Origin of the sequence: Corynebacterium sp., assembly GCF_030532965.1 — a bacterium.
Classification (GTDB): Bacteria; Actinomycetota; Actinomycetes; order Mycobacteriales; family Mycobacteriaceae; genus Corynebacterium.
In genome coordinates this window covers 1-57671 of record NZ_JAUNKC010000013.1, presented here as the reverse complement: position 1 = coordinate 57671, position 57671 = coordinate 1, and the positions used below count along the sequence as shown (strand labels likewise).

The following is a 57671-nucleotide window of genomic DNA, read 5'->3' as shown; positions in this document are numbered from 1 at the left end:
CAGGAGATTAGAAATAAGTACAAAAACGACCAGCAAAAGATGCTGGAAGAATCCCGAAAACTGCAAAAAGAAATGGGAGTTAATCCCATCGCTGGATGTTTGCCCATTTTGGTGCAAATGCCAGTATTTTTGGGTCTATTCCATGTGCTTCGCTCCTTCAACCGTACCGGTACCGGTGCCGGCCAATTAGGTTTGAGTATTGAGCAAAACCGGATGACCCCCAACTACATCTTCTCCGCAGAAGATGTACAGTCCTTCCTGGACGCCCGGGTTTTCGGCATCCCGCTCTCGGCATATATCTGGATGCCGGAGGATATGTATCAGGCCTTCCAGCCGGTCGACTTCGACTGGTTGGACATCACCTGGGTAGCTGCGCCGCTCATTATCATCATCGTTGTCGCGATCCACATGAATGCTCGACTGAGCATCGAACGGCAAAAAGCCCGGATCGCCTCCGGCAAGCAGAAGCCAGCCGGAAATGACCAGATGCAAATGCAGATGGACATGATGAACAAGATGATGCTGTGGTTCCTGCCGCTGACCATCTTGGCCACCGGTGTTCTGTGGCACATCGGCCTGTTGTTCTACATGGTGTCCAACAACGTGTGGACCTTCTTCCAGCAGCGGTACGTCTTTGCCAAGATGGATGCCGAGGAAGAAGCAGAGCTGCAAGCAAAGCGCGATGCGAAACGCGCCACCGCGCCGAAGCCAGGCCAGCGGCCAGCCGGCAGCAAAAAGCGTAAGAAGCGCTAATTCGCTTTTTTAACGCCTCCGCCGCCATCAGCATTGTGTCAATGTTTGATGGCGGTTTTCGCGTGTGAATTGTACGGGGTGGGGCCAATTGCCGTGTACAGTTTTTAGTGAACAAAAGGTGGTGAAAAACCCACACCACCAAACCACAACGTCGCTGGTTTTCAACCCACCAATCGACGTTATAACCGCTTGAAAAACAATGCAGAACCGCATCTGGAAAGAAAAGGAATAGTGCGTGGTAGAGAAAGAAAACCCCACCCCAACCGACACCACCGCACCCAGTGACTTCCCGGCCCCTGCTATCGCCGCGGAAATTTTCCAGGAAAACCTCACCAACGCCATTCGTTACCATCATCTGCTTGCCACCGATGGTTTGGAACGGGGGTTCATGGGGCCGAGGGAACTCCCCCGGTTGTGGGAACGCCACATCCTCAATTGCGCGGTTATCGGTGAAGCGATTGACCCACATGTCACCGTGGCCGACATCGGTTCCGGTGCGGGATTGCCCGGCATTCCATTGGCGCTGGCTCGGCCGGATCTTGAGGTGTTTCTCATTGAACCGCTGTTGAAGCGCTCGACGTTTTTATCCGAGGTAGTCGAAACCCTGGATTTGCCGAATGTCACGGTGCTGCGTGGCCGGGCTGAAGAAAAAGACATCAAAAAACAGGTCGGCACCGTCGATGTGGTTACTTCCCGGGCAGTTGCACCGCTGGGCAAGCTATGTGGGTGGTCGCTGCCGCTGGTTGCCAAAGGCGGAAAAATGCTGGCCATGAAAGGTTCTTCGGTTCATGAGGAATTAGCCCGCGATGGTGCGCAGATTAAAAAGGCTGGTGGTGGCAAAGCGAAAATCTTTGTCGTCGGCAAGCAATTGCCGGAACCGACCACATTGATCGAAATACCGAAGATTCGTTAGAACATCTGTGGTGTGGAATAGCCGCGAAATAGGCACTAATCTGGAAACGACGAAACCCCAACAACAAACGAAAAGATAGTTAGGTAGTCATGGAAGAAACGAACTGGGACGACACTCCGATCGCTGCAGCTGCGCGGCGTGCAGCTCAGGTGTTGACACCTAATACTCTCCAACTTCCGCGACCACCACAACCACGCCATTTGGTGGTCGCGAACCAAAAAGGCGGGGTTGGTAAAACCACATCCTCGGTAAACCTCGCAGCCGGTTTAGCGGTCGGCGGGTTAAAGGTCCTGGTAGTTGACCTGGATCCCCAGGGCAATGCTTCCACCGCACTAGGGGTTGATCACCGGGCAGGAACGTTATCGAGCTACGAATTGCTTATCGGCGAATGCACCGCCGAACAAGCGATGCAACAATCCACCACCAGCGAAAACCTTTTCTGTATCCCCGCCACCATCGATTTGGCGGGTGCCGAAATCGAATTGGTATCTATGGTGCGGCGCGAATATCGGCTATCGGATGCCCTGCACTCCACCTTCATCGAAGAGGCCGGTTTCGATTACGTCTTTATCGACTGTCCACCATCGTTGGGGTTACTTACCATTAACGCCATGAATGCGGTGAATGAGGTGCTCATCCCGATCCAGTGCGAATACTACGCGCTGGAAGGCGTGGGGCAGCTTCTCAATAACATCACCATGATCCGGCAGCACCTCAACCCGGATCTGCATATCTCGGCAATCCTGCTGACCATGTTCGATGCCCGCACCAAACTCGCGGAGCAGGTATCCGATGAGGTCCGCGACCACTTCGGCGAAGTCGTGATGCGCACCAGAATCCCTCGTTCGGTGAAAGTCTCTGAGGCACCAGGTTTCGGCCAGACCGTTCTCACCTACGATCCCGGTTCCCGGGGCGCGATGGCGTATCTGGATGCCGCCCGCGAGTTAGCTCAGCGCGGCGACTACCCGCCAACAGAAGACTCCGGCGCGATCGGCATGCCCCCGGAAAGCAGCGCGGCGGACGATAATTCGCCAGACGCTGTGACAGCCGATAATTCCCACGATTCAGACTCAGTTGCCACCAATGAGGAGGACTAACCGATGACCTCACAAGACCAGCGTAAAGGCGGGTTGGGCCGCGGACTCGCGGCATTGATTACTGGTCAGCCAGATTCCCGCCTGGGTCATGGTGCAGCCGATATCGTTATCGGTGGGGCGAGCGCGCCTGCTGGTGCACAACCTGCATCGGTAAAGACCGGGACTGCACAGAAGAAGAAACCTGCCCAGCGCGACGCGAGTGGAGCCCGAGTCAACCCCATCGTTGCCGAAGCGGCTGAACGCAATGCACAACGCAATAAAGCGGCCGCCGCACCTGACACGGCGACCGAATACGGGGCCACGTATCAGGAAATCCCTATCGGATTGCTGTTCCCGAACGTAAAAAATCCCCGAAAGGTCTTCGACGATGAAGACTTGTCGGAACTGGTGCACTCCATCAAAGAATTTGGGCTTTTGCAACCAATTATCGTGCGGGATTCCGGTGATGGCCGCTACGAAATCATCATGGGTGAACGCCGGTGGCGGGCGGCCTCCAAGGCGAAATTAAAGACCATTCCTGCCATCGTCCGCGACACCCCGGATAATTCCATGCTGCGGGACGCGCTATTGGAAAATATCCACCGGGTACAGTTGAATCCGCTGGAAGAAGCCGCGGCTTACGAGCAGCTCCTGAAAGAATTTGAGGTCACCCAAAACGAGCTTGCCGATCGCATTGGGCGTTCTCGGCCGGTCATCACCAATATGCTGCGGCTATTGCAGCTTCCGGTCGCTGTGCAACGCAAGGTCGCAGCTGGGGTGCTCTCGGCTGGTCATGCCCGCGCCTTGTTGGGGCTTAAGGCCGGCAAGCAAGCCCAGGAAAAACTCGCCGAGCGGGTAGTTGCGGAAGGCTTATCGGTGCGCGCCACGGAAGAGGCCGTGACGCTGCTGAACCGAGGCGATAAGAAGCTTCCTGCCCCGAAGCGGGAGAAAGCACCTACGCCGGAGTTTTTGACCCATGCCGCTGAATCGCTTGCCGACGACCTAGACACCAAAGTGTCGGTCTCCATGGGTAAGCGTAAGGGCAAAATTGTCGTTGAATTTGGCGGTCGGGAGGACTTTGAACGCATCATGGCCTTGTTGAGCCATAAGGGGTAACCCGCCATGGATGCCCGGCTGCAACGCTTGACTACCGAAGCGATTCCGCTGGTGCATTACAACTGCGCACGCAGTGTTTTCTGGGAGCTTTGCCCCAGCGTCCAGGATTCACCTCGCCTGGACGCTGCCTTTGAAAAGGAAGTATGGTTGGCCACCGGATTATTGGAGGGGGATTCTGGTGGCTTCAATCTGATTCATCCCCGCCCGACCGTCGCCCCGATTCGGTCGATCGCGACGATCTTGTATTGCAATCCGGCTGTGGCACCCGGTGTGGTGCAATTGCCCAGCGCTCCCGTCTCGTCGGATGCCCGGTTAATAACGTCGCTGCATATCGACCCGGTGATTGCTGATACCGGGTTGGAAACCGTGATGGTGGACGCCGTGGTGATGGAATTGGTCGCGGCGGAAGTGCCTGCGGTTGAGGTTTTTGGCCTGCGCAGCGAGGCCGTAGCCGACGCTGCTTTAGTGGCCGATGCGGCGGTAGCGCGAATAGCCGAACGCGCCGCTGCGGTGGGGCTTATCGACGTCCATATCTGGGAATCGGCTGGATTTATGGTGGTTCAGGACCACCCGGTGCTACCCCGGTTGAGAATGGAATTGCCGCCAGTGCGGGAATTGCTCACTGCACTGGCGGCGGAGGAACTACTTAACCGGATTTACGCTTAAACATCAAGCATTTCTTGTTCGAGCAACTGGCTGAACTTGTAGGTTCCGGTGGGTTGATCATCGCGATCCATCAGATACAGTCGCTTAACGGCAACGACGATTGCTTCAGCAATGGCGTCGCGTTTTGCCGGATTGGTAAGGATTCGGACGTCGCCTGGGTTGGTGAGGTAGCCAGTAACCACTTCTACGCACGGCATCTGTGTCATACGAAGCAAATCCCAGGTGCGGGCGTGGTTTCCGCAGTTCACCAGTTTCGTGCGGGCCGCGATTTCCCGTTGGATGAATCCCGAGAGCAACTCGCCGGTCATGGAGGAATTGCCCATCTCGGAGCCGAAATAGAATGTTGCGCAGCCAGACGCCTTGTCGTTGCGGTAGCGATCGGCCTGCAAGCAGATCATCAGATCAGCATTAAAAGCGTTAGCGATGTCCGCGCGCTGCCGAAGTGACGGGTTGTCCTGACGGGGGCGAGACACAATGGTCTCCATACCGGCTGCGATCATGCGGCCTTCGACCCGGCAGGCCAAGTCCCACATCAATTCTTCTTCGGTGATGTCGCCGTAGATGCCGCTGACGGTCAGTCCCTTATCGGCACCGCCAAGCGACGGATCAATCACGACCCGTTTTCCGGTCAAGCGCGGGCCGGCCGCTCGCATGCGTTCCCGTTCATGGAGGGTTTGGGGGGAACCGCCGGTGATCCTGCGGCCTAGCCGCCCGAGGGCGCGAATGGTGTTCGGCCCACAGATACCATCCATGTTCAGGCCGTAGTTCATTTGGTATTTCAGCAAACCTTGATGGGTGCAAGGGCCGAAATGGCCGTCGATCCGGTCGGCATAAAAGCCGAGTTCTTGCAGTTGCTTCTGCAATTGGACGACATCGTCGCCGATCATTTCATTATTGGGCTGATAACTTAACACCCGTGCGCCCAGCCTGTACGACGCCTCCCGGAGAACCCGGAGTGTGGTTTCATCAATCTCGCCGGAGGCGATAATACCTCGGGATTGTTGGAAGCCGCGGAGGGCAGCTTCCAACTCCGCGTCGAATATTGTGTCTGAGTCCTTGAAAACCTGGTCAGTTTTTACATCTTGACTAAAATTGGGGATCAACCCAAGACGCGCCAACGCAGCACGTACTTCGGCGACCCGGGGGCTATGGTCGCCGACTTTCAACACCTCAGACACGGTACTCCAATCCATTGCAATTCAATCTAGTTCTAATGTAGTAAATCGATTGTTGCTTTGGATCAGAATACCAGTCACAAATGATTCTCGAGTTTCGCCACGATCGCTTGCTTGTTGCGACCAGGCAGGAACTGGTCCACTAGCTCGCCGTTCTTGTACACAATAAGGGTAGGGATAGACATGACTTGGAACATTGCGGCCAAGTTACGTTCCTGATCAACGTTAACTTTGCCAACCACGAGCTTGTCGCCGTACTCGGCTGCGATCTCCTCAATGACCGGGTTGAGCTTCTTGCAAGGGCCACACCATTCCGCCCAGAAGTCCACGAGGACTGGCTTATCGGATTCGACGACTTCGGAACGGAAGTTTTGTTCGGTGATGGTCACGATAGACATAACATTTTTCCTTTTCTGTGATTATTTGACTATGGGTTAAGCTCCGGGACAAACCGCACCCGGTTTGTCCCTACCAGCGTGTGAGAACAGTTTATAGTTCGGCCAGGTAGTGTTGGGCATCGATAGCGCCGCGACAACCGGAACCCGCCGCGGTAATCGCCTGACGGTAGTGGTTATCTACCAGGTCGCCGATGGCGAAAACGCCTGGGATATTGGTGCGGGTCGATGGGTGCTCGACGACGACATATCCGGCGTCGTCGGTGGTTACAACGTCGCTGAAAAACTGCGAGCGAGGCTCGTGACCGATGGCGACGAAGAGCGCGGTGGCATCCAATGTGGATGTTTCCCCGGTGACGGTGTCGGTGAGCTCTAGGCCGCTTACCGCGTTGTCCCCCAGCACCTTAGAAACGGTTTTATTGGTGAGGAACTTGATCTTTTCGTTGTTCCTTGCCCGCTCGAGCATGATCGGAGACGCCCGGAATTCCTCGCGACGGTGCACGATGGTGACGGTTGATGCGAACTTGGTGAGGAAGGTTGCTTCCTCCATGGCCGAATCGCCACCACCGATAACGGCGATGTGGTGGTCTTTAAAGAAGAACCCGTCGCAGGTGGCACATGCGGACACTCCCCGACCAAGTAATTCCTGCTCGCCCGGCACGTTCAGATAACGCGGAGCGGAACCGGTCGCGAGAATAACGCTGCGGGCGTGGTGCTCGCCGGAATCGGACCAGACCTTTTTAATGTCGCCGGTCAGATCAACTTTAGTGACTTCTTCCATCCTAAGATCCGCGCCGAACTTCTCCGCTTGGTTGCGCATGTGATCCATGAGCTCGGGGCCCTGGATGCCCTCGGGGAAGCCGGGAAAGTTCTCCACCTCGGTGGTGGTCATCAACGAACCGCCGGATTCGTAACCTTCGAATACAACTGGCTTAAGCTCGGCCCGTGCCGCATACAGGGCCGCGGTGTAACCGGCTGGCCCGGAACCGATAATGATTACATCATGTACCGGGGTTGCTGCTTCGGTCATGTAAACTGCCTTCCATTTGACGGATGTCTAATTATTTCTATCGGGGTGTATTTTCCCTATCCAATACAACCACGTGGAAGTCCAGTCTATTCCGCCTTGCTGCTTGTGGTGACGATCACCCCGCGATTTCGCCCAGCATTTCTCGGATTTGTGCCTTCGCTCGCGCCCGGCGCGACTTGATGGTTCCGGGTTTAACTCCTTGTATTTTTGCTGCTTGCGTGAGGTTATAGCCTTGGAAATCCATGAGGATAATGGCGTCGCGGTGTTCGGTTGGCAGCGAGTTGACGACTGTGTTTACTGTCATAGTTTCAGCGTGGGTTTTTAAGGGATCGTAGCTGATGCGGGAGTCGCGTGAATACTGTCCGTCGGGGTCGTCGAGTTCGGCGACTTCTTTTTTGATAACGCGGTGCCGGTAGTCGTATGCGGCGTTGCATACAAGCCGGTAGAGCCAGGTGCGCAGTTTGGCGTAGCCGCTGTATTTATCGAGGCTGCGGCTGACGGTGAGCAGGGTTTCCTGCAGGACGTCTTCGGCATCGTGGTCGCAGTCGACGTGGCGGCGGGCAGCCCACCAGAGCATGCGGTGGTGTCTGGTGATGATGGCGGTAAACGCGTGGGTGTCGCCAGCTAGGTAGGCGGCAATGAGTTCGTCGTCGGTTGCGTCCTGATACTTTTCGACGTTTGAAGGTGGTTGTTTATACAGATTGGCGTCGGATAGCCGTGTGATTTCTTCGGTGGGTATGCCGGTAGTCGACTCGGCAGTCGACGTGGTGTGCGTTAGTGTGTGTTCCACCATTTCTCCCCCAAGATGTATAAATTAGCCTTCTGGTTAGTCGGGTTAAATGCTTAACTATTGGAAATGACTTCCTAGTTAATGTTTGACTAATATGTGCTGGTTTTTAAAGGTTTTGACTGCGTAATATATTTATGGCGATTTTGCTGCGAAACCGGAAGTTAGCAGTTTTGTTGTTTTTTGTGGGGTGCTACCAGCAGATATTCTAAAACTCTGTAATCGCAGCGTAGATTTTTTAGCGTTCTTTCTAACCCCGATAGGGCGCACCTATCCATTGCCCCCGTTGCATATTTTCCCGATGTGCACAGCAGAAACCCCGCCGGCGGAAGCACCGTGGTGCCACCACCCGCGGGGTATGACGTGAGAGTGTTGTCGGCTACGGGGAGCCCACCAATTGGATTTCCGCTATCGTTGCCGGAGTTCCATCAGCGCTGTTTCCGACCCACACCACGACCTCGTTGACCGATTCCGGGTTAGAAAGTGGGATGCTTGTCCGGGATTGGGTGATGGTGGTGCTGGCAAGCTCATAGCGCTCCAGCAGCGTCTCGATACCGGTCCCGGTGGCGGCGGTGGTTAATTCCGTATCGGCTGCACCCAACACCGTGATCTCGGTGCCGATAGATGCTCCACTGATGACAACGGTATTAAGCATCTGATTCTCGGGCAGCGTGATGAGCAAGCCGGATTCGGGGTCCGCATTCCACACCGTCGCCGGGTCATTGTCATGGCCCAACGCTGCGGTTTCGCTCGGTACTGGCCACCCCCATGCTGATTCGGAATTAAGAATGACGCCAGGATGCGTCTGGCTTGTCGACGGAATAGAGGTGAGCGTTTCCGGTTTCAGCGGCGACTGATCGTTATCCCGATTGACCCACGATGTGAGGTAGGCGGTAATCAACGCGGCCACGATCACCAACAGCGTCGCCCCGAGAATGACGATACCGGTGGCGGTGGTGGAATAACCCTTGCGGCCGAAACCAGGGGTCTCCACAGGTTTCGGCGCTTCCTCCTCGATAACCGCAAGCGATTGGTCCAGTTCGCTGGTGTGTTGCTGCGGAACGTCCTTGAATAACTCGTCGTAGGCACCTGGCAGGTCCGACAATTCGCAGGTTAGCAGCGAATGTATGCTCTCGGGCGCGGTGGGGGCGTCGATAAGCGAACTCAGCGCGGTACGCAGCGACCGTAGATCTTGTTCCGTGGATGCCGAATCCAAAACGGCGGGGAACGCCAGCACCGCGATGCCGTCGGTATTGATCCGGATTCGGGCCCGGTTATCCACACCGATGACACCCTGGGTGGTGGCTGCAACCAACGGCCGCATCGCGTGCGCGGCTGCATAGGGATTGACGTCTTCGTCTGCGACCGAGGCCAGCGAACTACCCGGAACCCAATCGGCGATCACCAAGCAGCCATTGCGGTACGAACGCACCTCAATATTCGACGCAATCGCCGGGCTGGCCAACCGGCCCAGGTTCAAAGTGCGCACCGCGACCCGTTCACTCGCAGCCCGCGCATCCGCCGGGCTGGCTGGCGCCAATGGCGCTAACCCGGAGGTATCGACGAACGTTAGCGCCACTTCCCTGCCGGTTGCTTTCTCCCGAGCATGCCAGAACCGTGCCCCAGACACCGAACCGTGATCCGCCAATAACCGGAACATGCCGTCGGAGACTTCCGCGCCGGGTACCAGGCGCGGCCCCCGCACGATACCGGCAGACATAGGTGGTGGCACCGGGGTGGCGTTGAAGGAATCGTCGATATAGGTGGCCGCTGCCCGAAGCTGCTGCACCCCGCCCGCCTCGGGGATGTCGTCGCTGGCTGCAGGCGGGTTGATGTACTTGCCTACCCCAGGGATGCGTTGAACCACGCGGCCTAAGACCGCCAATTCGTCCAAGCCGGAGCGGGAAAGAACAATGCCCGTAATGATGAGGAAGAACAAGCCCACGATCGCCAATTGCACCAAATAGCCAATGCTGCCCAGCATGTTCCACACTGGGTCCAAGGTGTCGGATAATACGGCGATCAAACCGTAGGCAGACATTCCCGCGAAGATCGACGCCCCCAATGCCCAGGCGCAGGTACGGCCAACCTCAATGGTGCTGAGCCGCCCCAGCTTGCGGCGCAATAAGAACCCGCCGATGACCGCACCAGCGATAAAACCGAAACCATTAGCGGCCGCCAGCAACACCACAACTCGCTGCGGCGAACTGGCGAAAATAGGTGCCAGCATCGACAACGCCACCTTCGTGGCGGTGATGCCCGCGATAATAAACGTTGGGGTCCACGCTTCTTCCCGGGCGTAAAACACTCGCAGATGCAGTAACACAGTGGCGTATGGGATCAGGGTAAACGCGGAGAAGCTTAAGGTCCACCCCAGGATTGTTGCGTCGTTAAGGTCGAACTTGCCGTACAGGAACAACCCCTTGGCAATCGCTGTGCCAAAAATGGTGAAAAACACCACGATGGGAATAAGCGCGATAAAGGTCAGTTTGGAACCAACCACCAAATCCCGCACCACCGCGCGATCGTCACCATCGGCGGCATTACGCGACAACCGTGGCATGATCGCCGTCAGAAGAGTCACGCCGATGATGCCGTACGGTACCTGCAGCAATAACCACGCCTGATAGTAGGTATTCGGCGCCCCAGCATCCGCCTCAGACGCGATGCGGGTAGTAACCGTATAACCCCATTGCGATATGGCCACATACACCACAATGGCGGCGGCCATTCCGCCGAATTGCTTTAACCTGGCATCAATCCCCCATAGTGGCTTGAGCGACACCCCAGCCTTTTTAATGTACGGAACGAGAATCAAAGCCTGAACAATCACACCAAGGGTGGTGCCGATGCCTAACAGCATGATGTGTGGATCGAAAATACCCGCCGGATTCTTCGGATCTATTTCACCCGGGACGAACCAATAGGTGGTCATCACCGCCAGCACGATAATGTTGTTGATCACCGGCGCCCACGCGCCGGGTTTGAAAATACCCTTGGTGTTCAACACCGCCATGAGTAGTGCAAATAACCCGTAGAAGAAGATTTGTGGCAATAGCCAATAGGCGAAACTCGTCGCCTGTACCACGTTAACCTGACCCTCGGATTTCAGCATGATTCGGGTCAGCAACGGTGCCGCTATCACCGAGGCTATCGTGATAACTCCCAATAACGTCATCGCTAGTGTAAATAGTCGCCTGATAAAGGCTTCGCCCCTATCGGGGTCTTCCTTTTCGGCGCGCACCAGCACCGGCACCACGAGTGAGGTTAGCACCGCACCGAGAACGATTTCGGTTACCAGGTTGGGCAATTGGTTGGCGATATTGAACGCCGACGCGATGGCATTGCCCAGTGTTGCGGTAATTAAAACATTGCGCAGGAACCCAGTAATACGGCTTAGCAAGGTGGCTATCGCCATGGAGCCGGTTGATTGCAGCACCTTGGAATCGGAGGTATCCGTGGCGGCTTCCGTCACGTCACCGCCATCCGGTGCTTCGGTGGCTACTGCCACCGTGCCGTTGTTCTTGGCTGGTTGTGCCCCACGGTTCAGTGTCGTGGTAGTCGCGCCGGATTCCGCGGCCGCCAACGCGGCGATGGCCGGTGGTGCCTGGTTGAGCTTGGAACGGTCGTTGGCAGGTTTGGGCTGTGCCTGGACCTTCCGCGCTGTGGGCACAGGTGCGGGCGGCGTGGGCGGGATTATTCGTTGACGAAGTCCCGGCTGTTGACCGTTCTCACTCAAGTGCGAACACTCCTTGGGTTGATGCGGGTACATCAAGCAGCCTCACTGATAACGATCAGCAATTGCCGCATTGATTACTACTTAAATAACTCAGATTATCAGTGATAAAAGCTATCCCAGGAGTTCTTGTAGCATTAGTCACAACCAACCAGCGCGGATGACGTGCCAGCCTGTGCCCCAGGCAAGGTATTAGCCAGCACGTTAACCCGGAAATTTGTTCTTTGCTTTTCGACGTTTAAACGCCGCAGACCTACCACAGCCCGTCATACGCCAAGTGATCCGGGGTGGCTGCCTAAAACAAAACCATCCCCACACCTCAAAGCTTTCAGGAGTGGGGATGGTGTGCAGTCTTATTGGGTTGCTGGACCCACCGAAGGCGTTACAAACCGTATAGCCGGCTACTTGTCAAAAGCGCGCGATCGTTTCCGTTCTTGTCGCTGTTCAAAATCACATTCGCTAGTCACAAGGTCTAGCTCTTCTGTATTACCTGCCTCGCTGTCCACGATGGACATAGCTTCGCTAGCCACTGGGATACAAGAAGTACCATCATAAGCCTCTAAAGCAATGCAGACCCCTTCGCTTAACCGGTCTTCCCGGTAAGGTGCGATAGTCCACACCGTATATTCTGTGTTCTGAGTTCGCCACAAACCAATGACCACTGTTATGAGTTCAACCTTCTGGTTACGGTCAAAGGTTTCGGAATCCCTGATGTCTTCAATGAGCTTCCGTGGAAACGGGCGATCGTGTGCCACATCTACAGCCATGCCGTTACGATCCAACAGATCCAAGCACTCGGGAATGATCTCCTTAGTGAATTTTCGAACCCTATGGCCGAAAAAATCATAGTAATTGGAAGTGAACTTCATGGAACTACCCTCCCAGACTCTTGTGTGACCTCGATCATCCAATAACGCCACCCTATCCGGCGCTCACTGTGGTCCGAAACCCCTTTAGCGCTGTAGCGCAAAGATTTTCTGCAGTGTATCTACTGATTTTTGGCAAATCCCTTGTGGTGTTAATTCAGAAGAAATGTGGGATACTAGTGAACTGAAAACTATTCGTCCTCGATTCGTCGGCACGACTATCCTACAGGTATTTTCTAGATCTTCATTGTCATTATGGCGAGAGTTCTTTTGTTGATACCAGTGTTCTGGCAGTGGAATCACCGGTTCGGAGACAAGTTCCGCATAATAATCGACCTGCTCCGGTGCAAAAGCTTCAACTGACACGCTAAACACGAATCTATTATCAGCACTATCTGTTGGCTGTAAGATACAAAAGGCATGAAGGTCTCCCGACATATTAGATTCGAATGGAAACTCCAAGCCTAGCTGCGCGTATTCTTCCTTAGAAATCTCCGTACACGGATTGAAAATTTTAAAGTTCGGATCATTCGGGTCAAACGTGCCAGTACCCGTTTCTAAAACCTCCCCGAGCGTTTCCGGTTCAGCGGCTGGTGTTGAAACCAAATGCTGCTGAGTCTGTGCCTGGTTTTTGGCTGCGAGATAGTGGCTAATGGGGCCAGCTAACCCGCAGCCAGATAGAAAAAACACACAGCCGATTACTGCCGGAGCCGCTATGTGGCGTATCAGATGAGAATTCGCTTTCTCGCACGGAATGGTTTCTGACATTGTTACCTACCCTCACAACTCCATGGGCTACAGCGGGAATCAATATAGATAACGTACTATATCAAGCGCAGCGTACCCCCAAGCGGTACCCCAGCATCACCGAGGAACCCTAAAAGAGCCGGATGGGTTGTATAGTAATGCGCCAAAAATACTGGTTTCACCAGTGCCGGTGCAGCCGAAGTTACTAGCGTTCTTCCCGCCGCCGATGCCGGATGCGTCGATAAGCAATGCGCCCAAACAGTGCAGTCACTAACCCGATAAGCGCGACTACCACCAAACCGGAAGCGCCGATGATGCCGGAACGGGTTTGCACACCGATCGTCACTGGCTCCGAGAACTGCGAATCATCATTCGCCGCCAACCACAACGACAAATCGGTACGGTGATCCGCGGAATTAGTAGGAAGATCGGCGGTCATTTGAACCGTGATCGACCCCTTGGCGGGGATAAACAAATCCTCCGGGACGTTAATATGTGCGCCGCTCGGGCCGCTATACCTAATCCGGGCATCAACCGGAAGCGGCAGACCGTTTTGAGCGACGATCAACAGCGGTGAGGAATCCGAGATTCGGGTGTAGACGTTGCCCGGCGGCAATAACGTCACTGACGTGCGTAGCTCCGTCAAAACTTGGTAATTGTTATTAAGCAGGCTCTTGGCATCGGCGACATGGGTGTCGTAGGTCGCGATCGCGGCACGGTCGTTATGGGTAAACGCCCGCAACACGTCGTGGCGCAGCGGTGCGGTGAACCCATAGGGGGTCAACGCGATCGCCGGATCGTTCATCATCAATTGGGTGAGATTATCCACCGACTGCAATTGACGCTGCGCTTGCAGGACTTCCGTATCGGAGATCACCGTGGGGTCGTCGTAAGGTGTACCAAATTCAATGACCTCGCCGCTTGCTTGGCGTTGCGCGCTAAGCCGCTCCAACTCGGCGGTCTCACTACCCGAAGGCGTCACGTAATCTGACAAGGTCATCGGGGTTGCGGCGGTCGAGTCGAGAAGCTGGCCGATGGTGGATAGCCACTGGGTTGCATCGGAAAGGGTCGGCGGAATCTGAACCAGCACGGGCTCACCCAAAGCGGCGGCATTAAAACCGCCGACAGTCATACGAATCGCGGCGTCACCGGTGGCGCGCCGGGCCGCGAGAGCATCAAGCCGGGAATCGTAGCGGGAACTGTAGCTACCGTAGCCGACGGTGATGGGATTAGGGGTGGCTTCGGCCAGGGTCGCAGCCAAAGAACTGGGGTAGCCGACCGCGCGGACGCCGGGGGCAAGGTGCGCGAAACGCCCTGATTGGGGGGTGTTCCACACCGTGTTATCCGCCACGAGAACCGAAACGGGTTCGTTGATCGCAGGTTCGGACGGTGCCGCGCCGCTGGCCCGTTGCGACCAATCGGCGGCGATATCCGGATAGGAGACTTCGCCGTCGTCGTTAGTGATGGTGGTGCTGGCGGTATCCGCCCACCGTAACTGGGGTGCAGTTTGTTCGGTGATATAGCCGCTGCCGGGGATAACAATATTGCTTAACGGGGTGATGTCGAGGATGCGCGCGATGGTGGCGGTTCCCTGCTGGATGGCTTCGCGCATTGTCCATTGGTTACCGGTGGCTGCCACCGCATTGATGTCAGTATTGGCCCAGGGCAAGGCCACAGTGCAGGAGGACTGCTGGGCGAGCGTCGATAAGCGATCGAGCCACGCGCGGGCAGCTTCGGTACCTTGCCCGGGGGTTCCGGCGGGATCTTCGTCCTGGAAATTCCAGGAATCACGGAGGCGGCGGTTTTGGCTGACGGAGCTTGGACGTTGGTGGGAGACCATATAACCATCAGCCATGCGGGCAACGGTATCGACCAATTGTGGGTCCAATGCCAGGCAGATGGCATTGGCAAGTCCCTGCGAGGCGGTAGTTTCATCGGCGTAATCGTCGAGCAATTCGTCTAATCGGCCGCCCTCGGTCAATTGCTGCGCCAATTGTTCACTGCGCAAGATCAGCGGCGCTTGCTTCGGTGCCTCCCCCATCTCACCACCGACGATGTCCACTTGGGCGGTGAGTGGGAAAACCACGCTCATTCGAGTGGGCTGCTGCGCAGGTGATGTATCGCTGAGGGCGGTGTCGGCGGTTCCGTTAGCTGCGGAATCAGTAGGCGCCGGTGGGGTGTCCCGCCCGACACTAATAAGGAACCGCTGGGTGCTGAGCAATTCTTGGCTGGTGGCGGACCGCAATCCGAGCGAAACCGGGTAGGTGCCAGGGCTGGCGATGGACAAACCACCAGGTGTCTGGACATCAGTGGTGATGGAAATGGTGATTTCACGGGATTGGCCAGGCGCTATGGTATCGGATTTGTCGATGGGTTCCGCAAAATACGGAAAGGCGCTGGAGTCTTGAGCCAGAATGTTTCGGGCGGCGGATAACGATTCGGGAGTGTCGGCGTGCTGGGCAACGATACTGAACCCGTGGAGTGGTTCCGGGGAGTCGTTTACTATTCGGACGGTGATCGGCAGCCGTTCCCCCACCGCGATGTGGGATGTCAACCCGACTACTTCGAGGCGAAATTCGGGGTGGTTTTCATCGGTGCGTAGATCGGGATTGACCCAGCGTGCGGCGGTCGCCGGATTCGTGGGTGAATTTGGCAACGCATCGCCAAAGGCAACAGGTGGGAGGTATCCGCCATGGGCCGCCGCCATGCCAATGACGGTGGCGGACGTGATCGCGCGAGTGAGGCTGCGAGTCAGCCTGCGGGGCGACGACATGCGACGGTTAGGAGTCATCGCGGCGTGACCCTTCCTTCCGCCAGCTCTTTTCGGGCCAAATCAGGCAGAAGATTGTGGGCGATTCGGGCAAGTTTGCGCTCGTCAGCGTATGCGAAATGTTCAATGAGCGCGGATGCCGGTATCCACGAGACTTCGGTGACCTCGGGGTCTTCGTCGTTAAGCGCCCCGTCCACGTAGCGTAATAGGTGGTGGTGAACGGTTTTGTGAATCCTGGTTCCGTCAGAAACGAACCAGTAATCAATGACGCCTAACTCGGCGAAAACTTCACCGTAGATTCCGGTTTCTTCCCATACTTCTCGCTCCGCGGTGACGGCGATGTCTTCGTCGTTTTCCACGTGCCCTTTCGGCATGGACCATAGCAGGCGGCCGCGACGATCCAAGCGGCCGATGAGCGCGACATAAATCCGGCTGAGATCGACGCTTCCGTCGGGCTGTACGGATTCCGCCAGTCCGGAAATAACCAATCCGCCCGCAGAGGTTTCAATGCGGGTTTCCATCTGGGTACTTGGGTAGGTGCTGCGCCTGTAGTTTTTCCGTTGCTGGCCGCCACGTTGGGTTTTAGGGGTTGCTTTTCGACGCCCCTTCGTGCGCCTATTGGTTGCGGTCTGCTTGGGCTCGGTGCTGCGACGCCGCCGGTTTTTGGAACGACTGGTGGCAGCCTGGGTGCTCGTGGTTTTCTCGCGTTTTCCCGCGGCCATGGCGTTTGGGGTAGGCGAGGGTGAAGATGCGGAATCTTCAGTGCTATCTGCATTCCGGTGAGAAACGGGCCGGTTGGTTTTCTGAGAATCTCGGGCGTTGCTGCTGCCGCCACGGCCACGCCTGCGGCGGCGCCGTCGGCTAGTGTCGTCCCCGGACCGCTTGGTGTGGTGCGGCCTGTTGTTCTCAGTCATCCTAGTGATCGTAACCTTAAAGCTGTATTAGTTGGGGCATTTGCAGCAGGTGTGCCCGAAGTTCATCTACGAAGTATTCAATGATAGCGCGTGTGGGCGGGTAGAATCATGCCCTGTGACTGAACACATCGAAACTCGTCCTATTCGTACCCCTAAAGAGGCGTTGGCCCAGGCCCAAACTGCGCTGCAGCCGCTCATGTCGGTGGTGGCACCATTAGCCGAGTTGTTTAACAACCAGGGCCACAAGCTCTACCTCGTGGGTGGCTCGGTACGGGATGCAATGCTTGGAAGTTTAGGTCACGATTTGGATTTCACCACCGATGCCAGGCCAGATGTTGTACTGCGCATGTTGGAAGGCTTCGGTGACGCGGTCTGGGATACCGGAATTGAATTCGGCACAGTATCGGCGGAAAAGGCGGGTCAGCAAATCGAAATCACCACCTTCCGCTCCGATGTGTATGACGGTGATTCCCGCAATCCCGAAGTTCAGTTCGGTGACACCCTCGATGGGGATCTGATTCGACGGGATTTTCGGGTCAATGCCATGGCGATCGAGATTCGAGCGGATGGGTCAATGGAGTTTTTCGACCCAGTTGCGGGTCTAGCCGATTTGGCCTCGGGTACCTTGGACACCCCCGCTGCTCCGGAACAAAGCTTTAACGACGATCCATTACGCATGTTGCGGGCCACTCGGTTTGTATCACAATTGGGATTTAGGGTGGCTGACCGAGTGTATCACGCCTTGGTTGAACTTGCGCCACAGATTCAGCGGATCACCGTCGAACGGGTGCAAGCTGAATTGGATAAGACCATTTTGGGTGCAGCGCCGTGGGATGGGATAGATCTCATGGTGGAAACAGGGCTGGCGGAATTCGTTTTTCCGGAGTTGCCTGCTTTGAAACTCACCCAAGATGAGCACCAACAGCACAAAGATGTCTATCGACATTCCCTCACTGTGCTCAAGCAGGCGATCGAACGGGAAGAAGAACCAGATTTGATCCTGCGGTGGGCGGCGCTCACCCACGATATTGGTAAACCGGACACCCGGGAATTCACCGAATCGGGAAAGGTGACGTTTCACCACCATGAGGTGGTGGGGGCGAAACTTGTGCGGAAACGTTTGCGTGCGCTCAAGTATCCCAAGGCAGTGGTGAAAGACGTGAGCCAACTGGTCTACCTGCATATGCGGTTTCACGGTTTCAGTGAAGGGCAGTGGACGGATTCCGCAGTGCGTCGATATGTCACTGATGCCGGGGAATTGCTGCCTAAGCTGCACAAACTGGTGCGGGCTGATTGCACCACCCGCAATAAGCGGAAAGCCGAACGACTGCAACGCACCTATGACCACTTGGAAAGCCGCATCGCGGACATTGCGGCACAGGAGGATTTAGCGCGGGTGCGGCCGGACCTTGATGGCAACGAGATCATGCAGATTCTGGATCTCAAACCGGGTCCCGATGTGGGCAAAGCCTGGGCGTTTCTTAAAGAGTTGCGGCTAGAATACGGGCCATTGGAGCGGGACGAAGCCATTGAACGGCTCCGAGAATGGTGGGCTGAACAGAACACCAGTTCCAATAGCTGAGAGGATTAACGATGTCTGAAATTTACTCGGATCGCTTATTTACCGGGATGGAGCGGGCGGAGCCTGCGCCGGGAATGTTGCTGGTTGCAGCCCCTGGAATGCAGTCAGAGGAGTTCGCCCGATCAGTGATTATGTTGATTGAGCATGATCACACGACGACGTTTGGCGTCAACCTAGCTTATCGAACAGACATTGCAGTGGCTAACGTCCTTCCAGAATGGGCGGACTGCGTGTCCAAGCCGCAGGCGATGTATTTAGGTGGCCCGCTCGCCCATCAATCTGCCGTGGGGGTGGCGGTGACCAAGCCGGAAGTCGACTTGGCTAGTCGCGGGCACTTTAATCGGTTAGCTAATCGAATCGCTTTGGTGGACCTCACCGCCGATCCGGCTGACGTGAAACCCGATCTGAGCGGAATGCGCATGTTTATTGGTTATGCGGAATGGGCACCGGGCCAATTGGCAGGGGAAATTGAGCGGGGCGAGTGGTATGTAGCGCCATGCTTGCCTTCGGACGTTATCGCCGCAGGTAACGTTGACATTTGGGGTGACGTGATGCGTCGACAAGCGATGCCGCTACCGTTATTTGCCACCTTCCCGTCGGAAATCGGCGAAAACTAAAAGGAGGATGTTTCACGTGAAACATCCTCTGATTTTTAGCTTAACTCTGGAAACTTCGCTATTGCCTCAGCCCACAATGCATCAAAATCCGCTTCAGAAATCTCCGTCGTCTCAATATCCGGGAAATCCGTGTAGCTGCGGGGGTGTGGAACTACATCTTGCGGCGGCGCGGCCAAGCCCACCACTACCCCGTTTGTCGCGCCACCGTGAATAACGCCGTGGGGGTCTAATTCAATAATTCGCAGCATCGCGCACCGAGAATCATCAATTTCTTCTAATTCCGCAATATGTGTGGTGCTGCCCGCCCCGGGGATCGTCATGTCCAACCTAATATAAATAGTCATGCATCCCACCTTATAACCTAACCCACGCTGCGCGCATACCGGCTTGCCAGCCAGGAACACATCATCAACTGCACCTGATGGAAAATCATCAGCGGAACAATGAGGATGCCGATATTGGCACCGCCAAAGATAACCGCGGCCATGGGCAACCCGGTGGCAAGCGATTTTTTAGAACCGCAGAATTGAATCGCCTTGACATCGGCTTCGGTAAACCCAAGTTTGTGGGCGACCCACCGGGAGAACCATAGCATAGCCGCAACCAGCGCTATGGAGAACAGCACCAGGCTGATTATCTCTATCGGGCCGACCTTCTGCCATACGCCGGATACCACGCCCGCGGAGAATGCAGCGTACACGACCATCGCGATCGATCCGCGATCAACGACTTTCGTCGCACTTCGCGCAGCAAAGGCAGAGAACCACGGCCGACACAGCTGTCCGAGAACAAACGGCAGTAGTAATTGCACAGCGATATCGATAAACACCTGGGTGTCGATCTGTACCCCATCGCCGCCTAGAAGCGCGGCGTTCATTGTGAGCATGACTAAAACCGGGGTGAGCACCACCCCAAGGACATTACTTAACGACGCACTCACGATCGCCCCCGCAACGTTGCCCTTAGCAATCGAGGTGAAGGCCACCGACGATTGCACCGTTGACGGCACAAGCGTTAAATACAAGATCCCTAGGTAGAGCTCCGGGTTAAGCTGCATGCCTATCGGGCGTAGCGCTATGCCGATCACCGGGAAGACCACGAAGGTAAAGGCGACAATGGTCGCGTGCAATCGCCAATGCTTAACTCCATCCAGCGCCTGTGCGGTAGATAGCCGTGCGCCGTATAAAAAGAACAGCACCGCTATGGCGACCTTCGTGGCGTAACCGAACCAGACCGCAAACGAGCCGCTGGCCGGGGCTATGATGGCGATTATCACCGCGAGGATAATGAGGACGATGAGGGGATCAAGTTTCGCTAACCAACTCCGCATACCCCTAAGTGTAGAAGTTGCCAGCGCGCGGTGCGTAATACGGGTAGCGTTAAAGCATGAGTACAGCTAACCAGTCTCCGCTTTTCACGCCGATGACGTTGCGTGGCCTCGATATTCGTAATCGCATCTTCCTGCCACCGATGTGCCAGTACCAAGCGACCGCGCTAGACGGTATGCCGACCGACTGGCACCTGGTGCATTATGGTGCACGCGCCGCAAGCGGCTTTGGTCTTATCATGGTGGAAGCCGCGGCGATTTCACCCATCGGCCGGATTTCCAACCAGTGCATCGGATTGTGGAACGACGAGCAGGCAGCGGCCTGGCGGCGGATCGTCGATTTCTGCCACGGTCAGGGCGCGGCAATGGGTGTCCAGTTGATCCACGCTGGCCGGAAGGCGGCTACGTATCCGGGGTTGCCCGGTTTTGAATCGGGTTCGATTCCGCTTATCGACGGCGGCTGGGAAACGGTTGCGCCGAGTGCCGAGCCGTTTCCCGGTTTGGCCCCGCCAGCGGAATTAAGCGTATCTGATATACAGACTGTCGTTAGCGATTTCGCGGCCGCGGCCCGGCGGGCTATGGCGGCTGGTTTCGATACGGTGGAGATTCACGCCGCGCACGGTTACCTGCTGCATCAATTCCTCTCCCCCGTTTCCAATCGCCGTACGGATAAGTACGGCGGTAGCTTCGAGAACCGGATCAGGTTACTCCTGGAGGTCGTCGACGCGATTCGCGCGGTTATTCCCGAGACAGCGCCGTTATTCCTCAGGATCTCTGCGACGGATTGGTTGGAGGATGCCCCGGGCATTACCTCCTGGACGATTCAGGATTCCGTTGCATTGGCGACAATACTTCGCGACCGGGGCGTGGACATTATTGACGTTTCCAGTGGCGGCTTGGTGCCCGCGCCGATCGTTTCTGGCCCCGGGTATCAGGTGCCGTTTGCGGAGGCAGTTCGTGAGGGCGCTGATATTCCCGTGGTTGCGGTGGGGCAATTGGGTGATCCGGTGCTAGCGCAGCGGGTGCTTTTCGACGCCAAAGCGGACGCGGTCGACATCGGTCGCGCGGCATTATTCGATCCGGCGTGGCCCTTGCGGGCAGCCCGGTTATTGGGTTTAGCGGAGGAAGAATGGCCGGTGGCGGAGAGCTATCACCGGGGAATGTGGGGGTGACAGAGAAGGATGTTTCACGTGAAACATTCACTATTCTGCCACGTTGAATGTCTCCCCTTCTAAGGTGATCTGTCGCTGTCGCAAGCCATCTCGGCTGGGGCCATCGATCACGGAGCCATCGTCGATGCTAAAGGTCGAACCGTGTCGAGTGCACCGAACCGTATCGCCGGATACTTGAGTGATCGGATAGCCTTGATGCGGGCATACGCTGGAATAGGCCTTGTACTCCCCCGCCGTGGGTTGGGCAATGATGACGTCACCTTCAATGACCGCACTGCCTACCGGAACGTCGGTGGCGGTAACGGAAATTTTGTCTGATCCGCTACTGCACGCGGCCAATACGGCTCCGGCGAAGGTGGTTGCCGTGCCAATGAGAAACATGCGGCGATTGCAATGGGTTGCATCGTTATTGGTCATGTTCTTAGTATGGCACCTTAATGGGCAGAGTGGAATTCGATAATTTCCGCGAAGATTCCCTAAACTGAACTATACCCTTATTTCGTCACTGTGACTTTTAGATAAAGAAGGCGATGTTTCACGTGAAACATCGCCTAAAAATATTGCGGTGATCCTAGCGGGTGGCCGCTTTCATTGTCCTGATAAAATCGCGAAGTTCATAGAGCAGCGCTTCTCGATCGCCTATGGCGATGTTCCCGGCTGGGTCGGTGACGCAGTGCTTCTCGATGATGGCCGTAATGGCGGAACCGGTGATGGCTCCTGCGGCACCCGCGGCAATCGCATCCGAAACATGTTGTGGTGTGGAGATGCCAAACCCGAGCAAGACCGGCGCTCCCCCATACTTGCTGATGTTCGCAACGACGTCAGAGAGGCCCGCGGTGGAAGATTCTCGTTCCGTGCCGGTAACGCCATCGCGGGAAATCGCGTAAATATACCCCCGCGAATGGGCGGCGACACCGGCCAAGGTGCGTTCCGCAGCCTGGGCAGGCGCGATGAAGATCGGGAAGATACCAGCTTGCTCAGCGGCCTCGATAAAGGGTTTTCCTTCTCGGACTGGAACGTCTGGAATCAAAATGCTGTCTGCGCCCGCTGCGGCAAACTCTTGATAAAAGCGGTCGATTCCCCGACTGAAGGGAACGTTTCCGTAGATCAATAACCCGATGGGAAGGTCCGGAAATTCCGAGCGGATCCGGCTGATTAAGTCGATGGCGGATTCTATCGTTGCGCCATTAGCGAGCGCTCGGATGTGGGAACGTTGGATCGTTGGGCCATCGGCTACGGGGTCGGAGAATGGAACGCCGAGCTCTAAAGCATCTGCCCCGGCGGCTATCGCGGCCCGAACGATCTCTAACGAATCGGCCGGGGTCGGATCGCCCAGCATGATGAACGGTACGAATGCGCCTTCCTGGGTGTCGGAAAGGCGGCTAAACATGCGCTGGTAGCGATCAGGGGTGTGGATTGTCATTGTTTTAGTCCTCCAACGCGAGTTCTGGATGTTGTGTAATCGTGCGCCGAATATGGTCGACGTCTTTGTCGCCTCGACCAGATAGGGAGACCAGGATGGTGAGATTCTGAGCGTTAGCTTCGGCTTCTTCCGCGCGTCGTAACGCGTAGGCCAGGGCGTGGGAGGATTCTAACGCCGGAATAATGCCCTCGTGGCGGGCTAGTAGCTGGAACGCCTTCAGCGCTTCGGCATCGGTTACCGGCACATAGGACGCGCGCCCGGTGCTCGCCAAATAAGCGTGTTCGGGGCCGACACCCGGATAATCAAGACCTGCTGATATGGAGTAGGATTCTTCTACCTGACCTTCGCTGTCGCGCATGAGGTAGCTGCGGGCACCGTGGAGGATCCCAATCTGGCCGTTGCAGATAGTCGCGCCGTGGTGTCCCGATTCCACGCCGTGCCCACCCGGCTCGGTGCCGATCAACTCCACCTCGGGCTCGTCGATAAACTCGGCAAACATTCCGATGGCGTTGGAGCCGCCACCCACGCAGGCGACGACGACGTCTGGGAGGCCGCCGATTCGCTCGCGCATTTGGCGCTTTGCTTCCTCGGAGATAACCCGGTGAAACTCTTTGACGATGGTGGGAAACGGGTGGGGCCCAGCCGCAGTTCCGAGAAGATAATGGGACTCGTGGAATGTCGCTGTCCAATCCCGTAGGGCTTCGTTCACGGCATCTTTAAGCGTGCCCGAGCCAGAGTCAACGGGTACCACCGTGGCGCCCATGAGCTGCATGCGATAGACATTGGGTTGTTGCCGTTCAACGTCTTTGGCACCCATGTAAATCACGCAATCCAGCCCCAATAGAGCGCACGCAAGCGCGGTGGCGGTGCCGTGTTGCCCGGCACCGGTTTCGGCGATGATGCGAGTTTTGCCCATTCGCTTGGCTAGCAGTGCTTGGCCAATAACTTGATTTGTTTTATGTGCGCCACCGTGTACTAGGTCTTCCCGCTTTAGAAAGATACGAGCATAGCCCCTCCCCTTTCCTTCTTCGGGAAGATGGCGGCATTCGGTAATCGGGGTTGGGCGCCCCAAATAGTCGCGGAGATAACCGGAGAGCTCCGCTTTGAAATGCGGATCGGCCATTGCGTCCACGAAGGCTTGTTCCAATTGGTCGAGGGCGGGTATGAGCGATTCCGGGACGTATTGGCCGCCAAATTCACCAAAATAGGCGGGAAGAATTGTGGCCCCGCCGTCGCGTTCTGTTGCTTGGGTCATTTAAACAATCTCTTTCTCATGGGTTCCGAAATGAAACGTGCGAATGGTAGAAAAGGCTTGGGCTAGCGCGGCTGTGTCTTTAGTGCCCTGCCAATGATCGGTAGTGGCACTGCCGTATTCGACGCCGGAATTGAGGTCGACGCCGACGCAGCCGGTGGCTAGGGCGGTAGAAATATTGGTCGGCGAAATCCCACCCGCGATAAGCGCTGTGGCAGTTACTTCTTCCGGTATCACAGACCAATCGAAGGAGGTTCCCGTGCCGCCAGCCCCGGAATCGAGGACGAGCATGTCGGTCGCTTTGGCCATGGCTATCGCCCACTCCGGACCGTATGTTTCAGTCATGGATACTGCGCGCCATACGGCTACATCGGCTGGGATTTCCTGTCGTACCCGAGCCACAAGCGCTAGTTCGTCGTCGATTGAGCCTTGGTAGGGGCTATGAATCTGGACCGCTGTGATGCCCGGCTGAATGAGCTCGTGCCAGCCGGTGGTGCGCCGGGATACGGCAACGTAGTTGAGATTAGGCTCTTCGGCGATGATTTTTTCCGATGTTTCACGTGAAACATTGCGGGGCGATTTCGCTTCAAAGATCAATCCACCATAGGTTGCGCCTACCGCCCGGGCGGCCTGCGCGGCTGCTGGCGTCGTTAAGCCACACACTTTATTGGGGCCATACACCAGCATCCGCGCGGCCCGGTCGATATCGGGCTGGCTGGTGAGCTGTGAGCCGACCAGGAAGCCGTTGCAGTGCGTGCTTAGACGCCGGACGGTTGCATTATCCCGAATACCGGACTCCGCGATCACGACGGCATCCTCGGGAAGCAGCGCGGAAAGCGCGGCCGAACGGCTGAGGTCGATGCTGAGATCGTGCAGATTTCGGTGATTGATTCCAAAAATCCGTGCCCCCAACCGGATCGCGCGTGCGACTTCGTTCGCGTCAATTACTTCGGTGAGGACATCCATATCGTAGTGAGCAGCCAGCTGCGACAGCGAGCGGTATTCCTCGTCGGAGAGCACGCTGAGCATGAGGAGGATGGCGTCCGCACCGAAATAACGAGCCGCGTGTATTTGCACCGGATCGATGATGAAGTCCTTGCACAGAACCGGGAGGTGGGTGGAAGCCGCGACTGTTTGCAGATGATCGTAGTCGCCATCGAAGAACTCCGGTTCGCATAATACGGAAATGCCCGCGGCGTAGCGGCTATACACGCGCGCGATGTCAGCGGGATTGAAGTGCTCCCGAATCAACCCCAGCGACGGTGAGGCCTTCTTGCACTCCATGATGTAGGCCGCTCCCCCACGCCCGCCCCGCTTGAGGTTGTCATAGAGGCTTCGGGTAGATTTACTGAGGGAATCGAATTCCACATGGGCGATGCGCGCCGCTATGCGGGGTAGATCGGCCCGACGCTTGTCGACGATTCTCTCGAGGACTGTGGGCAATGTGGATGTTTCACGTGAAACATTGTTGTTAATCGGTTCCATAATCTGCGTCCTCGTGGGTGGTCAGCCAATTGTGTACAGTCTGATTACTGAGCAGTTCCAAGGCTAGCTCTGCGCCTTCTCGCAGTGAATCGGCCGCATCATGCAGGTAGAACATCGCGCCAGCGGAGGCCGCCAATGCGTGATTTTGGGCGGTTGTTCCTTCGCCCTTGAAAATATCCCGCAAGATTTTCGCGTTGGCTGCACCATCGCCGCCTGCTAAATCGGACAGCGGATGGCGGCTGAGGCCTAAGCCTTCCGGCTCAATTTCGTAGTGCGAAATCTCGCCATCCTTCAACTCCCACACCTGGGTGGTGCCGTGCACCGCGATTTCATCAACGCCGGAACCATGAACCACCAACGCCCGGTTGCGCCCGAGTTCTTTAAAAACCTCTGCGATCATCTGCCCCATCTCCGGATTCGCTATACCCATTATTTGCAGATCCGGGCGCGCGGGCGAAAGAATCGGCCCGAGCGTGTTGAAGATGGTGGGGAGACGAAGGGCGCGCCGAACCGGCATGACATGGGCAACAGCTGGGTGATAGGCCGGGGCGAAAAGGAAGGTGAAGTTCGACGCTTCTACTTGGCGCACCGCGCGCTCTGGGTCAAGATCCAGCGGAATATTCAGCGCCTCTAACACATCGGCGGAGCCGGATTGTGAACTAACGGAACGGTTGCCGCATTTCACAACCCGGCAGCCGCCTGCAGCGGTGATAAGCGAAGCGCCTGTGGAAATATTGAAGGTATTGGAGCGATCGCCGCCGGTGCCTGCGGTATCTAAGACCCCTGCCCCGGTGATGGGAAACGGCCGAGCGGCTTTCACGAAAGCGCGCGCCGCACCGAGCACGTCGGCAAGCGTCTCGCCGCGAGTGCGTAAGGTGGCGAGCAAGGCCGCGATGTGTACATCGTCGTACTCGCCGGTGGTAAGTGGCGTGAATACTTCTTGCGCTTCTTCGGCGGTGGGGTGCGGGTTATCGAGATAGGCGATGAGCCGATCCAGATGATGAGTTGAGGTCATAATTGTCTAACTTTCTTATTCGGTGTTATTTCGTCACAGTGATGTTATTTGTGCTTGGCGTGGGAGACGAGTGTCTCGATGCACCTATCGAGAATTATCGGCCCACTCGGGCTCAAAATGCTTTCAGGATGGAATTGCAATCCGATCGCCATCCCGTCGACAGTTTGGGCCGCCATGATGACCGCCCCCAGCTTTTCAGTATCACAGGTACTCAGCACGCGAATATCTGCGGGCGCGTCTGTGATGCGGCAGCCAAGCGAATGGTACCGGGCGACAGGGACATTGTTACCGATATAGCCGATCTCTGGGCGGGCATCGGTTGTTAACTGGGCGAAAATCTCGCTCTCATGTCCAGCCTCAGTCAGCTGCATAGCGTCTGTTACCCCGTGTACCGGGCCACAGGGCTGTACCGTCGCCCCGTAGTGCGCAAGGAGCGCCTGGAAGCCGAGACAGATCCCCAAGATCGGGATTTGGCCCAAGGTGGCGTCGATAAGCTCCATCATGGTCCCGGCATCGCACGGATGGCCCGGACCCGGCGACAAACAAATAAGGTCTGGTTCGGCGGCCAAAATATCGGCCACCGACACCGTATTGCGAAAAACGGTGCAGCGATAGCCACCAACCGCAAACGCATCAACCAGGTTATAGACAAAGGAATCGTGATTATCTATCAAAACCACGTGAATCGATGGTTGGCTCATCGTTGTACCTCCGGAAATTTGGCTTGTGCTGCGGCAATGGCGCTCAATACCGCGTATGCCTTATGAACCGTCTCATCAGCCTCTGCCTGCGGTTGGGAGTCACGAACGACGCCCGCACCCGCTTGGACGATAGCGGTCCCATCTTGAACGAAAGCCGAGCGAATCACGATCGCGGTATCCATGGAGCCGTCGCCGCTGAGATAGCCCACTGCCCCACCATAGGACCCCCGCCGCACTCCTTCGGTCTCGCGGATAAGCTCCATCGCCCGCAACTTCGGTGCTCCGGTCAACGTGCCCATATTCATGCAGGCGCGATACGCGTCGAGCGCATCGAAATCAGTATCGAGCGTAGCGGTGACCCGACTCACCAAATGCATGACCCGTGAATAGCGATCCACCTGTAATAGCTCCGCCACTTTCCTGGTAGCAGGCACGGCAACCCGCGCTAGATCGTTACGCGCCAAATCGACCAGCATGATGTGTTCGGCCATTTCCTTGGCGTCGGTACGCATATCAAGTTCGGCGCGAATATCGAGTTCGTGATTGATCTGCCCGTCGGCAGTCAATCCGCGGGGCCGTGTTCCGGCGATGGGATATAGCTGAACCTCGCGAGTTAAAGCTGTGAACTTCAGGTTGGATTCCGGCGACGCTCCGAACAGCTCAAACGGCTGACCTGCGGCAAGACCGTGAAAATAGAACATGTATGGACTTGGATTGACCGACCGTAGCGACCGATAGGCCGCGAAAGCGTCGGGGCAGGCCGTGCTAAACGACCGCGCTGGGACGACCTGATATATATCACCGGCAGCGATGTTGCCCTGCAAACGTTCCACGTGGGCCCGGAACTCTGCGTCGCTGACGCTAGCCTGGACTGGAAGTGCCGCCGTTGGCGTGGGCGTTGGGTCTGCCGGAGTCGCGACGAAGCTGCCAATAAGACCGCTGAGCTTTTCGACGCTTTCCGTCGCCGCCTCCTGCGAAAGCGCCACGCATTCGATGTCGGCGGTTTGAGTCAGATGGTCGATGCGCAGCAATTGCTCCGCTACGAGGAATTGATAGTCCGGGAAAGTATTATGGCCTCCCCGGACTTCCGGCAAGTGCTCGAAGGAGTCGATGTAGTCAAAGGCGAATCCTCCCCCCACCATCGGCACCGTTTCACCGCGATAACCGGCGTTTTCTTGCAGTGCTCGCAACACTGCGGCGGTGCTTTGGGCTTGTAACCGCTCTCGTTCATTGTGCGCAGTTGTGGGCGGAAATTGGAACTCTAAGGTGGTCGTTGTTTCCGACACAACAAATTCCGGCAGTTGTTCCGCTAGTCGACGCAGCATCGCTTCCCCGGTGGGGGTTAAGGCATCGGCGGTCACAGAATGCTGCGTGCAGGTAACCCGCACCGCAGCCGCAATTATTGCCATGCAGGCAGTGTTCTTCTTGGAATCAATGTCCGCGCTCTCCAGGAGCAAGGTATTGGGGTTATCCACCCCGCCCAATGCCGCAAATAATGCTGCGGCGTCAGCATGGTAACGAACCGGGGAATGTTTCACGTGAAACATTGGCGAATTTTGAGAATGAGTCGTCATAATAATCCCTATTGCCCCACGCCTTCTTGTGCATTAGATTCCGCAGTCATAGCCGCTAAAACCTCTGCTACCTTCGGGTTTGTGACATCGGTGGTTGCGGGATCCTCAGCAGCGAGGTCGCCTAAGATATTCCGTACATAATTGACGTCCTTATCACCCCGGCCGGACAAGTTGACCAAGATGGTGATCGGTTCACCCGTCTCCTCGGCCTCTTCCGCCAGTTTAAGGGCGTATGCAAGGGCATGAGAGGACTCTAGCGCGGGAATAATGCCCTCATACCGACTGAGCATGCGAAATGCCTGCAATGCCTCGGCGTCGGTAATGCCGACGTACTGGGCACGGCCGGTGGACATGAGGTAGGCGTGTTCCGGGCCGACACCAGGGTAATCGAGGCCAGCCGAGACCGAATGCGAGTGCTGGACGGAGCCGTCGTCGTTAAGCATGACATAGGTGCGGGAACCATGTAGAACCCCGACCTTCCCTCGGTTCAGCGGCGCGCCATGCTTGCCGGAATCAAGTCCCTCACCTGCGGGTTCCACGCCGACGAGGGTGACGTCTTCATTCCCAGGCTTGTCGGTCAGGTAATCGGCGAAAGCGCCAATAGCATTGGAACCGCCGCCGACACAGGCGACCACCACGTCGGGAAGCTTGCCGTCTAAGTGCTCGAGCATTTGCTCGCGGGATTCGCGGGAAATAACAGCTTGGAATTCCTTCACCAGCTTTGGGAAGGGATGTGGGCCGCAGGCGGAGCCCAAAAGATAATGGGTAGTATCCAGATTTTCTACCCAGTCCCCCAGCGCAACATCGATGGCATCGGACATGGAATCGCCGTGCTCATTGGTGACCGGTACGACGGTCGCCCCCATCAACCGCATGCGATAGACATTCGGTTGTTGCCGCGCTACGTCTTTCGCTCCCATATAGATCGTGCAGTCCATGCCCATCAGCGCCGCTACCATCGCGGTTGCGGTTCCGTGTTGGCCAGCACCGGTTTCCGCAATAAGCCGGGTCTTACCCATGCGCTTGGCGATAAGTGCCTGCGCTAATACTTGGTTGCCTTTATGAGCACCGCCGTGCACCAAGTCTTCTCTTTTAAGGAAGATGCGGGCTTTGCCCCTACCCCGACCTGCTAACGGAAGATTCGCGCATTCTGTGATCGGGGTGGGCCGACCAAGAAAGTTCCGCCGAAGCTCGTCCAATTCTTCTTCGAAGGTGGGATCGGAGAGAACCTCGACGAAACCCGCTTCAAGTTGGTCTAATACTGGGAATAGCATCTCCGGGACGTGCTGGCCGCCGAAATCGCCGAAGTAGGCGTCGATGAGGGTTTCGCGGAGTGTCTTATCAGTCATGGGGAACCTTTCATATGCAACGGTGTGGGTACTTCCGTGCTGTGAATGGGTTCCCGAAAGAAATGAAGGCCCTTCGCAGCCGGGAAGCTGGTTATCTGGGCCGGAAACTTACAATCAACTAATCGGGCCCGCTGTTACGCGCGCCACCACCAGTAGTTGTGTATTGTATCCATCGCTTAGTTAATTTACTGTGTGATCCAGGTTAAGTGCAACCCCAATGCAGATTTTGCTGTCATGGGTGCACATGTTTCACGTGAAACATTGATGATAATGCCCCCAAGGGACCGTCGACAAGCGAAAAATACGGCATTACTGCTGGATAATTGCCGCATATGCCGCTAATGCTTTGGTTTTGATACTACCCGTGGCGATTTCCGTCATCCGGTGGAGCGGAATCCAGGTATCAATCGGAATATAACCAGTTGCAGTAGCCGCCCTTAAAGTTTCGCCGTGGGCTATGCAGGTGTTAAGAATCTTCCCGAGCCACGCAGGTGGTGCCTCACCTGCACTGATAGCCGCGACGGCACCGGAAACGCACTCACTTAGAAGTGGCCATAGGGTCGGAAGATAGTCGGTTGTGCGTAGCAATTTCAATACGGGTAGTGGTGACCATTCGGGGGTTCCCACAAGTTCACGGGTGGTTAGGGCAATTAGTTGCGAAGAAATTTTCTTTTCAATGAGGAAACTGAGAAATAGCCGCTGCGCAGCATTGCCGGTTTTGCCCGGTCCCATGGTCGCGAGCAAAATAAATACGACCGTTTGCGGCATTGGTATCGGCGGGTAAGAACAATCCAATGGAGTTTTGGGTTTCAAAATCCACTGGCTTCCGTTCCATTGCATTGCGTAATCGCTGGTCATCCGTCCATCCTGGCATTTATCAAGGATGATTTCATGTGAATCCAGAACCATATCAAAGCAGAACGGACTGACATATAGCTGCGCACCGGATAGCTCCCAGCACCGGTGGTTTAAGCGGGTGTGGTCAATTTCGACCACACGTCTTTTGGGGTCAATCGGTGATGTCCGGCAATTAACAGGTGCGTTATCGATAATCACCGGTGGTTCCGGATCGTCCCAACCCGCAAGGGTTGGCTGACTAATAGCAGCAATATTCACTGGTGAAGGCAGTTTTTCAATGATCTGTTGGGCGTAATTACTTGTCGAATTTCTATCATCAAGGTCAGCAAACCGACGTACCCCTGGCAGTTGGGCAACATCGCGCGAGGCATCGCCATTTTCGATCGCGTTCGCGACGCTAGGCGCAAATTCTAGCAAGGTTCGCGCAACCTGGGCGGTGCCAATCGTTGGGGTTATACACTGGGCTAACGCGGTATCAAGAAGGTGCCAGGCGATTGCCACCATCCCCATATCGGCAAGTTCTTGCGCTATTCTCGTCAGCTTGGCGTGACTATTTCCCTGAGGGTTCCAATCAAGAAAAGCCGGATCTGGCATCCCCGGCAGAAGTAAACCACGTGACCATGCGTCCACAATAGCCTGTTGACCAGCGCCGTTACCTCCAACTGTCGCGGCGATGAGGTTCATTGCGGTCCCAGGCATAAGTGGTGTTGCACTCCGGGCAGCCTGTTGCGCCAGCTGGTTGGCAGCGATATTTGCCGCATTGCGCCGAAACCGCAGCCGTGTCCACGCAACATCGCCCCAACGAGGTACGATTCCTGGATCAAGGTGATCGTGGTTGCTGTAATTGAATAGGTATCCCCCTACATCGATAAAACGCGATGTGGTGGCCGCTTTTTCGGCGTGAGTAACCAGCGTGTGGTATGCGTTGCCATGCGAAACCCCACGCTCCAAGCTGGGTAGCCCGAGTGGTGTGGTAAGGAAATCAGCGATAACCTCGCCCACCGTGTGTGGTAATTCGTACGTAAGGTTTCGCACAATTTTAATTGTGTACGATCGAAGTTTGTGTTGCGCACTAGAAATGTCAATATTGGCAGTGCTTAACCTGCATAACGCCACCACCAAATCTGGTTCCAGTATGGAAACATTGTGGGCACTATAAATATCAAGACGTGCCAATAAGTCATCGAAGCTAATGCTTAAATCGACGAAGCTCGGTTCCGACAGCATGCATGGCACCGATGATCGAACGAGTTGATAATTACGTTCAGCAATAGCGGAGCCATGTTCGGACATCGATGCGGGCGTGCTTTGAATTGCCGGGGCAAAAAATGGCCACCACCAGGCATCATCGACAGTCTTGCCTGCCCCTATTCGCGCTGCCGCATCCGGGTCCAAGCGGCACAATTCCAGGAATGCGACCATGCATTGTTCGGTTTCTACTGTGGTGACTCCGGCGTCGAAAAGCCCCGTTGCTAGTACCTCAACGATCGCTGTTACTGATGCGGGCATCCGCTCGAACCGGGGTAACTGCCATAGCGACGGCGGATTCTGCCACCGATACAGTGCTTTGCTTGTCGACGTTTCAGGTACCCTCCCCCACTGCTTCACTAACGCTAAAGCCCGACGGCTAACCTCCGTGTCGGCAGAGTCGCCTAACTCCAATACACGATCTAACAGGGGTTTTATAGCTGTATCGTCTAAATCCGCACGTAATGCAAGCGCTTTAAGAATACGGCGCTGACCAGTAAGCGTTGGCACATATAAGGCAGGGATTGCGACATCCGCCACACACTCCGGGGTGGCGCTAGTAATCATGCGCTCCCCCAATGCGACCACATGGTGGGGCGCTGCGACATTCAAAAATTCAACGAACCCATCCCAGTGGTTAACGATGTCGGCATCTATAGGTGCAAGTTCCTGGAACAAGAAATTCATCATGTGGCGTTGCTGGGATCGCTCGACTGCGGTTGCAAGCGATGAAACCGCAGCAGAAACGACTTCTTCCCTGGGGATTAATCCAAGCTCCAGTCCTGCTATCGACACCGATCCGGCAACCGTCCACAATGGTATATTCGCGGCGAAACAGGCCCGCAAATGTCGGGTAAAAGTAGGCTCCAACTCCGTCCAGCTTGGCAGATTTTGATTGTGCCCAATATTTATGGCGTCGGGGCAATTTAATGCCAGTGCCGCAGCATGCAACCATGCCATTAAATAGTGCGTATTGGTCGGAATGTCGTACTCGTGCAGATGGCTGGTGACGAGGAAAATCGACATGAGATTAAAATCTGTGTCGCTGTCCAGCACGTCTGGATTTCCACCAGACGTACACGCCGCCGCTATGAACTCCAGCGCGTAATCACGCCCTCTTGCTGCGGCAAGCTGCGCGAAAAGCCGGAAATCAGTGCGGTGACCGTGCTCTATCCGTAGCTCGATAATCCGTTTCGGTGACACCCCAAGGCGCAGCGCGAAAAGCGTCAGCTTATACGGCGATTCCCCGGAAAGGTAATCCACATGTCGGTATATCGGACGCCGCTCTATCCTGTCCCATTTACCGGAACTTAGGCCTTGACGTGCGATTTCCTGTTGCTTGGCATCACCCAACGGCAACGTTGGGATCTGTTCTATGGCCGCATCAGGCCAACCCAATTCCCGGTACAGCGTTATCGCCGCATTCAGATACTTATGGGGCATATCGGTCAGTCCTTCTGCGCAGCTAGGAAAACAGGCACCAACGCTTGCGCTTTTTTCACCGCTGCGGTTTTCTTCTTCTGCTGCGCAATCACGCTAATCGGTTCCCACGCATGGGGCGGGGTATAACCTGCAGTAGTTGCAGCAATCAAAATATCAGCATAGGTGTCACAGACACGGAGGACATTGACAAGCCATTTCGGTGCCGGATCACCGGCGGCTATGCGTTTTGCGGCAGCAGCTAGGCATTCGCTCAGGACTGGCCACATGTAGTGCAGATACTTTTCGCTGGTTAATACAGTTAAGATGCGAACCGGCGACCAATTTCTATTGCGTAAAAGACCTTTAGTGACTGTTTGGAGTGACTCGGAAGAAATCTTATCCTTGGAAAGAAAGTCGTTAAATTCTTCGAACCAGGAATCTCCCGCTTTACCCATCACCGGCCTTCCTGCGAGAATGAATACGGCAGTTGTGGTTAATTGGCGATCATTGTGGGGAGTTTCTCGACTGCTTTCCTTACTAATCACCCACCTATCACCACGCCATTGAGCGTATAACGTCCATGCAGAATCGAAACCATCTGGTGTATTAAGGGCTAGTTTTTGAACGTCGAGGAAATCACCCAATTTACCCACGATATGGCAGACATTTCTCCCAATGAGCCCCGTGGTCTCATTGGGTGGGAATAGAACCTGTATTGTATTGGGTTGGTTTTTGGCAGACGAGACGATCACATGGCAGGTTGCTGTATCTGCTTCGACAATTGGTTGTGGTTGTTTCCAGGCGGACAGATCGACTTCATTTTCCTTGGTAGTTAGAGATACCGGTTCCGGTAGTAGATTAATGGTGGCACGTGCCGCCTCCGTTGTTTTATTTGTGGATGTTTTCGCAGCGTAATGGCGCAAACCCGGTACGTTGGCGGTTTCGGATGGTGCCTGTCCAGAGGAAATTGCATGAGCTATAGAAGGAGCCAGTTGGTGCATGGTCTCAGCTATGTTAACCGTCTGAGAAGTAGCCACTGGTAGGCGGGATATATGGCTGAGGATATCGTCGAGTAAGTGCCAAGCGACCGCCAACATTCTGTTTTCAGCTAGTTCCACTGCCACCTCAGCAATGTTGGCGTAGCTGGTAGTTCGTTGATTCCAGTCTAAGCAAGCGGGATCAGCGACACCCGGTGGAAGGATACCGCGATCCCAAGCGTCGACAAGTGCTTGCTGTGCCAGTTCCAAGCCACCAGTAACCGTTGGTTTTGTTAGCGCAATGAGGTTCATGGCAACATCTGGTTCCAAAATGGAGCCGCTTCGAGCTGCTTGGAATGCTATAGCGCCTTCGCGCTCATTTGTAGCGGTTTTTCGGTACCGCAGCGAACTAGAGTCCGACTGATCTGCCGCCGTTAGCTGCGTGGTTAACCATGGTGGCGGTGTTGTAGGATCGGCGAGAAACTCGGCAAGGATTTCGCCCGCGACCAGCGGTTTGTCTGATATGCGATCACTTGAAACCAGTACCGTGCGACGGCGTGCTTCTACCTGTGCAGCGGCGACATCAAGCCCTATAAACCGCAACCGGGATAACGCGACGGCGAAGTCCGCGCCAAGCACCGCAATTCCTGAGTTAGCGTAACTATCCAAGCGCGTTAAAAGATCCTCGAAGGTAATACTGAGGTCGATAAAACTAGGTTCGGAGAGTAAGCATGGTATCGATCCCAGGTTGGTCTGGATGTGGTACTCGCGACTTTTTACTGAAACTCCTAAGGGTTCCTGCTCTTCCGGCAGTTTAAGCCACCAAGGAACTTGCGGGCCAAGGGTGGACGATAAGCTACGTGCCGCCTCTAAATCCTGGCAGGCCAGTTGGTTAAACGCCACCAAGCACTGCTCCGATTCGACCGTCGTAACGGATGCCGAAACGGGAAATGAATGGAGCTTTTCGGTAATGGCGGTGGTGGTGGGAGGGATCCGTTCAAACCGGGGTAGCTGCCAAAGCTCTGGTGCACTATGCCAGGGATAATACACACTGGAATCGCTTGTCGACGGCTCCTGGTCGACTATCCCCCACGTTTCAAGGAGAGTTGATGCGAGGGCCGCAACTTTTTTGTCTGTTACCTGGGATAACTCTCTTATCCGCTCACACAATTCAGTGCGCACTTCGATGCCTATATCGGTTCGGGTGACCAGTGCGTTTAATACTTCTTTTTGTCCTTTGAGGGTTGAAACATACAACATGGGCAGAACCAATATGCCGAGTTTGTGGGCGGGTGCCTTCCGAATGAGTGGCATCCCAAATGCACTGATCAGTTGCGGTTCCGCGGTGGTAAGTAAGGCACTCAGTGGTTCTAATTGCGCTAGTATTTCCGATTCGGTAATCGCGAGATCGTCGAAAAGCAACGCGATAATCTGGCGGCGCTGCTGCGGGCGCACGGCAGTATCGAGCGAAGCGATGAGCTGTGTAATTGCGGTTTCGCGTGGTAGTTTTCCTAACGCCACTGCCTTAACGACGACATGGCCAGCGGCTCCCCACAACGCCACACCACGTTTGAGGCACAGCTTGAGGTGTTCTTCGAACGTGGATTCAAGCTCGGTCCAGCTCGGTAATTGTTCAGCCAGCTTGGTGAATTTCATGCGCACTCCTCGAACCCTGAAGCGATGCGCGACGCATAACGCCCACGCGTGTAGATAATTGGGATCGCGTGGAATTCCCAGTTCCGGAAAATGCCGATTGACTAGGAAAAACGAGGAAATATTAAACTCGTCTGTCGTCGTAACATCCAAACCAGTTATATCGCAGTTTCGGGATGCTTCTTTGATAAACCTTTCGGCATAATCTGCCCCATTCACCGCAACTACTTCTGCAATTAATCGATAGTCTGCACTGTGCCGAATGGAACGGAGAATCTGGAATACCCGCCCTGGATTCACCTTCAATCGCATTGCAAAAAGTGCCAACATGTAGTGATCTACATCGTCAACATAAAGCTCTCCCGTAAACCCAGCCCACGGCCCCGAACTAAGCCCTTGGGCTGCTTTCTTTTGTTGTTCAGGAGTCCCGATGGGCAGAGTTACAGCATCTTCACGCGCGGCACCGGACCAGCCTAATTGACTAAACAGCGCGAGTGTTTCGGGTAGATGCTTGTTTGGCATGGGTTTTACTTTCGGGTTATTCGAACGAAGGCGGAGTCAAGATGAAATTCCAAATGCTGCTAGAAGCGAAGTTGCCTTTTTCACCGCTGCGGTTTTCTTCTTCTGCTGCGCAATCACGCTAATCGGTTCCCACGCATCGGGCGGGATATAACCTGCGGCGGTTGCCTCTGCGAGAACTCCTGAGTGCTCGGTGATGCAGTCAAGAATCTTAGCGAGCCATTTCGGCGGGGCGTGACCTGCTGCGATTGTCGTGGCAGCAAAGGCTATTGTTTCTGTAAGCAGCGGCCATAGCACCGGCAGATGCGCGTCCGTGCTTAGTAGTTTCAGTGCTTGAACGGGTGTCCATAGTTCTTCACCCACCAAATTACGAATGGTGCGGCTGACGATCTCAGTACTGATCTTGTTTTCTACTAAGAACCGTTCCATGCACTCACGGGCGTTTTTACACCGGCTACCCGAATGCATCATCCCGAACAGGATATAGACAACAGATGCAAAGATTGGTAGCTCAGGATCATTCCAATCTTTGTAAGTAATGGAACGAAGTTGTGGTTTCTGAAGTTGCCATTTTTTACCATCCCACCGCATGTGATATTGGTTGGGATATTCATCTGAAAGATAACCGAATACTTTATAGATGTTCACTTTAGGCAGCATCTCGAAGTCCCACATGCTCACCTCGAATTTCCGCCGCTTATCGCCCATGCCACGTATTCCCACTGTTACGGCGCTCGGGGTTTCGGTGGCGTGGGTGAGATACAGGTCGACGGTGTCGTTGATGACCTCCGGTGCTGGTTTATCCCAACCATCAAGGTCGATGATTGGGGCAGGTACGTTAGTAGTGGTATCCGGTTCAGGTAATAGCGCCACCGCTTCGCGGGCGGCCTGGCTGGTTTTGTTTTTGCCACTCATAGCGGCGAATCGGCGCAGGTGGGTAACGGCTGCTACATCTTGTGGTGCTGCACCACTAGCGATAGCGTGGGCGACACTTGGGGCAAGGTGAAGCATCATTTCGGCTATCTCCACGGTTTTGCTGGTGGGTTTCGGCGCATGCGACAAAATATCGTCGAGCAACTGCCACGCTACGGCGAGCAACCCGGTTTCAGTTAGTTCCAAGGCGACATCCGCAAAACCACTAAAGTTTTTCGTGCCTATTACATCCCAGTCGAGGTACTTTGGGTCTGCTGCTCCGGGTCGTAGTAATCCCCGCTGCCACGCATCGGTGATGGCTTGGTGCGCAAGACTAATCCCACCTCTTTTCGTTGGACGTGCCAACCCGATCAGATTCATCGCGGTTCCTGGCCCTAACGCCGTGGCACTGCGGGCAACCTGACGGGCGAGTAATCCTTGATCCGCATTAGATGAACTCGAACGATGCCCCAAAACTCTCCATACAGCGTCGCCTAATGTCGGAAATACACCTGGATCATAAATAAATAATTCACCAGCATCATCGAAATCTTTAACAAATGCAGCCAAATTATCTGGCACAGAAATTGGTTTTACTTCAAGGAATTGACTAATGTGATCGAACCCATTATCCGTCAGTTTTGGTAAGGGAAGTGGGCTAAGAATGTACTCGGCAAGGATTTCTCCAGCAGTACGATTAATACGATGCGCGAAACTTTGAATTACGCTAGCTCCACGTTTCTTAGCTTCTACCACAGCATCAGCGATGTTAAGCTCAGCGAGGTTTAACCGACACAGTGCTACCAAAAGATCAGAAAACAACACACTCACGCCAGCGGCTTCGTACGCATCAAATCGTTCAAGTAGGTCCGCAAAACTAATGCTTAAATCCACAAAGCTTGGTTCCGATACAATGCACGGAATTGAACCTAAGACATAGGAGAGCTCCCGATTTCGTTCACACATCAAATCGTCAAATGGATTAGTAACGGTCCTAAACTCAGATTCGTCCCTACTCATCTGTAACTGCCATAATCGGTGGGTTTCCGATAATCGTGAAATCCGTTGCGCAGCTTCCACATCATTTAGTGCCAATTGGGCAAAAGCTACCAAATATTGTTCAGATTCGGTTGTGGTTATATCTATCGGATCTAGAAAATCATGATCCACAGCATAATCACTGCTCGTTAGTGCTTCAACAAGTGCGTCGTAGGTAGGTTCGATCCGTTCAAATCGCGGTACCTGCCAGCATTCAGGCGGGTTATTCCACGGATATAGTTCCACGCCATCGGCTGATAAAGCATCATCTGAACCAACGCCCCACTGATCTAGCACTGCCTGTGCCTGCTGTGCCACCTGTTCGTTGCGTACCTGGGAGAGTTCGCGTACGCGGTCGGTTAGAACCGCGATACTTCCGTCGGTGATGTCTGTTCGCGCTGCTATCGCCGCAAGAACCTCACGTTGCCCCTTCAAGGTTGATACATACAGCATCGGTAACGACACCTCCCCCACCGAATCAGCTGCAACAACGCCAATCAGGCGCAACCCTATCGCGGAAATAACTGTCGGTTCCGCAGTAGACGCGATGCTGCTGAATGCCTCGCTGTGGGCGGCCACATCAGCATCCGACAACCCTAGATCGTCGACAAGCAGACCTAGCATTCGTCGCCGCTGCATCGGCCTGGTGGCGGCATCAAGACCGGTAATCGCGGCGGTTAACGCGGTCTCACGCGAAATCAAGCCCCGGTTTAGTGCAGCGATAACCACGTATCCAAGCCCATCCCACAAGGGCACGCCGTGGCGAATGCAGGCATCAAGGTGCTGGACAAGGTTAGGGGTAATCTCAGAAAGTTTTGGTTGTTGGTTTTTGGGGCCGAAAATTTTTGTGCCCGGAGCTTGTAAAGCCTTTGCAGCGCACAGCGCCCACGCCGCTAGATAGTTTGGTTCCTCGGGGACGGAGAAATCTGGGAAGTGGTGGGTAACCAGGAAAAACGATGAAATATTGAACTCGTTATGTGAGATTATCTCCATTCCCTCGGTTTCGTTATACCGGGCTGCCTTGGCAATAAACTTTCGGGCGTAGTCTTCGCCTTGTAACGCAACCAGCTCAGCAATGAGCCGATAATCGGCACTATGGCCGGTACGGCGGAAGATGCTGATGATCCGCTTCGGTGCCACCCCCAACCGCAAAGCGAACAAGGTCATCATGTATTCGTTGGCGCCGTCGAGATAATCAATCCGACGATACTCCGGTTGGTACTGGTAGTCCTCCCAGTTGCCGGTACTTAAGCCACGTCTTGCTACTGCCTGCTGTTCTTTGGTGCCAATGTCCAATGTTGGTGTGTCTGTAGGCTGTGCGGTTGCCCAACCCAGCTCATCGAACAATGCAACCGCTTTCGGTAAATCTTTATGAGGCATCTCCGGCTTTCTGTACTGGGCTTAATATTGTGGTTAGGGCGGCTGCTTTCTGCACCGCAGCTGTCTTTTTCTTGTGCTGCGCGATTTTTGTTAATGGCTCCCATGAATTAGCGGGGATAAAACCAGCTTGTGTTGCTGCAACTAGAATGTGGGAGTAGGTGCTGACTACATCGAGCACCTTGGTTAACCATTTTGGTGGATTTGCGCCGGATTCCACGGCTTCGGCTGCTGCCGACATACACTCGGTGAGTAGCGGCCATAAGTAGTGCAGTTGGTCGTCTGTTTTTAACAGGCTCAACGCGCGAGCCGGGGACCATAATTCATTGCGTGCAAGTAATTTGGTGGTGGTGCGGATTGCCTCGGTGGAAATCTTTCCTTCCGTTAAAAACCTGCTAACTGTCGTGAAGGTATCGGTACCTTCCTTACCGGTAACGAGTGCTCCTAACAGGGTAAATAGAACTGTTGTGGTCAATTGAAGATTGTCTTTGGGGAAACCTCGGCTTGCCTTTTCGCTAATATGCCAGGCGTTCTTGCTCCACTTGGCAAAAAGGCTCCAACCAGAATCAAAACCACCATCGGTGTAAAGGGTGAGTTCTTGGTAATTGAGGAAATTACGCAGCTCAAAAATGGAGATATAGCAGGTTTTCTCCCCGATGAGGTTGGTGGTATCTGAGGGCGGAAACTCCACGGCGATCGTGGTCGGTGCCACCAGAGTGCAGGTCGCATCATCGGCGATAACGTTTGGCTGGGGTTCTTCCCAGGCCGAAAGGTCGACATTGATTGCGATGCTGGTTGCTTCCGTTGCTTCCGTTGGTTCCGGCAGTACCGCGAGTGCTGCGCGGGCAGCAGTGGTTGTCTTATTCTTGGTGGGTTTCGCTGCCAAGTGCCGTAACCCAGGGACGTTAGCGGCTTTAGCTGGTGCTTGCCCCTGAGAGATTGCCTGCGCGATAGACGGCGCGAGCTGCGCCATCGCTTGCGCTATGGCTGAAGTGCTAGCGCTGGATGCGGGGCGTTTGCTGGATAGGACGAGGATGTCGTCGAGAAGCTGCCACGCCACCGCCAGCATCCCGGTTTCTGCCAATTCCACAGCAATTGTGGCAATGGCGGTGTACGTGGTGTTGTGAGGATCCCAATTAAGGTAGCGGGGATCGGCAACCCCCGGACGCAACAGGCCCCGGTTCCAGGCATCGCTTATCGCTTGCTGGGCTAATTCCAAACCGCCTTTGGCGGTGGGTTGCAAGAGCGCAATGAGGTTCATCGCGGTGCCGGGCTCTAACGCTGTGGCACTCCGGGCCGCTTGGAGAGCTAACGCGCCTTCGATGGCATTGGTTGCGGTTTTGCGGTACTTCATTTGGGTCCATCCGACGTCACCCCAGCGTGGTACCGCCGCCGGGTTTAACTCACCACGGTAGATGTCTTGGGTCAACCGTTCCGTTATCTTCCGGAGGCTACGCGGAGTCGGAATGGTGCGTGGCTGAAAGACCTCACCGTATTCCCACCGGTTCCGGGGTACACCAGACATCATTTCCGGTACAAGGTACGGATCAGCGATAAAATTCGCCAGAATTTCGCCTGCCATCAAAACGTCATCTGTCTCATTGATGGGTCTTAAAATTGGCACCTGGTATCGGCATGCTTCGGCTTGGGCTGCTGCAACATCAATCCCATCAAGGATCAGCCGCGATAACGCCAACGTAAAATCTGCTTCGATGGCGTGAGCGCCGCTATCAGCGTATTCTGCCAGCCGGGCAAGCAAATCGTCCACAGTGATGCTCAAATCCACATAGCTGGGTTCGGACAAGATATTCGGGATCGTGCCGATTGTGTGTTGTAGCTGGGCATTACGAATGCCAACGCTGGAGTTGTATCCGTAATAGCTTTGTGTGGAAAAGATGTCGGGGGTTTCTGGAATGACAAACCACCACGGCGCCTGCGAACCCAACGTGGTAGATAGCCGCTTAGCTGCGTCAATATCGGCTGTGGCGAGCTGGTGAAACGCGACAAGGCACTGTTCTGATTCGACAGTGGTTGTGGGCTCAGACACCGCCTTGTGTCGTATCGCGTCAATGATGCTGTCGGGGGTTGGCGCAATCCGTTCAAATCGCGGCAGCGCCCATAGCTGGGGTGGGTCGTTCCAGGGATATATCACGGTTTCTTCGCTTGTCGACGACCCATCGCCCGCAGCGCCCCACCGTGAAAGAAGCTTGGTCGCATATCCCGCCACCTTTTCATCGGTGCTGCCAGCTAATTCCGCCACTCGCTCGGTCAGAATAGCCTGGGAGCCAGCTGGAATATCGCCTCGGCGCACAACCGCGCTAAGGGTGTCTTTTTGCCCCTTGAGCGTGGTCACATACAGCATGGGTAACACCAGATCACCGATGGCATCTGCGGGTGCGAGTGCGATTGCCCGCTTGCCAAAAGCAGAGATGATTATCGGGTCGGCGGTGGTCAAACAACCGGTGAGAATTTCGAAATGCTCGCGGATTTCATCGTCCGTGACGTTAAGCTCCTTGGTCAAAATCTCCACCATTCGGCGGCGCTGCCCCGGTCGGACGGCGGTGCTTAAGGAATAAAAAGCGGCGGCAACTACCTTTTCCCGTTCCACTTCGTTTCGGTGTAACGCCCGCAACGCCACGTGTCCGATCATGCCCCACATATCGAGCCCACCGGCAAAGCAGGCATGCAAATGCTCACGAAGAGTCGGCATAATCTCATCGAGTGTGGGGTTGCTGTCCCTAGAACTGCTGACGTCACCCTCGGGTATCTTCAGCGCGTGAGCGGCAAGAAAAGACCAGGTATAAAGATAATTTTCGTGCGATGGGATCGGGATTTCAGGAAAGTACTGGCTAAGAATGAAGAAACTAGCGGCATTGAAATCACTATCCACATACAACCGGGAACCCTCAATGTCATTTGATCGTGCCGCTTCGTCGATGAAACCAGTGGCGTATTCTGCGTCGTGTTCTGCCACACACTGTGCAACTAATCGATGATCGCCCCGGGAATTATACCGCCGTAGTAATTGCACGACCCGCTTCGGTGCGACCCCCAACCGGAGGGCAAATAACGACAACATCAACGGGTTCGCGCCATTTTTGGTGGGAAGCTGCCCGCTACTTAATAACCGTTTGGCTAGCTTGTGTTGCTCCGCGGTGCCCAATGGCAGCACCGCCACTTGCTTCATTTTCGCCTTCCCCCACCCTAGTTCGTCGAAAAGCGAAATAACTGGAGTCCAGTCCTTTGTAGCCATAATGGCGGTGCTCCTTTGCCGGTCCCACGGATCAATACACAACGATTCTGACATATGGGTCCGACATGAGAACCTAAAACCAGAAATTTTAACCGTCCGCCGACTTGGCTGCGCGTCGTAAAGCGGCAATATCTACGTCGTGACCACCGCAAATGCCGGCGCCCGAACACGCGCCGGGATTGCAGTCGCCGGTAGTTTCGCACGGCATTTCATCCTTAACCGACGCGGGTTCCTCAGCCGCGCCCCCGCAACAGCCACCCTCCTGGCTCTCTTGCTCCATGACCCCTGCGGCGCGGGTCGCAAGCGACGCCCCGAGACCGACGAAATACACAGCCGCGATAATCCCAATGACCGTGATGATTAACAACCAAGAAATGCCACTAAACGGCGGGACGGAGGCCACCGCCAATGCCACCCCGGCGGCCACCCACAACGGCCCGGCGAATTGGTGGGCGGTATCCCAGTTTTCCTTCGACTTACGGACTTCCGAAACACGCACCCCGATGTATTTATTTCCCGGCAGACGCCGGGACCAGGCCAACCCCCCGATGATGAGCAAAGCGACGGCGAAGATGGCAAGCAGCGTTCCAACAACAGTCATGGTGATTACTCTAGCTACCAGCAGGGGAAAACGGCGATTCCTGCCGCCAGATATGCATGTGCGATATATGCAACAGTTGGAAAAATATGAATTAACTTCGCAACACGCTAGATTAGGGTCTAACGGGTTTATTGATTCCGCTATCGATAAACCACCAAGGAAAGCGCAGTGAGCCGCACTGGTCGCGTCCTTATCTTATGCTTATGTCCCCTACATAGATTTGGAATACTCATGAGTCTACGCCAGCTGACATCGTCGCTGCTGTTTAAGATCATCGTTGCGATCATCCTCGGTATCATCTGCAGCTTCTTCTTCCCCGAGCAGCTCGCCCGAGTGTTCGTCACGTTCAATGGCCTTTTCGGTAACTTCCTCGGCTTCTTCGTGCCGGTGCTTATCTTCGCCCTCATTACGCCAGCCATCGCAGGTTTGGGTCGGGGTGCCGGTAAATGGTTGGCCTTCACCACCGGCATTGCCTACGGTTCAGCAATCTTTGCTGGCCTCGTGTCCTGGGGCGCGGCGGTCCTTATTTATCCGTGGCTTTTGAAAGGCCAAGAAAAGATCTCCGTCGCCGATATTTCCGAAGGCGAGCTGTCGCCCTATATTTCGGTAGAAATGCCTGCCCCTATGCCGGTTATGACCGCGCTGGTGCTCGCCTTCGTGGTCGGCGTGGCCATGACGACGGTTAAGTCAGACACCCTCTACGGCGGTGTTGCGGATCTACGCCGCGTGGTAATGAAGGTGATCGCCAAATTCATCGTCCCACTGCTGCCGATCTACATCTTTGGTCTTTTCCTATCGCTCGGCATGAACGGCAATCTGACCGACGTTCTCTCCGCCTTCGCCAAGGTTCTGCTTCTGGCGATCATCGGCTCGTTCGCGCTGTTGTTGCTGCAATATCTGCTCGCTGGCATCATCACCGGCCGCAACCCGTTTAGTTCGTTAAAGAACATGATGCCCGCCTACTTCACCGCGTTGGGTACCTCCTCGTCCGCAGCGACGATCCCAGTCACCTACGAATCGGCCCGCAAGAACGGCGTCTCGCAATCCGTCGCCGGTTTCGTCATTCCGCTTTGCGCCACGATTCACCTTTCCGGTTCGATGATGAAGATCACCCTGTTTGCCTTCGCCATCATGTTTATGGATGGCATGGCCCTGCCGCTACCCACAGCGCTCGGTTTTATTCTCATGCTTGGTGTGACGATGGTCGCCGCCCCCGGCGTTCCGGGTGGTGCGATCATGGCTGCGGTCGGCTTGCTCTCCGCTAACCTGGGCTTTACCGACGACCAAGTGGCGCTCATGATCGCCGCCTATATCGCGATCGACTCCTTCGGTACCGCCTGCAACGTCACCGGTGACGGCGCAATTGCCCTGGTCGTGGACAAGTTCGCTAAGGGTAACATCGTCCGCAACGAGCTTGACGACGCCGACGACCTCGGCCTTGCAGTGGCCATTTCCGGCGGGGAAACCGATCCCGCCTAACGCAGTTGCTTGTCGACGCCACCTGTCACCCAATCCCACAATGTTTCACGTGTGAAACATGACAAAGCCTCCACCCTTCTTCCTATGCAGGACGTTGGAGAGGAGTGGGGGCTTTGTGCAGCTTCGGTGCCGTGAATCCGATAGGAGAAACCAGAGGATCTACCTAGTAAGCCTGTGGAGCTTAGAAACGGAACAGGCGATCCAGAGCGGGCTTGAGCAGTGGGAATACAAGGGCTATGAGGCCAGCCACCGCTGCAAGCACGCCAGCAACGATGCCGATGATGGCTCCTACGCCTAATCCACCCTTCTTCTCAGGGGCTTGAGGAGCGGTGTCCTTGTCGCCGGAGTCCATGTCTGGTTTCATTGGCCCCATTCCGTTATTGTCAGGCATGGATTCAGGAACATTCTGAGGATTGTCCTCACCACGTGGGTTAGACTCCGGGTAGTTTTTCATAGAAGCGCATGCCCTCAATGCCCCAGCTGCTTCCGACTTCAGGGCCAAAAGGAGCTCATTGCGCTCGGCGGCGCGTTGCTCGCGGAGGAAGTTGTAACCATCGCTGAAGTTGTTTGGCTGCACATCCCCAGGGTTAATGAGAGAGTGTTTGGTGAAACGCTGAAGGAAGTTGTCGGCAGCCAGGGCTTGTGTTGCCTGCTCTGGGGTGAACGAGACTGGGGTGTAGATACCGCCCGGAATCTCGCCAGTGCCATTGAGAACATAATCAAAGTTGGTTTGGATGATGTGCAAAGCGCTGACTATATCATCGTCGTTCTGGAAGTTGTGGTTGGTGCGCAGGATATTCTTGATTCCTTCGCTCGCGGTGTTGGATTCTTGGGATCCGCGGGCGGCATCCTTGAAGGTTTGGACGAATGTGCGGAACTGAGGGTTTTCCAGGGCGATCTTGCGGAAAACGAACTGATCAACGGTCATATCGTAGCCGAACCACCGGGCGGCCTTCTCATTTTCCTTATGGACGGTGATTTCGCACATATTGCCCGTCACAGTGGAGGTGATGGGGTGCTGCGCCGATTGGGCGAGTGCCTGAGTGGGGCTAGCGACGATGGCGGCAGCAATTCCAAGGGTGAGTAGGGTCATGGCGCGCATGAGATGTCCTTTCCATGTCGAAGGGATACTTCAAGGTAAGTGGTTTCAGCAGAGTTTCCCCACCGTTAAAGCGTGTGTGCTGTGTTGCGGTGGGGAAGGCCTCGGCGTTTTCACACTTGGTGCAACAGTGAGAGGATTGCGGTTTATTCCGAATCGGAACCAAATAATTGTGTGATGTGTACCGCATCTTTCTCTTGGCTGTTTAATTCATGGATCCTTTATGACTGCCCGAAAAGCACAAGAATGTACAACTGTGATCCGAAACCAAGAAGCTTATTCAGGTGCTGGGGTTTCGGTAGGGCGGTTGTTTCTCTGATTGGTGGTATAGGCAGAGGCAGGCGTTGAATTTTGTATGAAGTGTCAAGACGCATTTGCGCGACCCCTGAATAAGCTTCCAAACCTGCAATTGTCTGAAGCTATAATTGCGTAAAATCGAACCGTAAGGCGTCCGCATCTGGCAATGGCACCGAAAAATCACCAAATGGCGCAACTTCTAAAAACGTTGGAAGTCCGTTTTCAATAAACAACATCACCATCGCTGGGTCAACTTCTGTCCAGGAATCCAAAACGCAGTCACATGTGTCCACCGGTTCTGGCCACTCACCAACGGGGTGGAGATACACGGATGGGCAGTTACCACAACCACAGGTACCGGTGACCCTAAGGAATGGAAGCAATTGAATCAGGTAATCGCGCTGTTTAGTGGAAACGGTGGTGATCTCCGGCATCGATGGTGGGGCATGACGAATGATCTTTTCTACGACCGCTTTCTCCGCAGCACTCAATTCACGATTCATGGCTAAAACCCTAACAGGTATCGTCTGGGAAAATCCCGGTGGACTGCACATTTTTACCTGGTTAACCGTGTCATATTGAGTGGGCGCGTCACAGTCTGGTTTAATAAAGGTCCATGGTAAAAACGATTGGCTTTGACCGTGAGAAGTACATCGAGATGCAGTCTCGACACATCAAAACCCGCCGCGAAGAGATCGGCGGAAAACTGTATCTGGAAATGGGCGGCAAGCTTTTCGACGACATGCACGCCTCCCGGGTGCTCCCCGGATTCACCCCGGACAATAAAATTGCCATGCTGGAGCAAATCCGGGACGAAGTGGAAATCCTCATCTGTATCAATGCCAAGGATCTTGAGCGACAAAAAATGCGCGCGGACCTTGGCATTACCTATGAGGATGACGTGTTGCGGCTTGTCGACGTGTTTCGGGCGCGCGGCTTCTTGGTGGAACACATCGTGCTCACCCAAATGGAAGACGATAACCGGCGAGCCAGCGACTTTAAAGACCGACTGGAACGCCTAGGGCTCAAAGTAGCCCGGCACCACGTAATCCCCGGTTACCCCACCAATATGGACCTGATCGTATCCGAAGACGGGTTGGGACTTAACGAATACGCCGAAACCACCCGTGATTTAGTGGTGGTGACCGCGCCGGGTCCTGGTTCCGGAAAACTTGCTACGTGTTTGTCCCAGGTTTACCACGAGCATCAGCGAGGTGTGCAGGCTGGTTACGCCAAGTTCGAGACGTTCCCGATTTGGAATCTGCCGTTGGAGCACCCGGTGAACCTGGCGTACGAGGCGGCCACCGTTGACCTCAACGATGCCAACGTCATCGATCACTTCCACCTCACCGCGCACGGCGAACAAACCGTCAATTACAACCGCGACGTCGAGGCCTTCCCGCTGCTGAAAACCCTGTTAGAGCGACTCACCGGCACCACGCCGTACCAGTCCCCGACCGATATGGGTGTAAACATGGCGGGATTGTGCATTATCGACGATGAGGTGTGCCGCGAGGCCGCGAATCAGGAGATCATTCGGCGCTACTTTAAGGCGCTTGTCGACGAAGCCCGGGACGGCCGCGACTCCACCCAATCCGACCGCGCGGCCGTGGTGATGGCGAAGGCCGGGATCACCACGGATAAGCGGCGGGTTATTGCACCTGCCAGGCTACGGGAAATCGAAACCGGTGAACCAGGCTCTGCCATTGAGCTTGCCGACGGCACCATCATCACCGGCCACACCTCTGAGCTTTTGGGCTGTTCGGCGGCAATGCTGCTTAATGCGTTGAAGCATTTGGCTGGGATTGATGACAGCATTCACCTGCTCTCCCCTGCCTCCATCGAGCCGATCCAAACCTTAAAAACCCAGCATCTAGGAAGTAGGAACCCGCGGCTGCATACCGACGAGGTGCTAATCGCGCTTTCTGTCTCCGCAGGTACCAGCGATGAAGCCAAACGCGCGTTGGACCAATTGAAACAATTGCGGGGCTGCGACGTGCACACCACCACCATTCTCGGTTCCGTCGATGAAACGATCTTCCGGAACTTAGGAATCCTGGTTACCTCGGACCCTAAGTTCCAACGGAAGTCGCTGTATCAAAAACGCTAAAGTGGGTAGTTGCCATTGGTTTAGCAAGTTTAGTGAAGTTTAGTTATTTCAACTAAACTTCACTAAACTTGCTAAACTTAAACTATGGATGCTTTGAATAACCCCTATACACCTAACGCCGGCGCGCAACCTCCGGTAGTTGCTGGGCGTGACGAACAAGTAGAAAAATTCGACCTATTGCTTGGGCGTCTCGAAAAGGGCAGAACTGCTCAATCAATGATTATCACTGGCCTACGAGGAGTTGGCAAGACTGTTTTGCTCAGCGAGTTCAGAGACCGCGCCCTCAAAAAAGACTGGGTTGTATTGGAAATTGAGGCGGCTAAACATGACGATCAAGCGTTTAAAACTACTTTCCTATATAAAATAAGAGAGTGCCTATTTGAGCTTTCGCCAAAGTCGAAATGGTCGGGAAAAGTGAAACGCCTAGCGGCGATCTTAAGTTCATTTAGTGTCACAGTAAACCCAGAAGGTTCATTATCGCTAGGGCTGGATGTAGAACCCCTTGAAGGTCGTGCGGACACCAACATTATGAGCCAAGACCTAACTGAGGTTTTGATTGCAGTAGGTGAAGCTGCGAAAGAAAAAGAACGGGGTGTTGTTTTACTTATTGACGAGATTCAATTTTTGACTAGGTCACAATTAGAAGCACTAATTACGGCGTTGCACAAGACGGTTCAACGAAAGTTACCTGTCACGATGGTTGGTGCCGGGTTGCCGCAGATTGCTGAACTCTTAGGTGACGCAAAATCTTATGCGGAGCGTTTATTTGTTTTTATAGAAATAGGTTCACTTAAAGAGCAAGATTCTAGGAAAGCGCTTGTCGAGCCAGCACGTGAAGAAGATGTTGAGATTGACGATAATGCTTTGGAGAAGGCAATCAGTATTACGGAAGGATATCCCTATTTTCTTCAAGAAATCGGGTCTGCAATATGGCTACAAGCGGAACGGTCACCGATAACAAGTGAAGATGTGGATAATGCTTGTGATAGGTATGAAAATAAACTAGATTCTTCATTCTTTCGGGTGAGACTTGATCGATGTACCGTGCTTCAGCGAGCCTATTTACGGGCGATGGCCGAACTGGGATCTGAACCGCAATCCTCTGCCGCCGTTGCGCATGTAATGGGAAGGGAAGTAATCAACGTGGCGTCAGTACGCAAACAGCTTATTGATATGGGGCTGTTATATACACCGTCCTATGGGGTTACAGCATTCACTGTGCCCCATTTCGCGCAATTTATGAAGCGAGTGGAACCCAAACTCATCGTTCCGGAAAAGCAGACTCGAAAAAGGCGTAACGATGATGAAGAATAGTTCAATTAAGGGGAGACTAGGGTTCCCCAGCTGACCATGCCTGGCGCAATGCTTTTACAAACATACCTGGTGGCTGGGTGCCGTTGACTGCGATTGTATTGTTAAACACGTAAAACGGAACGCTGGTCACCCCTAGTGTGCGCGCGGTCTCTTCCGAACCCAGCAAAACGGGCAGACGTAATCAGACCAAATATCAATGTTCATGTAACCAATAACGAACGGCGACAAGAAAAGATTCCGCCGAGCAGAGTCACAAGCACCAACCGAAACCTTAAAAATTATCAAAAACCCCGATTGTGATAACTTAGGGCGCGCCTCGAACCCAAAGATGGTCAAGAACGCGATTTTTGACAATCTTTGTTAGGGTTTGGGGAGAAAGATTACCAAAAATGCCGATTCTGATGACTTAGGTTAAGTAGGGGCTGTGGCGAAAAAGTATCGGACGCTTAAACAGCAGTTTCACGCATCCGATGAGGACACGGCCGTGTCGCTTTACCGCGCACGGTTTCATTCCGAATCCGCACTCACCTGGGATTTTACAGTCGGAGAACACCAACTGTTCTGCCTAGTCACACCGACCATGACGCGCAGCATAGAGCGCATCGTGTACCAGGAATTGGAGAATTTTGCCCTATGGGGTGGACTGCCACGGGTCGCGCGACGGTCGTGGGTGGAGAATCTCATCATGGACGAAATCGTTGCCACAAATGATATTGAGGGAGTGCGTTCAACCAGGCAGGAAGTCGGCGAGGCGATCGCTGCGATTAAGGGTCGTGCAGCACCCAAGAACCGACGGTTTTTGGAAATGGCGCGGTTATATCTGGGGATTGCCGATGGCAAACTACGCCTGCCAGAAACGGCAACAGAGCTCCGCGCGCTTTATTACAAGCTGTTGGCCGGGGAAATAGCGGACGAAGATCAGCTCGATGGCGAGCTGTTTCGGAATGAGCCGGTCCACATTTTCGATGGGAGCAACGAGAAGGTCCACAGTGGTCTAACTCCAGAATCGATAATCATCGACGCAGTGAATGTCATGTTCACCGTTATGGCGGATCAGGATGTGCCTCGATTGATTGCGGCGATCGTTTCACATTTCATGTTCAAATATATCCACCCGTTGTACGACGGCAATGGCCGGGTCGGTAGGTTCATGTTCGGGCTCAGCCTTACGCACCTGCTGTCTATTCCCACGGCGTTATCGCTATCGCAGGTTATTAATAAGCAGAAAAACAAATATTACAAAGCGTTTATGGAAGTTGAGGAGCAACTCAACTACGGCGAGGTTACGCCATTTGTTCTTGACCTGCTTGAACTTATCGAGGCTGCCCAGCGCAAAGTAACCCAACAACTACGCGATTATAAAGAACGCATGGATCAGCTGGAAGACACGCTGCGGGAGCTTGAGCAAGATAATTCCAGCAAAATGCGCAAGCACACTATCAATATATTGTTTATTCTCGGGCAAGAATCGATATTCGGTTCGGCAGGAGGCGTGATCCTTAAAGACCTTGCGGAGATGATGGAAAAAAGCGAGCAGCAAACCCGCCGTTACCTACAAGACCTGGAACAAGAAGGTGCGGTGGAAGCGACTGCGACGAAGCCGAAACGGTATAAATTGTCGGATCATGGGCGGAAATATCTAGAACTGGTGTAACCCACCTCGGTGATGGGGCGTCGATAAGCAAGCTGTGAAACACGCCGCACCTTACATCACCGGGGGTGAGTAAAGGCTACCCTAAAAGTATGAAGTTTTCGCGTGCCTCTCTCCTGTCAATTGCTGCCGCAACAGCCGTATTGAGTGCGTCGTTAAGCACGGCGGCGGTGGCGATCCCCACCATTCCCGATAATCACCCAGCGTTACCGAAATCCGCGGTTCAGGCGCAGCCAAAAGTCACGGTAACCGATGCGGCCGGTAACCCGGTCACCGGCCCCGTTCGCCGCGGCGACACACTGTTAGTGCACGGAACCGGGTTCGACCCAGGGGCAAACCGCGGCGGTTTCGCCATTCCGGTACCGCCTGGGGTGCCAAACGGCGTGTTTGTCATGTACACCGGCCTGCCGGATCACTGGAAACCCAGCGAAGGCGCCCCGGAAGCTAACCGGAAACATCCACACGACCGCATGGCATGGGTGATGCCAGCGGGCACCCTCGAAGCGATCCCCACCGCGCCGGTCGATTTCCGGCGCTCAATTGCCCGGGTCGCCCAACCGATGAACGCCGACGGAAGTTTCACCGCCCGCATCGTAGTTGATCCGCCGGAACACACGCCGGGAAATAACTGGGGAATCTACGTGTACGCGGGCGCGGGTTCCGTAAACCCAGCAGAGGAAATGTATATCCCTATCCCCTACAGCGCGGAGCCAGGGCCCAATACTCCGAAACCGGCAAGCCCCGACCTGGACTTCGACGCCGCACAACTTGTGAGGCTGACCGGTGCCATGAAAGGTGGCATCAACCCGACCCACGGCGCGGCGAAAACCGGCAATCGCGTGACCTTTAGCAAGGCCGATGACGCGGGCGACGGCATCATGCGTTACCGGGGAACGGTGACGGCAACGGCGAAATATAATGCCGTGGAAGTGGCGATAGCTAACCCGTGGCTGGAACCACGTGGCGATGGAAAATGGGCGGTGACGGCGGAAGTATCCACCGCGCATAACGTCGGCATCGACAGCATGGCGCGCCGGGAGATCGGGCAGGTCGCCGGGGTGACGGGCGAGCAACAGATTACCGCAGGTGGGGTGACCATCGGGACGGTAGTGTTCCGCTAATACACTTTTGACATGGCAACATGCTTTAGCATTGAGACCAGTTGTGTTGGAAACTCGGCTGAAAGTATGTGGTGCCATGTCATTATGGGGGTTGTTTTCTCGTCGGAAGCTGGCGGAAATCGAAGGGGTAGCACTTGAATGCCCAGCACCGCGTCCCATAACTGAATTGATGCCGGTGTTAGACAGTCATGGCTTTCGTTATTTCCCGGTTGTCAGTTCCGAAACCGGAAAGCCCATTGCGCTGCGGGTACCCGCCACGGTGGATGGGGCTAATAATGGTGAGTTCTCCCGCTTTGCCATTGACTTGATTGGCAATTTCCACCGGGATGGTTGGTGGCCGATTAGTGTTAGGGACTTCGCACCCACCACCGTGACTCCGCAGGTGAGCGATTACCGGTTTATTGAGGTGAGTGAGCTTTTCACGGCACGGTTTGCTGATGGTGCGTTCAAGGTTGCCGGGTTGGCGGAATACACGCTGGACACGGAGCTGGACTACCGCAATTTCTTCGCAATCGACCACGAATTTACGACGCATTTTTCCGAACGCGGGGAGTTTTACACAGGTGAAGACTTCCTGGTAGTTCAGGTAACCCGCCCCGCCGAGGTTCCCATGACCATCCAGTGGCGACCAACGAAGGTTCCGGCGCTTACACCGGCGGAATTTACTGCGGTGTTGGCCAGTTGGGAACAACGTTTTGGGGCTGCAGTCACCCATGTATCGCCAGAAGGGCTGGAATTACAGAACCCACCCATCGACAGCGACATAGACGACGTTTACATGGCGATGGAACAGTTCGTTTTTGGCTCCACCGCTGACGGAAACACCATGGGTTTCGACTTCTACTTTGAGCAAGTGCAGTACGAGGGGGTGTGGGAGTTTTTCTGGTAAACCGCGAACGCTGTTTTCGCTTGTCGACGCCACCCGCATCACCTCACCCCTGCGTCTTATGAGGCGAGGTTCGGCGTGGTGTTTAGTTGCGCACAATTAGTCGTCGCATAAGCGTCGTGATTGTTCGTCCCTCACGAACGGCATCCACCGCTGAGAGGCTTGTGCTCTCGCCCATTCCCCACCCTTAACGCAACCACTGTCGTGAAATTCATGCCCGTGAACACTCGTGGCATGTGGCTTATCATGCAGGAAGTTCGACCACGTTCGACCACCCGAAGCGCCATAATCCCATTCGCCACCTTCAGGTGGGGTAATGGTGTGTGAGCCTATGTTTTTTCGTTCCGCCGATGCGTAGCCACCACCGCCGATAATGACGACCATCGCGACTACGGCCGCTGCGATTTTCTTGGCTTTCATGCTGTTTTCAACTCCTTTTTCCTACTACATTGTTCAATAACCCACGGGTCATGGCTCACCACAACAACCGCCGCGCCCTCGCGCGCCAGGTCACGTAATTGCCCTAAAATTATGGTTGCATTCGTACGATCCAACGACGCTGTTGGTTCATCCGCCAATACAATGCTGGGTTTTCGCACCAATAACCGGGCCATCGCTACGCGCTGCTGCTCGCCACCACTGAACTGGAAAACTTGCTCGGAACCCCGACCCCCCAAACCAACAGCTTCCAACGCATCCTCAACACTTAACGCGTCTTTGTTTTTAGTAGTCCGTGCGATCCGCACATTTTGCTCCACCGTGTCGTTATCAATCAGTGCGTAGTCCTGAAACAGATACCCAATGTTCTCCCGCCGCATGCGCATGCGCGCGCGTGCCGATGCGCCCGTAACATCAGTACCATTCAACGAAATCGTGCCAGCTTCCACTGTGTCCAACAATCCCAAGCAATTCAACAGGGTACTTTTCCCGCTCCCCGACGCACCGGTGATGCACACCATTTCACCAGAATTCACCTCAAGATCAAGGTCTTTCCACAAGGTGCGAGCATGAGACTTTGGCCCCACCTGCTTGGTCACACCCACTGCTTTGATTCTTTCCATCATGTTCTACTTTCTAGTGTGGATTAGTTGGTTGATACTGTAGCGGCGTAGCCACAGCGCGGTGACCGGCAACGAAAGAACAATTGATAAGACAACAGCAAACCACCAAGCAACAGTCGGGACACTGAATAACGCCATGAGCGAAGGTTCGGCCGCACCAGCCATTGGTCCATTGGTCCATCCACGTACAAGAGCACCCCTATTCCACAAGAATGCGAGATAAACAATCAGCGTCATGATTTCCGCACCGGCAATACCCCACATGATCCCCCGTGGCCACACCCCATGTATATAGGAAGCACGCAAACGCTGATGCAACACCCGCAAACAGCTGTACAACAATGCCAACGCGGCAATAAAACTCAACAACACTCCCGCAACAAATCCACCCAGATACACCCACGTGTTCCGGCTCATTTGTTGATGATTCGACGCCCACTTGCTGGCAACATTATCAGCCGAGCGAATAAAACTCCCCACCTGCTCATCTGATTGAAGGCGTTGATAATCAGCATAATCAGTAAGCATCACATCAGATTGAGTCAACGCCGCTGCCAAATTTCGATCATTGACAGGAATGTTGTCGTCGGGGAAAACCGCAACAATCGGGTCAGGGGTTTCAGCAGGATTTATCCATTCATCAAAGCTAGTCTCCCAGGTGAAAGCTTGAGAACTTCCCGCCGGATAAATCACCGTCTCCCATTCCCCGTCAACCTGTATGCTCTCACTAGACAATTGCTGCAACATTGCAATATTGGTTTCTTTTGGCAGATTATCCGGCTGCAGCCATAGTAATCGGCCATCGCGTGGGGCGTTCATAAATGCGTCTCGCAACGGACCTGATAGTGATTGACGTGCTGCTGTTTCGTTATACACCATCACATCACGATCCAAGCCACTCGTCGGCATGGAACCTCGATAGTTATATTGCGCGTATAACAGGCGGTGTTCGGTAGAAATCTCCCGCAGCTTTGTCGCCATATCCCGACCGGACGCTAAAAGATCATCCGCACTTCGCGCACCACTTAGTTCCAGCGCGTATGCTTCGCCTGTGTTTGCCCACCGTTGCACTTCGCTGTGTTGTCTCAACCATTCAGTACTGTGATTTACTGCTGCAATCAGCATCATCAACACCATAACCCCAGCACCGACACGAATGGCATACACCCCAGCGAGCACCGTTTTCCCCGGTAGTTTCCCCGCCAACAACGAGACAATCGATAACTGACGCAACCCAATTAACGATAAAACAATGGAACCAACGCACACCACCAACGACCCACCAATAAGCAATGCGTTAAATATCGCCAACTGAATTGCTGAATACACATTGGTCAACAATCCCAACCCGACGATCCCCAAAACCACCAGCGCTACCATAATGGGTGCTGCCCAACCGGCGGCACGCTTTAACTCGTGTATTGTGCTTTGCCAGATACCATACCCATGCAGCCTGCGCACAGCATCTGCGTGCGAATTCAACATCACACCAATCACGCACAACGCCACACAGAAACCCACCAATAGCTTGGTTAAATCACCTAACGCAGCGACTCCTGCAAACAACGTCCACGGTTGGAAAACCATGAACTCGTGTTGGGCTCCATGTTCGGTAAGATACGCAGAAACCTCGCCATAGAAATCCCGACCACCAGTAAGTTCTAGAATTTGCCGGTAATCACCGTGAGGTAGCTGTGATAACTCCACGACCGTAATCGACGGAGAGCCAAGGATACCGGTGTAGCCGTGTGTGATCCAATCATCCGTCCGTGTTCCCGCAGCATAAACAGTCTTGCCTTCAGGATGCGGAATATTAACATAGATCGTTCCACCCGAAGAACGCGCGAGATCATTCAAATCACTCAAAATGACCGCTGGATCACTGCCATCTTTAGCAAAAGTTTGCACACGAATAGCAGCATTAGTGCCAGGCATCATGACCTGCTCAAGTGTAGCGCTAGACCAGTAGCTGAGAACCGCGCCCACCAGCACAGCCATAACCAAAGCACAGCGGATAAGCGCGGTCCCAGAATTGGACCCCGAACGACGAGTCTTATCGGAGGTCGTATCCAAAGCGGATACCTTTATAGTCTGCATGACGGGCATAGACCAATTAACCTGTCTGACCTTTAACATTTTCAAGCCAAGTGCTTGTAGCGCATACTATACCCAGAAGAGTAACCAGGTCAATGGTTTTCTATATATGCGATTTTCTTTAGCATTTTGCTGTCAGAATAGCCTCATGTACCCAGCTTCTTCCCTCGCGTATGGTCGCCAAAGACAGACGGGTACGTCCGAAAAGTATAGTGGTCTCATTTCAAAAGCTTAGATTTTGTGGGTGAATGTTGTTTGGT

At 54.7% G+C, this 57671-nt stretch carries 43 protein-coding genes (1 of these 43 running past the window's edge); 14 read left to right on the top strand and 29 right to left on the bottom strand.

Features of this window, described 5'->3' with window-relative positions; translation table 11 throughout:
- The 5 genes from yidC to Q4D85_RS07490 all read left to right on the top strand — a co-directional run.
- On the top strand, positions 1-753 hold the 3' portion of the coding sequence (yidC, locus tag Q4D85_RS07510; RefSeq protein WP_303199390.1) for a membrane protein insertase YidC. 204 nt of this gene lie to the left of the window's left edge; only the last 753 of its 957 coding nucleotides appear in the window; its start codon lies beyond the left edge, outside the window; the stop codon is at positions 751-753.
- 301 nt (positions 754-1054) lie between these two features.
- Positions 1055-1666, top strand: a complete 612-nt coding sequence (gene rsmG / locus Q4D85_RS07505; protein WP_303199425.1) for a 16S rRNA (guanine(527)-N(7))-methyltransferase RsmG — start codon at positions 1055-1057, stop codon at positions 1664-1666.
- A gap of 89 nt (positions 1667-1755) precedes the next feature.
- A complete protein-coding gene (locus tag Q4D85_RS07500; protein WP_303199388.1) occupies positions 1756-2763 on the top strand; it encodes a ParA family protein in 1008 nt (335 codons plus the stop codon).
- A gap of 3 nt (positions 2764-2766) precedes the next feature.
- On the top strand, positions 2767-3858 hold the full coding sequence (locus tag Q4D85_RS07495) for a ParB/RepB/Spo0J family partition protein (protein WP_303199386.1): 1092 nt from the start codon (positions 2767-2769) through the stop codon (positions 3856-3858).
- Positions 3859-3864: 6 nt separating this feature from the next.
- Positions 3865-4524: a hypothetical protein gene (locus Q4D85_RS07490; protein WP_303199384.1), complete on the top strand. Its 660-nt coding sequence runs from the start codon at positions 3865-3867 to the stop codon at positions 4522-4524.
- On the opposite strand, the gene Q4D85_RS07485 is transcribed toward Q4D85_RS07490, so the two are convergent.
- The 9 genes from Q4D85_RS07485 to Q4D85_RS07445 form a co-directional block, all read right to left on the bottom strand.
- On the bottom strand, positions 4521-5702 hold the full coding sequence (locus Q4D85_RS07485) for an N-acetylmuramoyl-L-alanine amidase (protein WP_303199423.1): 1182 nt from the start codon (positions 5700-5702) through the stop codon (positions 4521-4523). The genes Q4D85_RS07490 and Q4D85_RS07485 overlap by 4 nt on opposite strands.
- Positions 5703-5776: 74 nt before the next feature.
- Entirely contained in the window at positions 5777-6097 is a 321-nt protein-coding gene (gene trxA / locus Q4D85_RS07480; RefSeq protein WP_303199383.1) for a thioredoxin, read from the bottom strand.
- Positions 6098-6188: 91 nt separating this feature from the next.
- Positions 6189-7124 (bottom strand): thioredoxin-disulfide reductase, encoded by a 936-nt coding sequence (gene trxB / locus Q4D85_RS07475; protein ID WP_303199382.1) that lies wholly within the window; start codon positions 7122-7124, stop codon positions 6189-6191.
- A 115-nt stretch (positions 7125-7239) separates the two neighbouring features.
- Positions 7240-7917, bottom strand: coding sequence for an RNA polymerase sigma factor (locus Q4D85_RS07470; RefSeq protein WP_303199381.1), 678 nt, complete (start codon positions 7915-7917; stop codon positions 7240-7242).
- A 373-nt stretch (positions 7918-8290) separates the two neighbouring features.
- The gene (gene murJ, locus Q4D85_RS07465; protein ID WP_303199379.1) at positions 8291-11683 is read right to left on the bottom strand and encodes a murein biosynthesis integral membrane protein MurJ; all 3393 of its coding nucleotides are present in this window, start codon (positions 11681-11683) and stop codon (positions 8291-8293) included.
- A gap of 365 nt (positions 11684-12048) precedes the next feature.
- On the bottom strand, positions 12049-12516 hold the full coding sequence (locus tag Q4D85_RS07460) for a hypothetical protein (protein WP_303199377.1): 468 nt from the start codon (positions 12514-12516) through the stop codon (positions 12049-12051).
- A gap of 84 nt (positions 12517-12600) precedes the next feature.
- Positions 12601-13281, bottom strand: a complete 681-nt coding sequence (locus Q4D85_RS07455) for a hypothetical protein (protein WP_303199375.1) — start codon at positions 13279-13281, stop codon at positions 12601-12603.
- 184 nt (positions 13282-13465) lie between these two features.
- The gene (locus Q4D85_RS07450; protein ID WP_303199373.1) at positions 13466-16051 is read right to left on the bottom strand and encodes a hypothetical protein; all 2586 of its coding nucleotides are present in this window, start codon (positions 16049-16051) and stop codon (positions 13466-13468) included.
- Positions 16048-16944 carry an NUDIX hydrolase gene (locus Q4D85_RS07445; RefSeq protein ID WP_303199372.1) on the bottom strand — a complete coding sequence of 299 codons (897 nt, stop codon included), beginning with the start codon at positions 16942-16944 and terminating at the stop codon, positions 16048-16050. The genes Q4D85_RS07450 and Q4D85_RS07445 overlap by 4 nt, the downstream gene beginning before the upstream one ends.
- Positions 16945-17086: 142 nt before the next feature.
- On the opposite strand from Q4D85_RS07445, the gene Q4D85_RS07440 reads away from it, so the two are divergent.
- Positions 17087-18526, top strand: coding sequence for a CCA tRNA nucleotidyltransferase (locus tag Q4D85_RS07440; RefSeq protein ID WP_303199421.1), 1440 nt, complete (start codon positions 17087-17089; stop codon positions 18524-18526).
- A gap of 11 nt (positions 18527-18537) precedes the next feature.
- Positions 18538-19143 (top strand): YqgE/AlgH family protein, encoded by a 606-nt coding sequence (locus Q4D85_RS07435; RefSeq protein ID WP_303199371.1) that lies wholly within the window; start codon positions 18538-18540, stop codon positions 19141-19143.
- A gap of 35 nt (positions 19144-19178) precedes the next feature.
- On the opposite strand, the gene Q4D85_RS07430 is transcribed toward Q4D85_RS07435, so the two are convergent.
- Both Q4D85_RS07430 and Q4D85_RS07425 read right to left on the bottom strand, forming a co-directional pair.
- Positions 19179-19487: a hypothetical protein gene (locus tag Q4D85_RS07430; RefSeq protein WP_303199369.1), complete on the bottom strand. Its 309-nt coding sequence runs from the start codon at positions 19485-19487 to the stop codon at positions 19179-19181.
- Between the two features lie 17 nt (positions 19488-19504).
- Positions 19505-20473 (bottom strand): bile acid:sodium symporter family protein, encoded by a 969-nt coding sequence (locus Q4D85_RS07425; protein WP_303199368.1) that lies wholly within the window; start codon positions 20471-20473, stop codon positions 19505-19507.
- A 56-nt stretch (positions 20474-20529) separates the two neighbouring features.
- Here Q4D85_RS07425 and Q4D85_RS07420 point away from each other — a divergent pair, with 56 nt between their 5' ends.
- Positions 20530-21642, top strand: a complete 1113-nt coding sequence (locus Q4D85_RS07420; protein ID WP_303199367.1) for an NADH:flavin oxidoreductase/NADH oxidase — start codon at positions 20530-20532, stop codon at positions 21640-21642.
- A gap of 30 nt (positions 21643-21672) precedes the next feature.
- Here Q4D85_RS07420 and Q4D85_RS07415 read toward each other — a convergent pair whose 3' ends face one another.
- The 13 genes from Q4D85_RS07415 to Q4D85_RS07355 form a co-directional block, all read right to left on the bottom strand.
- Positions 21673-22059, bottom strand: coding sequence for a Rieske (2Fe-2S) protein (locus tag Q4D85_RS07415; RefSeq protein ID WP_303199366.1), 387 nt, complete (start codon positions 22057-22059; stop codon positions 21673-21675).
- Positions 22060-22213: 154 nt separating this feature from the next.
- A complete protein-coding gene (gene trpA / locus Q4D85_RS07410) occupies positions 22214-23065 on the bottom strand; it encodes a tryptophan synthase subunit alpha (RefSeq protein ID WP_303199365.1) in 852 nt (283 codons plus the stop codon).
- A 4-nt stretch (positions 23066-23069) separates the two neighbouring features.
- Positions 23070-24320 carry a tryptophan synthase subunit beta gene (gene trpB / locus Q4D85_RS07405; RefSeq protein ID WP_303199364.1) on the bottom strand — a complete coding sequence of 417 codons (1251 nt, stop codon included), beginning with the start codon at positions 24318-24320 and terminating at the stop codon, positions 23070-23072.
- A complete protein-coding gene (trpCF, locus tag Q4D85_RS07400) occupies positions 24321-25802 on the bottom strand; it encodes a bifunctional indole-3-glycerol-phosphate synthase TrpC/phosphoribosylanthranilate isomerase TrpF (RefSeq protein WP_303199363.1) in 1482 nt (493 codons plus the stop codon).
- Positions 25789-26817, bottom strand: a complete 1029-nt coding sequence (trpD, locus tag Q4D85_RS07395) for an anthranilate phosphoribosyltransferase (RefSeq protein WP_303199361.1) — start codon at positions 26815-26817, stop codon at positions 25789-25791. The genes trpCF and trpD overlap by 14 nt, the downstream gene beginning before the upstream one ends.
- 44 nt (positions 26818-26861) lie before the next feature.
- Positions 26862-27518, bottom strand: a complete 657-nt coding sequence (locus Q4D85_RS07390; RefSeq protein WP_303199360.1) for an anthranilate synthase component II — start codon at positions 27516-27518, stop codon at positions 26862-26864.
- Positions 27515-29092 (bottom strand): anthranilate synthase component 1, encoded by a 1578-nt coding sequence (locus Q4D85_RS07385; protein ID WP_303199357.1) that lies wholly within the window; start codon positions 29090-29092, stop codon positions 27515-27517. The genes Q4D85_RS07390 and Q4D85_RS07385 overlap by 4 nt, the downstream gene beginning before the upstream one ends.
- An 8-nt stretch (positions 29093-29100) precedes the next feature.
- Positions 29101-30441: a tryptophan synthase subunit beta gene (trpB, locus tag Q4D85_RS07380; protein ID WP_303199355.1), complete on the bottom strand. Its 1341-nt coding sequence runs from the start codon at positions 30439-30441 to the stop codon at positions 29101-29103.
- 309 nt (positions 30442-30750) lie between these two features.
- Positions 30751-33990: a hypothetical protein gene (locus tag Q4D85_RS07375; RefSeq protein ID WP_303199354.1), complete on the bottom strand. Its 3240-nt coding sequence runs from the start codon at positions 33988-33990 to the stop codon at positions 30751-30753.
- A 5-nt stretch (positions 33991-33995) separates the two neighbouring features.
- Positions 33996-37121 carry a hypothetical protein gene (locus tag Q4D85_RS07370; protein WP_303199352.1) on the bottom strand — a complete coding sequence of 1042 codons (3126 nt, stop codon included), beginning with the start codon at positions 37119-37121 and terminating at the stop codon, positions 33996-33998.
- 36 nt (positions 37122-37157) lie between these two features.
- Positions 37158-40448 (bottom strand): hypothetical protein, encoded by a 3291-nt coding sequence (locus Q4D85_RS07365; RefSeq protein ID WP_303199351.1) that lies wholly within the window; start codon positions 40446-40448, stop codon positions 37158-37160.
- Entirely contained in the window at positions 40438-43698 is a 3261-nt protein-coding gene (locus tag Q4D85_RS07360; RefSeq protein ID WP_303199349.1) for a hypothetical protein, read from the bottom strand. Before Q4D85_RS07360 ends, Q4D85_RS07365 begins: the two co-directional genes overlap by 11 nt.
- An 88-nt stretch (positions 43699-43786) precedes the next feature.
- Positions 43787-44299: an SdpI family protein gene (locus Q4D85_RS07355; protein WP_303199348.1), complete on the bottom strand. Its 513-nt coding sequence runs from the start codon at positions 44297-44299 to the stop codon at positions 43787-43789.
- Positions 44300-44530: 231 nt separating this feature from the next.
- Between Q4D85_RS07355 and Q4D85_RS07350 the strand changes: the two genes are divergently transcribed.
- Complete coding sequence (locus tag Q4D85_RS07350; RefSeq protein ID WP_303199346.1) at positions 44531-45778, top strand: dicarboxylate/amino acid:cation symporter; 1248 nt, start codon at positions 44531-44533, stop codon at positions 45776-45778.
- A 181-nt stretch (positions 45779-45959) separates the two neighbouring features.
- Here Q4D85_RS07350 and Q4D85_RS07345 read toward each other — a convergent pair whose 3' ends face one another.
- Both Q4D85_RS07345 and Q4D85_RS07340 read right to left on the bottom strand, forming a co-directional pair.
- A complete protein-coding gene (locus tag Q4D85_RS07345) occupies positions 45960-46880 on the bottom strand; it encodes a hypothetical protein (RefSeq protein ID WP_303199345.1) in 921 nt (306 codons plus the stop codon).
- Between the two features lie 416 nt (positions 46881-47296).
- Positions 47297-47677 carry a hypothetical protein gene (locus Q4D85_RS07340; protein ID WP_303199344.1) on the bottom strand — a complete coding sequence of 127 codons (381 nt, stop codon included), beginning with the start codon at positions 47675-47677 and terminating at the stop codon, positions 47297-47299.
- A gap of 113 nt (positions 47678-47790) precedes the next feature.
- On the opposite strand from Q4D85_RS07340, the gene Q4D85_RS07335 reads away from it, so the two are divergent.
- From Q4D85_RS07335 to Q4D85_RS07315, 5 genes are all read left to right on the top strand, one after another.
- Positions 47791-49284, top strand: a complete 1494-nt coding sequence (locus Q4D85_RS07335) for a DUF1846 domain-containing protein (RefSeq protein WP_303199343.1) — start codon at positions 47791-47793, stop codon at positions 49282-49284.
- A gap of 84 nt (positions 49285-49368) precedes the next feature.
- Complete coding sequence (locus Q4D85_RS07330) at positions 49369-50598, top strand: ATP-binding protein (protein ID WP_303199342.1); 1230 nt, start codon at positions 49369-49371, stop codon at positions 50596-50598.
- A gap of 424 nt (positions 50599-51022) precedes the next feature.
- Positions 51023-52252 carry a Fic family protein gene (locus tag Q4D85_RS07325; protein ID WP_303199341.1) on the top strand — a complete coding sequence of 410 codons (1230 nt, stop codon included), beginning with the start codon at positions 51023-51025 and terminating at the stop codon, positions 52250-52252.
- An 89-nt stretch (positions 52253-52341) separates the two neighbouring features.
- The gene (locus tag Q4D85_RS07320) at positions 52342-53370 is read left to right on the top strand and encodes an HtaA protein (RefSeq protein ID WP_303199339.1); all 1029 of its coding nucleotides are present in this window, start codon (positions 52342-52344) and stop codon (positions 53368-53370) included.
- Positions 53371-53446: 76 nt separating this feature from the next.
- Positions 53447-54259 (top strand): DUF4253 domain-containing protein, encoded by an 813-nt coding sequence (locus Q4D85_RS07315; RefSeq protein ID WP_303199337.1) that lies wholly within the window; start codon positions 53447-53449, stop codon positions 54257-54259.
- Between the two features lie 96 nt (positions 54260-54355).
- On the opposite strand, the gene Q4D85_RS07310 is transcribed toward Q4D85_RS07315, so the two are convergent.
- From Q4D85_RS07310 to Q4D85_RS07300, 3 genes are read right to left on the bottom strand one after another with little or no spacing between them, the layout of a single operon-like run.
- Entirely contained in the window at positions 54356-54676 is a 321-nt protein-coding gene (locus Q4D85_RS07310; protein ID WP_303199336.1) for a lactococcin 972 family bacteriocin, read from the bottom strand.
- Positions 54673-55320, bottom strand: coding sequence for an ABC transporter ATP-binding protein (locus tag Q4D85_RS07305; RefSeq protein WP_303199335.1), 648 nt, complete (start codon positions 55318-55320; stop codon positions 54673-54675). The genes Q4D85_RS07310 and Q4D85_RS07305 overlap by 4 nt, the downstream gene beginning before the upstream one ends.
- Before the next feature lie 3 nt (positions 55321-55323).
- Entirely contained in the window at positions 55324-57414 is a 2091-nt protein-coding gene (locus Q4D85_RS07300) for a hypothetical protein (RefSeq protein WP_303199332.1), read from the bottom strand.
- Positions 57415-57671: the final 257 nt, after the last annotated feature.

Bases quoted from the DNA above. Each gene is read 5' to 3' on its own strand.
- Q4D85_RS07360 (WP_303199349.1), bottom strand. From the start codon at position 43,698: ATGGCTACAAAGGACTGGACTCCAGTTATTTCGCTTTTCGACGAACTA.
- Q4D85_RS07340 (WP_303199344.1), bottom strand. From the start codon at position 47,677: ATGAATCGTGAATTGAGTGCTGCGGAGAAAGCGGTCGTAGAAAAGATC.
- Q4D85_RS07350 (WP_303199346.1), top strand. From the start codon at position 44,531: ATGAGTCTACGCCAGCTGACATCGTCGCTGCTGTTTAAGATCATCGTT.
- Q4D85_RS07495 (WP_303199386.1), top strand. From the start codon at position 2,767: ATGACCTCACAAGACCAGCGTAAAGGCGGGTTGGGCCGCGGACTCGCG.
- Q4D85_RS07390 (WP_303199360.1), bottom strand. From the start codon at position 27,518: ATGAGCCAACCATCGATTCACGTGGTTTTGATAGATAATCACGATTCC.
- Q4D85_RS07420 (WP_303199367.1), top strand. From the start codon at position 20,530: ATGAGTACAGCTAACCAGTCTCCGCTTTTCACGCCGATGACGTTGCGT.
- Q4D85_RS07310 (WP_303199336.1), bottom strand. From the start codon at position 54,676: ATGAAAGCCAAGAAAATCGCAGCGGCCGTAGTCGCGATGGTCGTCATT.
- trpB (WP_303199364.1), bottom strand. From the start codon at position 24,320: ATGACCCAAGCAACAGAACGCGACGGCGGGGCCACAATTCTTCCCGCC.
- Q4D85_RS07375 (WP_303199354.1), bottom strand. From the start codon at position 33,990: ATGCCCCATAAGTATCTGAATGCGGCGATAACGCTGTACCGGGAATTG.
- trxB (WP_303199382.1), bottom strand. From the start codon at position 7,124: ATGACCGAAGCAGCAACCCCGGTACATGATGTAATCATTATCGGTTCC.
- Q4D85_RS07500 (WP_303199388.1), top strand. From the start codon at position 1,756: ATGGAAGAAACGAACTGGGACGACACTCCGATCGCTGCAGCTGCGCGG.
- Q4D85_RS07305 (WP_303199335.1), bottom strand. From the start codon at position 55,320: ATGATGGAAAGAATCAAAGCAGTGGGTGTGACCAAGCAGGTGGGGCCA.
- Q4D85_RS07300 (WP_303199332.1), bottom strand. From the start codon at position 57,414: ATGCAGACTATAAAGGTATCCGCTTTGGATACGACCTCCGATAAGACT.
- Q4D85_RS07365 (WP_303199351.1), bottom strand. From the start codon at position 40,448: ATGCCTCATAAAGATTTACCGAAAGCGGTTGCATTGTTCGATGAGCTG.
- Q4D85_RS07370 (WP_303199352.1), bottom strand. From the start codon at position 37,121: ATGCCAAACAAGCATCTACCCGAAACACTCGCGCTGTTTAGTCAATTA.
- Q4D85_RS07455 (WP_303199375.1), bottom strand. From the start codon at position 13,281: ATGTCAGAAACCATTCCGTGCGAGAAAGCGAATTCTCATCTGATACGC.
- trpB (WP_303199355.1), bottom strand. From the start codon at position 30,441: ATGACTGATAAGACACTCCGCGAAACCCTCATCGACGCCTACTTCGGC.
- Q4D85_RS07385 (WP_303199357.1), bottom strand. From the start codon at position 29,092: ATGACGACTCATTCTCAAAATTCGCCAATGTTTCACGTGAAACATTCC.
- Q4D85_RS07445 (WP_303199372.1), bottom strand. From the start codon at position 16,944: ATGACTGAGAACAACAGGCCGCACCACACCAAGCGGTCCGGGGACGAC.
- trpCF (WP_303199363.1), bottom strand. From the start codon at position 25,802: ATGGAACCGATTAACAACAATGTTTCACGTGAAACATCCACATTGCCC.
- Q4D85_RS07490 (WP_303199384.1), top strand. From the start codon at position 3,865: ATGGATGCCCGGCTGCAACGCTTGACTACCGAAGCGATTCCGCTGGTG.
- Q4D85_RS07430 (WP_303199369.1), bottom strand. From the start codon at position 19,487: ATGACTATTTATATTAGGTTGGACATGACGATCCCCGGGGCGGGCAGC.
- Q4D85_RS07425 (WP_303199368.1), bottom strand. From the start codon at position 20,473: ATGCGGAGTTGGTTAGCGAAACTTGATCCCCTCATCGTCCTCATTATC.
- Q4D85_RS07320 (WP_303199339.1), top strand. From the start codon at position 52,342: ATGAAGTTTTCGCGTGCCTCTCTCCTGTCAATTGCTGCCGCAACAGCC.
- Q4D85_RS07335 (WP_303199343.1), top strand. From the start codon at position 47,791: ATGGTAAAAACGATTGGCTTTGACCGTGAGAAGTACATCGAGATGCAG.
- Q4D85_RS07435 (WP_303199371.1), top strand. From the start codon at position 18,538: ATGTCTGAAATTTACTCGGATCGCTTATTTACCGGGATGGAGCGGGCG.
- Q4D85_RS07470 (WP_303199381.1), bottom strand. From the start codon at position 7,917: ATGGTGGAACACACACTAACGCACACCACGTCGACTGCCGAGTCGACT.
- Q4D85_RS07460 (WP_303199377.1), bottom strand. From the start codon at position 12,516: ATGAAGTTCACTTCCAATTACTATGATTTTTTCGGCCATAGGGTTCGA.
- trpA (WP_303199365.1), bottom strand. From the start codon at position 23,065: ATGACAATCCACACCCCTGATCGCTACCAGCGCATGTTTAGCCGCCTT.
- trxA (WP_303199383.1), bottom strand. From the start codon at position 6,097: ATGTCTATCGTGACCATCACCGAACAAAACTTCCGTTCCGAAGTCGTC.
- Q4D85_RS07345 (WP_303199345.1), bottom strand. From the start codon at position 46,880: ATGCGCGCCATGACCCTACTCACCCTTGGAATTGCTGCCGCCATCGTC.
- Q4D85_RS07315 (WP_303199337.1), top strand. From the start codon at position 53,447: ATGTCATTATGGGGGTTGTTTTCTCGTCGGAAGCTGGCGGAAATCGAA.
- murJ (WP_303199379.1), bottom strand. From the start codon at position 11,683: ATGTACCCGCATCAACCCAAGGAGTGTTCGCACTTGAGTGAGAACGGT.
- Q4D85_RS07330 (WP_303199342.1), top strand. From the start codon at position 49,369: ATGGATGCTTTGAATAACCCCTATACACCTAACGCCGGCGCGCAACCT.
- trpD (WP_303199361.1), bottom strand. From the start codon at position 26,817: ATGACCTCAACTCATCATCTGGATCGGCTCATCGCCTATCTCGATAAC.
- Q4D85_RS07450 (WP_303199373.1), bottom strand. From the start codon at position 16,051: ATGACTCCTAACCGTCGCATGTCGTCGCCCCGCAGGCTGACTCGCAGC.
- Q4D85_RS07355 (WP_303199348.1), bottom strand. From the start codon at position 44,299: ATGACTGTTGTTGGAACGCTGCTTGCCATCTTCGCCGTCGCTTTGCTC.
- Q4D85_RS07415 (WP_303199366.1), bottom strand. From the start codon at position 22,059: ATGACCAATAACGATGCAACCCATTGCAATCGCCGCATGTTTCTCATT.